This is a genomic window from uncultured Microbacterium sp. (assembly GCF_964244775.1).
In the GTDB taxonomy this organism is placed as follows: domain Bacteria; phylum Actinomycetota; class Actinomycetes; order Actinomycetales; family Microbacteriaceae; genus Microbacterium.
Map to the genome: position 1 here is coordinate 1 of NZ_CAXTJR010000009.1, position 57671 is coordinate 57671.

A 57671-nucleotide genomic window follows, 5' to 3' on the forward strand; every position below is an offset into this window, starting at 1 on the left:
TCGTGCGGATGATCGACGCGACCATCGGCCCGGTCGCTTTGGGCACGTTCGAGAGGACGTTGCGCATGAAATGCACCCGGCAGCGCTGCCAACTCGACCCGACGAACACGGTGTTGATCGCGGCGATCAGACCCGTGTGAGCATCGGAGATGACGAGGCGGACGCCGTCGAGCCCGCGGGCCTTGAGGGACCGCAGGAACGTGGTCCAGAACGGTTGCGACTCGGTGTCCCCGACCTCGAAACCGAGGACTTCCCGCCGCCCGTCCGCGGCGACGCCGATCGCGACGACGACGGCTTGGGAGACCACCCGCCGGCCGACTCTCGCTTTGCAATAGGTCGCGTCGAGGAACACATACGGGTAGGTGGTGTCCGCGAGCGGCCGGTCGCGGAACGCGGCGACGTCCTCGTCGAGGTTCGCGCAGATCCGCGACACCTCCGACTTCGAGATACCGGTGTCCGCGCCGAGCGCCTTCACCAGGTCGTCGACCTTGCGGGTGGAGACGCCGTGCACGTACGCCTCCATCACGACCGCGAACAGGGCTTGGTCGACCCGGCGTCGGCGTTCCAGCAGCGACGGGAAGAACGTCCCCTGCCGCAGCTTCGGGATCCGCAACTCCAAATCCCCGGTCGTCGTGGACAGGGTCCGAGGCCGGGTGCCGTTGCGCTGCGCGATCCGGGCGGGGGTGCGTTCAAACGGGGCAGCGCCGATGAACGCGGCCGCTTCCGCGTCGATCAACTCCTGATAGAGCGTCTCGGTCGCGACCCTGATCCGGTCAGTGACATCGGTGAGTTTCAGTTCCCCTAGAAGCTCGAGGAGGGCAGACTGGTCTAGAGCCATCGTGCGTTGTGTCTTCCTGTGAGTGACTTTGATCGGTACTCACTGACCATCGCACGATGGCTCATCCACGTCCACGACGCGAACCCCGAGCCAGGAAACTACACCAACCCCTGGGACATCACCGTCGCACCGAGGCGGCTCCTCGAGCTGTGAGAACTTTCTTTACTCGTTCAAGGCCGGCCTCCGGCCGGCGCGAGTGCCCCGTCCTGTGGTGCGTCCTGTCCTCGCTTCGCTGCGGTCCGGGCGCTCCTCGGACGGGTCACTCGCCAGCGTGGGCCGGAAGCGTGAGATGAGTTGCCATTCCTTTCTGCGGGGATCTGAGAGCATGACGAGGGCGCCCAGACCGCCACGCCAAGCACCATAACGCCGTCCCGGTGTGGCGTTCCCTCGTCGAATCGATAGGTTCATAGGGTTGGCGATCTGCGCCATGCGCCGCAACAGATAGCTGACGGCCTACGACCCAAATCCGAAACTGTGTATCCCCTTGAACAATGCACCGGCGCCCGCCCGCTCATCGAAGAGAGCAGTTGCGACTGTGGCCGTTGCGACGTGGGTCAGCCGCCTTGCCCCTTACGCAACCATTCTTGGAACAATCGGGCTCGCTATTGTGAGCATCGACGACGTTCGCGATCAGTTCCGCGGCTGGTTCGCGCCGACGCTTTGGAACTGGGGCGCGGACAACAAGATTTGGGTCGTTGTCGCGTTGGCGGCACTTACTGTGATCCCGAGCGTTGTCGCTAGAACCATGTCGCGCAGGCTACAAGTTGATCGCGATACCAAAAGAAATCTCGAACTTACAACCGCTGCTCAAAGTCATTCGTCCCGTGTCGCGCATCTGATCACGAAGGCGAGCGACGTCAGGGTTGGTGAGGTAGACGACAAGTACATCGGCCATACGCTCGTCGAAGCCTGCGCCTACTTCAAGTCGCGCGCGATCCACACACAGGGAATCGATCCGGCGGAACGCGTAGAAGCATGCATCCTGCGAGCAAATTGGGCGGGAAATGGCCGAGACTTCTTCGAACGTGAGCGTCAGACGCACATCAATCCGGGTGAGTTCGCGTACAAATTGTCCAGCCACAAGAATCCAGACGCAGCTGCACTCATCAAGCTCTTGCTCAGCCAGAGCTACTTCTACGCGGATTCAGCTGACTCGATCGGGCTCTTCCAGAGGGCGATGAAGGTTGATCCGCAGGCCACAACCTTCAAGCAGTTCCTCGCCGTCCCCCTCTTACGAGATCGTAAGTCAGTTGATCAAACAAGAGTGTGGGGCGTTCTCGTGCTGATGTCGACGGCGCCCAGTATGCTTCGCGAGACGGATGCTCGCCTACTTGAGACCTACGGATGGTTCGTCTCAGCAGCAAAAGCTCTGGACACCCTGGCCACGCTCAGCCCTAGCCGCCAGCGCACCGCTACACTCGCAGTAACGGAGAGAGGGGACCTCGTACCATGATCGGATTTTCGCGTAACGATCAAGATTTCGAGCCCGAGACCGAACAGAAGCCCAACACATATTCCACCGATCTCGATTTTGATCGCATGTGGGACGAGGGCCTGAGCAGCACATCTGTCGAGTTTCGGACAGCACACGCCGATGCCACGAGGTACGGTCGATAGTCCGCTGCATCACCACGGGTAGGTAGATTCGATGCGCCTTCACGAGGCCGGGGCTGCAAGTGGAATAAGGCCATGTGTAGACCTGATAGCGGTTGCGGGTTAGTCTCGCCGCCCGCCGCGCTTGGTGCTGCGCCCGATCACCCCAACCCGTCGCCCCTGGACGCTAGGGTTCGCCTGTCCGAGCAGCCGTGCCGCTGGCCTACTGGTGCCTAGATGTTCTTGCGCTGGAACCCTTCGCGCATTGCCCGCAAAATTCGTGTCTCTTTGTCGTTTCGAATCTTCGAAAACTCGGGGCCCGTTGGATAGTTGTACTTCACGGCACCGTCGTCTGGCTTCGGGACGGGCGAGGTTGTTGTCCACAACATCAGCTGCGTAATTCTCTCGCCTGGAGTGATGGCCATTGGAACGTCTCCGAGATTAACCAACTCAAGTGTGAGACACCCAGCGAAATGAGGATGGACCTGCACTGCCGTTGCGCTTAACAGCCCCAAACGACCGTAGGACGATCGAGTAATCACCTGAGCCGTTAGGTCACTTGGCATGACGATGTATTCCAATGTCGCCGCGAGTACCATCTGCCCGGGATGCAGGTAGAAGACATCCCCCCACGCTTTCTCAACCTCGGCCTGCATCGTCCTTGGATCCCTGTCCGCTGCCACAGCATCAAAGGCTGGCGCACTCGACCGCTCAAATATGATGAATCGGTTACCAAGGCGAAGGTCTAGAGATGCAGCTCCGATCGCAGCTGGGAGCAGTGGCGTCATGACTAGTCGAGATTTATCCTGAGCAGCCAGACGAGCGATCAAGGCGTCATGTGTCAGCGCTCCCTTGGTGTCCTCTCCCATCTCAACCGGCTGGACCTTTTCGAGGTCTCCTCCTGCGGCTCGCCACTTGCCAACGAAGTCCAGTGTGTCGAGAGCCTTGAGAGCCAACTTATTCACCGACTTGCGCTCTTTGTTTGCGAACGCCAACCAAACTGCGTTCACAATGTCGGCGGCCTCGACCTCGACCGAATTTCCATCGACCAGCACCGTTTCGGTGCCGGGGATGCCTTCGACAAGAAGGTCCCGCACCTTCTCGACCGCCCCTACTCGGTCACGATCGCCATATGCCTGCGCCCCGCACCACAGTGATACCGAATCCCACATCGCCTCCGCACCGTCGGAAAAATGATCACACAGATACTGTGCCCAGTCAGGAAGCGGCGTCTCCTGAATCGCAAGCTGCCTGAAGGCTTCTACCTCGCCCAGAGCAGCCCCGTGCTCGGTTTGATCAAGCCACAGAAGCATGAGCCTCGTTCTCAGGGAACGGGGCGGGTGGCTCGTTCCCGCCGCAGACTCTGGGGATGCGAAGCAAAGGAAATCGGTTAGCGCCATAATCGCACCGGTTCCATACCGGTGGACCGCATACGCGTCGCAGGTCAACTCGACTTGCCAATTGGCGAGCACCTGTTCGAGAGCACGCACGCGTGGTTCGCCATGTCTAAGAGGTAGCGGGCCAGTCGAGCTACCCAAGAGAGCCCGATCAACGCTCGGCATACCGGTGAACTGAACCGGTTTGCGCGCCTGAAGGAAGTGACCGAGCTCATGTCCGCACGTTACCGGCACCCAAGCCGCTCGAGACCCTTCAGCCTCAGGCACAGAGATTAGTGCGAGCGGTTTCCCGCGAAGATCGTCAGGCCGAGTGACGGGAATACTGAAGCCACTGAATACGACCGGCCACAGGTCGTGAACAAATGTCGCAAAGTTGTCTGGTGGCCCGACTGTGACAACCGCTTCGGTTGGGTCGATTCCCATTCGAAGGATTTCTGATTCGATCAGGTCAAGAAGTGAATGGGGTACGCGTCGACGCCCCCGCAAGAACTGCGCATCGAAGAACTTGAGCCTGTCTCGGAAGTGATTTGTCCAAGATCTCAATTCAGCTAACTGAACCGAGGGCGTGGGCGCCGAGGCATGGGCATGCTCGACTTGCGTGATGACGTGCTCGCTGTAGTGGTAAAAGACACGCAAGGCGTGCTCAAAGCCAGGACCGGTGCTACCGGCGTGGGCTATCTCATCCTCGAGCGTTCTCTGAAAAGCCCTCGCACGATCAACCAGAGAGTCGCGGAGGTAGTCAGCTACTTCCAGCACCTTAGTAGGCGAGCACCAACGACGGTCCCGGCAGAGCCTCGCCGGTTCCGGAGAGGCCCAGCGAAGCCTGACGGCCAGTAGCTAGAAACACCTGCTCGATCATCAAGACTTCCGATGCCGAGGTCTCTCGAGAAAGCAGTCGCTCCAGGCTTCCCGCAAGTTCTGCGAGACTCGCCGCGGCGGTCAGCTCGTCAACCTCACCGATTCCGTCGCGAGTGATCTCTCCAAGCGCAAAACCCGTCACGGCGTACGCAGACTCATCGCGCACACTCGCTTCTCTTTCCCCGCTCAAAACCGATACTTCAGAGCGCAGAACAGTGAGCATCGTCTTGACAGCTTCCACGTCAGACTCGGTGAGATCGATTCCTAGTCGGTGGCGCGCCGCTGCACCCGCCACACGAGTCGTAAGAAGGCTCGTAGACGAAGCGAGCATGTCATGACCTATGTGTGCGTACATCGCCGACATGTTGGATCTCCTTGAGAGTCGATTCTGGCTGAGGGTATCAGTCGCATGTTGATGATCGCGCGATCTACCGACATCCATTTGAGACTACTAACTAGAATCTAGTTTGTGATTCAACACGCAGACGATCTAGCGAAGCGGTTGTTCGGGCGGCCTCTTCGCATCGAACTCGCGGCGTGGATCCATCGCAGCCGGGAATCGCCCTTCTACCTTCTCGAAGCACAGGAGGCGATGGCTGCTCTCGGCCACGCCGCAAGCTCCACACGGGCCGAACTCGGACTATTCGTGTCTTGCCGCATGCTCGTCGAACACGTCGAACACAAGCGTCGATACTTCACACCAGTTGACTCACCTCTGTGGGGCGCCTTTCAGGCAATCACGGATGCGCTCAAAGAAGTTCCCGAACTGGGCTGAGCCCAGCTGCACCGTCCGCAGCTCTTACGTGAGCGGACTAGAGAGGCGGGCCGGTCCCGGGCCGGGAACTCAGCTGAAACCACCCAGAACTAGCCACCACCAACGAGCACAGCTTCCCCCGAATCATGCGGCAAACGAACACTTGTGAGCACCCGTAGGCCCGGCGCATACAACTGAAAATCGTGAGGTCACGGGATCGACGCCCGTCGGAGCCACTGGCCCTTCTTCAGGCTTCTACTGGAGGAGGGTCCTTTATTTACCCGGTCAGCGCCTCTGGGCACTTGAACGACGGCGACTGCGGATTCGCTTGCGCCCACGTACGTGCGGCGTCGTACGGGGTGGGTATATTCCCACACTGAACATTGTGGGAATATACCCACTTGGCGTACAGTGGTTATATTCCCACATTGGAGCCGCCATGCCTGCCATAACCGCGCGCAAGCTCAATGACGTCGCGACTGTGATCAAGGTCGCCAGAGAGGAAAAGGGTCTTAGCCAACAAGAACTCGCGGAACGGCTGGCCTTCTCGCGCGACTACATGGTCGATCTCGAATCGGCTCGACCCAATCTCTACATCAGCCGCCTGTTCCGTGTACTGCATGAACTGGGCATCGCTGTAACGCTGACCTACGAGGATGATCGTGGCGACGCTTGATCTGTTCCTTCACGATCAATTTGTGGGCACGGTTGAGCCCGCAGCTCGAGACCGCAGCCGCATCTCGCTCTCTGTAGACCGCGGATACGAGGACGGCGGCATCGTGCTCAGCGAATCGTTCGCCACGCTGCCCGGTCGACGCCCTCCCCTGGGCGATCTCTCGAACTTCCTCGGCGGGTACGTTCCTGAAGGCAACCATCGAGAGCAAATGGCAGCCAAACGCCACATCGACATGGCTGACCTGTTCGCGCTGCTGTGGGAGTTTGGGGGGTCCATTGCTGGAGCGGTGAGCTTACGCCGGCCGAATGAGTCGCCCGAGTACACCCCGAGCTGGGACGAACTCACAGAGCGCGAGCTCGAGGCGAAGCTGAAGCAGGCGATCAGAGAGAGTGACCAGGGCATCCCGGATGACAGCCGATCGACATTGCCCGGCTACCAGCCCAAAGTGCTCGTTATCAAGGCCGATTCCGGCTGGGCCTATCCTCACGGACGAGCGCACTCGACCTACATCCTGAAACCACAGGTACCCGCGCGACCGACGCGAATATTCGACGAGCACTACAGCCACCTCCTTACCCGGGCCATCGGACTGTCCAGCTACGCGAGCCACATCCATACGGCGGGTCGGACGCCTTACCTCGCGATCGAGCGGTTCGACCGCGAGGTCGTCGAGGACCACGTACGTCTCCACCACCAAGAGGACCTCGCACAGGCGATGAGCCTGGAATGGCGCAACACTGACCTCAAGTTCCAGACGCCAGATTGGCCGACCGATCCGAAACGAGCGACTGCGCGCCGCATCGGTGAACTCCTCGGATCGATCCCCGGAGGGGACGCGGCCGTCGAGCAGTGGCTTCGTCAACTCACGTTCCACGTGGCTATCGGCAACAATGACGCGCACGCGAAGAACGTCGCCCTCATGCACCTCGTTTCCGGAACCGCGCTGTCTCAGGTCTACGACGCGCTACCCAATCTGTTCCAAGCTGGGCTCATCAATTGGGATCTGGCCCTTGCGGTCGGTGGGTTTTTCGACCACCGCCGCATGTCGATTGAACGCATCCTCGAGGAGGCGAAGTCGTGGGGTGTGATCTCTGGTGGGCGGGCATCCGCGGTGGTCCACGACACCCTCGATTCGCTCAAAGCGGCTGTCGACGTTGTGGCGGCGCCCGCCGGCGCGTCAGTCGGAATGGTCGAACATATCGAGTGGACCCTCGGCCGGCTACTCGCCGGAGCCGAGATCAGCGAACCGAAGCGGTGAGGCCAGCCGGGCCCGCCGCGCTGCGGACGTGCTTGGCCAGTCCGTCCAGCAGCAGGGTGAACCCGAAATCGAACGCGGCTCCCTGACTGGGCACCGTGCCCGAGGCATCCTCAGCCCTGACCGCGTGCGGGGACGCGACGACTCCCAGTGAGTCCGCTTGCATCCGCTGCTGCTCGTGGGCGACGTGGCCGAGCAAGAACTGGAGCATCGCGTCGGCTCCGGCATCCACGATGTATGCGTCGAAGTCGCCACGGCCCAGCGCCGCGCGCAACCGCTCACGGGCTGCATCCGCGCCGAGGCCGAGCGCGAGAGCACTGGCGACGAGCTCTGCGCCATCGCGATAGGACAGCAGCGCATCGCGGAGCGCTCTGGCCTCGGCGAGCGCGAGCTCGGCCCAGCCTTCGTCATCCCGAGGGCGCACACTCGGCACGCGGTCGATGATGCGGTCGGACACCGCAGCCAGCAGCGTCTGCTTGTCGGTGAAGTGCCAATACAGGGCGCTCGGCTGCACGTCGAGCGCGGCGGCCAGCCGTCGCATCGTCAGATCCGGCAGACCCGTCTCGTCGAGGAGGCGAAGGGCGACGGCGATGACGTCCTCCCGCGAGTTGCGCACCGACCCAGCCGCCATCCGGTCCACTTCCATTCGCTCGAGCCGACTCCGTCACGCTAACATGAACGGCGTTCAGGTGAACGCTGTTCAGGACCCCCGGCAGACCGCTCGTACAGATCGGACATCATGTCACGCAACTCTTCGATCGGCGTTGCCGACCTCACGCGCATCGCGATCTTCGCCGCCCTGATCGCCGTGCTCGGCATCCCCGGCTCGATTCCCGCTTTCGGCGGCGCGGTTCCGATCACCGCGCAGACGTTGGGCGTCATGCTCGCCGGCGCGGTGCTCGGGCCGTGGCTGGGCGCCACCGCCGTGATCGTGTTCGAAGTGCTCGTACTGATCGGGCTCCCCCTCCTGTCGGGCGGTCGCGGGGGCGTCGCGGTGTTCGTCGGACCGTCTGCCGGCTACCTGCTCGGATGGATCACCGGAGCGTTCGTGGTCGGCCTGATCCTGCGCGCCGACCTCCGGCGCCCGACGTGGTGGCGCACCGCATTGGCGTGCTTCGTCGGCGGGGTCGTGGTGGTGTACGCGATCGGCATCCCCGTGCAGTCCTTCGTCACGGGGCTGCCCCTGGGTGCGACCGCGCTCTCGAGCCTCGTCTTCCTCCCGGGAGACCTCATCAAGGTCGCCCTCACATCGGCGATCGTCGTGGCGCTGTGGCGCGCGTACCCTGCCGCTTTCCACCGCGCGAACGTCTCAGCACCGGCGCAGCGCGAGGAGATCGCCCGGGCCGAGGCCGGCCGGGATCCGGCGGCTCCATGACCGCACCCGCCCTCCGCCGGGGCGCGGTTTCGCCGAGCTGGAGCGAGCTGGCTGCCCGGGTGGCCGCGCGATCCGGTACCGCGGCCGCAGCCGTCGCGGCGGGCGGAGGATTGGTGCCGATCCCGGCCGCGGATCCGATCGAAGCGGTCGCGACATTGCTGGCGGTGCGGGCCGCGGGCGGCATCGGGATCATCGCCGATGACCGTTCCCACCCGGATCGAAGGGCTCAGGCGTTGCTGGCGGCGGGGGCAGCTTCGGCAGTCCAAGCAGGATCGGCCGCCGATGGTCGTCCCGCCTGGGCGTCGTTCACCTCGGGGAGCAGCGGCACACCTCGACTGCTGCTGCGGACCGATCGCTCGTGGGCCGACTCGTTCGCTGCGGTCGCGTCCTTCCTTCAGCTGGTTGCTGGCGACACCGTTCTGTTGCCCGCACCGCTTGCCTCCTCGCTGTCGCTCTTCTCGGTCGCACACGCCGCGGCCATGGGCTTCGCTCTTCGGTTTCCGGTCGGCGCGGCCCTCAGCCCCGTCGACATCGCCGACGCGACGGCCACCCACACGACGCCCCATGGCCTCCGGGAAATCGTCGAGCTGATCGAGCAAGGCGCCGCCCACCGGCTCCGGGCGGCTCTGGTCGGCGGCGCCGAGCTCGATCCCGCGCTGCGCACCAGGGCCGAAGCCCACGGCATCCGGATCATCTCCTACTACGGCGCCGCGGAACTGTCCTTCGTCGCTGTAGACATCGACGGCACCGGCCTCCGGTCCTTTCCCGGCGTCGACGTGCGGATCGATGACGGCGAGTTGTGGGCTCTCTCCCCCTTCATCGCGCTCGGCTACCTCGGCGCAGACGGGGGCGCTTTCCGCCGCGACGCGGACGGGTGGGCGACCGTAGGCGACGGAGCCGCCTTCGACGAGGCATCCTCATCCACCGATGATCCGCGGCCCCGGATCCTGCTGCGCGGACGCCGGGATGCTGCCATTCAGACCTCGTCCGCGACCGTCATCCCCGCAGATGTCGAGGCGGCCCTCCGCGCGGTCGACGGTGTTGAGGATGCGGTGGCGTTCGCCGTGCCGCACCCCCGCGCCGGGTCGCTCGTCGGCGTCACTGTGCAGCTGTCGGCGCACGCGGCCCCCCTAACCTCCGCCGAGCTGCGTGACCGGGTGCGCGAGACGCTCACCGTCACCCATCTGCCGAGGCGCTGGTTCGTCGCCGCCGAACTGCCGCGTACCGCGTCGGGGAAGCCCGAACGGGCGAGGATCCGCGACGAGGCGTTGAGCGGACGGACGGCGAGACTTGCCTGACGTCGCGGATCGATCCGCCCGCACCCCCATGATCGTCGCCGCGCGCAGGACCCCGATCTCCACGATCGGAGGCCGCCTGGCACGATTCGGTGTCGAGGAACTGGCCGCAGCCGCACTGCGATCCGCCGCCGACGACGCCGCGAACGCGATCGGCAACGCCGCCCCCGCGGTGGGCGACGTAATCCTCGGCAACTGCATGGGGCCCGGTGGAAACATCGCCCGGCTCGGTGTGCTCGCTGCGGGGTTCGACGTGGCCGTGCCCGGCATGACCGTCGATCGGCAGTGCGGAAGCGGGCTGGCCGCCGTGGCCACCGCCGCCGATGCGATCCGGGCGGGCGAAGGGCGCATGATACTCGCCGGAGGCGCCGAGAGCGCCTCGACCGCGCCTGTGCGCATCGCCGACGGTGAGGTGTACGCCCGGGCCCGTTTCGCCCCGGCGGGTTTCCCGGATCCCGAGATGGGCCCCGCGGCAGAGGCGCTGGCCGCGCACGACGGCATCGACCGCGCCGCGCAGGACTCCTACGCCCTGCGCAGCCACCGCCTCGCCCGCGCCGCCCAGCAGGACGGCCGTTTCGATGCCGAGATCGTGGCCATCGGGGGCCTCGATCGCGACGACGGACCCCGCGACGGCATAGAGCGGATGCTGGGGCGCTTCGCTCCCCTCCACCCCACGGTCGGAGCACCCGAGGCGGTGGGCACGGTCACTGCGGGCAACTCCTGCCGGATCAGCGACGGGGCGGGCGCGGTGGCACTCGTCCCGGCATCCGCCAGGCACGATGCACCGGCTCTCGCTGTCGTCGCGCACGCCACGGTGGGCTGCGATCCGGCACTACCCGGCATCGGGCCGGTAGCCGCGGTGGAGCGGCTCCTCGGGATGACGGGGCTCGGTCTCGACGACATCGACGCGTTCGAGATCGTGGAGGCGTTCGCCGCCCAGACCCTCGCGGTACTCGGTCGCCTCGGTCTGTGCGCGGGGCGCGAGGTCGACCCGCGCGTGTGCGCCGACGGCGGCGCGCTGGCCCTGGGGCACCCGTGGGGGGCGAGCGGGGCGATCGGCATCGTCAGACTCTTCTCGCGCCTGGTCCGCTCCGGGTCGCCGGCCGGTACACGAGGACTCGCGATGGCCGCCGTGGGCGGCGGCATGGGTGTCGCGGTGCTGGTCGAGGTCGTGCGGTGACCGCGCTGATCTCACTCTCGGGCGTTGCGGTCGACCGAGGGGGCCGCCGCATCCTCGAGGATGTCTCGGTGCAGCTCGACCAGCGCCGGATCGCGGTCGTCGGCGCGAACGGGTCGGGGAAGTCGACCTTCGCGCGCCTTCTCAACGGTCTGGTCACCGCCTCCGCGGGCACGATCTCGGTGCACGGCCTCGACCCGGCGCGGGAAGGCAAGACGCTGAGGCGGCGCGTCGGCTTCGTCTTCAGCAACCCCGACGCCCAGATCATCATGCCGACGGTCGCCGAAGACGTCGCCTTCTCACTCCGCGGACGCGGGCTCGAGCGTCAGGCAGCCGAGGACCGCGTCGCGGCAATCTTGGATGCCGTGGGTCTCGCCGCCCTCGCCGATCAGTCGGCGCACAGTCTCTCGGGCGGGCAGAAGCAGCTTCTCGCGCTCGCTGCGATCCTCGTGACCGAGCCGGACCTCATCATCGCGGACGAGCCGACCGCCCTGCTCGATATCGCCAACGCGCGCCGCATCAGCGACCACCTGTTCGCGGAGGCCGCCCGGCAACTCGTGCTCGTGACCCACGATCTCAGGCTCGCCGCCCGCTGCGACATCGCGCTGCGGTTCGACGGCGGCCGCCTCGTCGATGCCGGATCCCCGGAGAAGATCATCGCCGACTACGAGCGGACCACCGCATGATCTCGCTGTACCGGCCGGGCCACAGCATCCTTCATCGCATGCCCGCCGGCGTGAAGATCATCGCCTTCGCCGCCATCGCTGTCGCGGTCAGCATCTTCGGCACGACCCCGATCGGGCTCGGCCTCGCAGCCGTGCTGACGATCTGCCTTTACCTGCTGGGCGGGTTCGGGCCCCGCGAGATCCTGCGACAGGCGCTCGTGATCAAGTGGGTGATCGTGGTGATGCTCATCACGCAACTCATCTTCCTCCCGCCCGTCACCGCCCTCACCAACACCGGGCGGGTCGTCGTCGTGGTGGTCCTCGCGTCGCTCATCACCCTGACCACTCGAGTGCCGGCAGTGCTGGACAGCGTCGAGCGCGGGCTCGCTCCCCTTCGCCGCATCGGCGGCAACCCTGCCGCCATCGGACTCGTGCTCGCACTGACGATCACCGCGATCCCGGTGATCGTCGGCTTCGCGACCGCGATCCGTGAGGCCCAGCGGGCTCGGGGCGTGCGGGTCGGACCGCACACCGCCGTCGTTCCTCTGCTGGTCATGTCGATCAAGCACTCCGACGAACTCGCCGAGTCGCTCGCCGCCCGCGGCGTGGAGTAGCGGAGCGCGGCGTGGAGTAGCGGGGCCCCGCGTTTCGGCGCGCTCGCTGGCGCTCGCTACTCGATCACCGCGACGCCCTCGGGCTCGGGCGCCTCGAGCAGCAGGAACAGGCCGCCATAAGCATCCAGTTCGAGGCTGAAGCTGTGCAGATCGTCGACGCGCGCGAGCGACTCGCCGGTCGCGGCATCGCGGACGTGGCTTCCCGGGATGAGTGCCTCGGAGTGCACCGTGCCCTCGATCGGCTGCCCCGAGAAGTTGAGGGCGGTGATCTGCAGGGGCGCGTCCGTCTGATGGTGGTGGCCGTCGTCCAGGCGATGGACCATGACGAGCATGCTGGGGTGGGCCACGCGCGGGATGTCGACCTGCGTCGCGACGGCGATGCGGTGATCACGGCGGACGCCGATCACCTCGCGAAGGCCTGCCAGGAAGGAGTCGGGCTGCTCGAGCTGAGCAGGCAGCGACCCATAGAGCGACCGCGCGCGCGGCATCCCCGCCCGTGAGAAGTTCGCCTGCGGCGACGAATCGAGCAGGTCATGAGCTCCCCGCTCGATCCAGCGCGTGTCGCCCGATGCGATCAGGTGACGCACCTCGTCGGCGGGGAGCGTGAGCGTGCCCGTGAGGTCCCAGCCCGACAGGGCGAACACCCCCGGCTGCCAGGCGTTGTACTTCGCGAGCAGCAGATGTGCGTCGCGGATGCTCGGGACATCGTCGTCGAGGATCTCGCTGAGCGTCGGCTTCCCCTGGGTCGCGGCGATGAGCGAGGCCGTGGTGCACGCGATGCCGTTCTGCGTGAAGATCAGGTTGTAGTCGGCCTCGACCGTGAGCTTCTCGGCCAGCTCGGCCCTGATCAGCTCGGCGAGATCGCCACCGGACACTTCGCCGCCCCGGAACGGGTAGAGGTCGTCGCGGTGCGCAGTGGCCCAGTGGACGAGCTCGTAGGTGAGCTCGTCGTGATTCTGCATTCCGTGTACGAGATGCACCGGCTCGACCCCGGTGGCCAGCGCCGTGGTCATCGCGAGGCGGAGGAACTCGGTCTGGCCGGTGGCCAGCGCGTGATGGTAGCCGGGACGGGTGATGAAGTCGTACGACAGGTCGGCGCCTACCGCGCCGGTGTCGCGGATGTCTTCCATGGTCAGGTTGAGCTCTTGGAAGGTGAAGCCGCCCACCTTGCGGACCATGCCGGCGATGATGTGGTTCGCGGCGTGGGAGAGGGGATGCCCCTCCGACCACGCGGGGAGCCCTTCGGCGCTCTTCTCGACGCCGAGGAACCCGTTCGCGTCCAGCCGCAGCGCGCTCGTGCCCAGGTCGCCGAGCGAGTGGAGGGCGTCGCCGATCACGAGCCGCATGCCGGCGAACGTCGGGTCGAGCCAGTTGATCGAGGGCTGGCCCTCCTTGAAGTAGTGCAGGTACACCCAGCGGCGCTCGAGCCCGTCGGTGCCGACGACGGGCGGGGTGACGCTCCAGTTGGTCTCCTTCACGCCCGGCGTGTAGAAGATGACCCGCTGCAGCTCGCCGATGATGTAACCGTGCTCGCTGAGGACGGCCTCGCGCTCGGCGTCGAGGTTCGCCGCGTCGCGGCCATCGGGCACATCGGGCAGCAGGTGCCAGTCTTCCGGCGGGATCTCGACCATGTGGTAGGCGCCGGGGTAGTCCTTGTACGCCATCTCCGCCAGGCGGAAGTCGGCGCCCTTGCCGGTGTGACCGGGGACGATGTCGTCGATCACGATTCCGCCGTGACTGTCGGCCACATCGCACAGGTGCCGGAAGGCCTCTTCGTCACCGAACTCGGGGTCGATCTGGGTGCTGATCCGGTCGAAGTGGCCGTCGACGCTCGGCGTGTGCTGCCAGCCGGTGATGCCGCCGGCTTGCTTGACGGGGCCCGTATGGATGCCGTTGATCCCGACCTTCTGGAATGCGTCCCACAGGGCCTGGCTGCCGAGCGCCTGGAGGAACGACTCGTCCGGGCGCGTGATGAACGAGATCGGGTAGGCCGTGAACCAGACGTCACTGGTCTCGATCGCCTTGCGGGCATTCGGGCGCGCGTACGGATTGCGCCACATCGAGGGCTTGCCCGAAAGGGTGCGACTGAGCACGTCGGCGTCCTTCAGCATCGACTGGCGCACGAGCCATTCGACATACGACGGATTAGTGCCGTTGGCCGTGCGCGGGTCGCTCGTGAACCGCCGGAGGCTTCCGCCGCCGAGCTGATCGCGAGGGCGCAGCCGACGGGGGCGTGCGGGATACCGCTGCTCGTCGTAGCTGATCTCCGGGATATCGCGCTCGTCGGGCTCGACCGCCTCACTGGAGGCGGCGGCGTCGACCGGTTCGCTGGGCGCGATCGGATGCGGGGTCTCGGCCGATGCGCCCACTCCGGTGTGTTCGAGCATTGCGTCCCTTCCCGTGCAACGGCCCGAACTATCGAGCGCCCGCCCAGCGTACGCGCGCACGCGGTGGCCGAGAAGAACTTGACACGACGTCGTCGCCGCGGATCCGCTCCCCCACCCGCAGCGTCAGTGCGCGATCACCGGATCCGACGCGGCCTCGCCCTGCGCGGGCGTGTGATGCGAGAGCGACAGCCCGTCGCCGCGGCGGCGGAACAGCAGGGCCGACATCACGGCGCCGACGGCGAAGAATCCGGCACCCCACCAGTACGCGGTCGAGTAGCTCGCGATCGCCGCGTCGGTCACCACATCCGGGCTCACCGGCAGGTGCGAGGCGAGATAGTCGGCCATCGCGGTGGCGGCGAGCGTGTTCAGGAGAGCGGTGCCCACCGACCCGCCGACCTGCTGGCTGGTGTTGACCATCGCCGAGGCCACGCCGGCGAAGTGCCGGTCGACCCCGAGCGTGGCCGTCTGCATCGATGCCGGCATGATCGTGCCCATCGCGAAGCCCATGACCAGGAGCGGCGGCATCACGTTCAGCACGTAGACGCTCGAGGAGTCGAGGGTCGTGAGCCAGATCATGGCAATCACACCGAGCGTCATGCCCGCCGGCACGAGCATCTTCGGCCCGAAGCGCGGCACGAAGATGTTGGTGCCGAGCTGCGCGGCGACCACCAGCATCCCGATCATGGGCAGGAACGCGAGGCCGGTCTGGATCGGCGAGTACCCAAGGGTCAGCTGCAGGTAGTAGGTGACGAACAGGAAGATCCCGAACATCCCCGCGCCGGCGATCATCACCGACAGATAGGCGGCGCCGCGGTTGCGGTCCAGCACGATCGCCAGCGGAAGGAGCGGATGCTTCGCCTTCGTCTGCCAGAAGACGAACGCCGCGATGAGGATGACGGCGGCCGTCAGCATCCCCCACGTCATCGGCGAATCCCAGCCGTCGGTCTCGGCGTTCGAGAAACCGAAGACGAGTCCGAACAGTCCACCCGAGACCAGGAGCGTGCCGGGCACGTCGAGCTTCGGACGCGGGCCGGTGCGGGCCAGGAACGGGATGTAGATCAGGGCGCCGACGAGGGCGAAGGCGGCGATGAAGACGTTGATGTAGAGGTTCCAGCGCCAGTTGAGCGCCTCGGTGAGGATGCCGCCGAGGAGGAGACCGACGGCGCCGCCGGCGCCGGCGATCGCGCCGAAGACGCCGAACGCGCGCGCACGCTCCTTGGGGATCGTGAAGGTCGTGGTCAGCACCGCGAGCGCGGTGGGCGCCAGCAGCGCGCCGAACGCGCCCTGGAGTGCGCGGGCGGCGACGAGCAGCTCGAACGAGCCGGCCGCACCCCCGAGCGCGGAGGCCACGGCGAACCCGATCAGGCCGATGATGAACGTGCGCTTGCGACCCATCAGGTCGGAGAGGCGTCCGCCCAGCAGCAGCAGGCTGCCGAAGGCGAGGGAGTATGCGGTGATGATCCATTGACGCTGGCCGTCGCTGAATCCGAGGTCGGCCTGGGCCGACGGAAGTGCGATGTTCACGACGGTGGCGTCGAGCACGACCATGAGCTGGGCGAGCCCGACCACCACGAGCGTGATCCAGCGACGATTATCGGTCGCGGGGAGGGTGGATGAAGAAGACATGTTCGCCACTGTATACGGTACTGTTGAGTTCCGGATCTAGGTGGTTCAGGAATTCACCCGCCGGTAACGTCGTACCGACGAAGGAAGGAGGCGACTGCGATGACGCAGATCGACCTCGATTCCGCGCTCGATCAGGTTTCGAGCGGGGAGAGCGACAAGCCCCGGCTCGGCCGCAGGCGCGATCACACCCGCGACCCCGAGATCCTCGAGGCGGCGCTCGATGTGCTCGCCGAAGCGGGCTACGACGGAATGACGATCGACATGGTCGCCGCGCGCGCCAAGGCCGGCAAGGCGACGCTCTACCGCCGGTGGTCGTCCAAACCCGAGCTCGTGCTCGACGCCGTGGCGTGTATGAAATCCAGCGGCCACGACCTCACGTCTCCGCCCGACACCGGCACGCTGCGGGGCGACCTCGTCGCGATGGTCAAGTCGCCCACGCTCGCGGAGGCCGAACGCAAGCTCAAAGTCATGGCCGGCATCGTCTCGATGATCGCGCGCGACCCCGAGCTGGCTGCCGCGGCCCGCGAGGCCCTCGTCGAGCCCCGGGCCGCGGCCAACCGCATCATCTTCGCCCGCGCGATCGCACGCGGCGAGATCTCCGCTGATCGCGACATCGAGACGCTGTGCGTGATCGGTCCCGCGATGGCCTCGTACCGCACCCTCATGCTGCGCGAGCCGGTGAACCGCGAGTTCCTGATCGGGGTGATCGACGAGATCATCCTCCCGGCAGCCGGGCTGCCGCACGCCGTCGCAGGCGCCTGACGCAGCATCCGACCGACGTATTCGAACCATCCGGTGGGGATGGGGATGCCGGGATTAGTCGCCGACCGTGACGTCGACCTGGATCTCGGCGGCGAGCTGCTCGAGCGCCGCCTGCACCGCGTCGATGTCGACGGCAGGAGGGACGTGCGCGGCGATCGTGGCCTCGAACAGTCGTCCTCCCGACATCGCGGCGTCGCGTGTCTCGGTGGTCATCCGCTCGATGCTCACCCCCTGGGCGCTGAGCGTGGACGAGACCTCGCGCACGATGCCGGGTCGGTCGTTGCCGAGCACGCGGAAGCCGAAGTGCCTCGCGACCGCCTCCGCATCACGGGCGCCGCTGCCGGGATGCGCGGTGACCGTGAGGAGCCCGTCCATGCCGCGCAGCGCGGCCTTGAGCTCGTCGACGCGGTGGGCAGGAACGGCGACCTCGACGATGCCCGCGAACGCGCCGGACAGTTCGGCGAGCTGGCTGTTCTCCCAGTTGCCGCCGTGCGCGTCGACCACGTCGGCCACCGCGGCCACCAGACCTTGGCGATCGTCGCCGACGATCGTGAGGACGAGCGTTGTCATGAGGCTCAGCGTAGCGAGGCATCCGCCGGCGCGGTCGGCCGCGTGTGACGACACCTCCGGTCGACCCGGAGGTTTTCCGCCGTCAACTCATAGAATCAGGTGCGATCCGCCGGTGGCGGCGCGATGAGGAGCCGGGGATGGAAACGACCAGACGCGCACGCCGCGGACCTTCGGCGCGCGTGCGGCGCCGGCGCCGGCTCTTCGCCGTGACCGGCATCGCGATCTTCGCCATCGCCGCCGTCGTGGTGATCACTCTTGCCGTGCCCCGCTTCGTGACAGCCTCGGCGAGCAACCCCGAGGGATCGTCCGAAGCTGCACCGTCGGCCAGTCCCACAGCCGACCCGGAGTACGTCCCGTCGACCGAAGCCCAGCGACTGCTCGCTGAGGCACAGGATCCGCGCGCGTGTGCGGTCACCTTCGTGGGCGACGGCGTCACCACGGCGCCGGTTCTCGAGATACAGGACACTCTCTACGCTCACCTCCCGATACCCGCACGCGACGGTCTGGTCTTCGCAGGTTGGTACACCTCACCCGCGGATGCCGCAGCATTCAACATCGGTGCGCGGATCAACGGCGCTGACGCCGTGGCGTGCACGGACAACCAGATCACCCTGAACGCTGCGTGGAAGACGCCCGAGGAGAATGCAGCCGAGGACGCGAAGATCCCGATCCTGATGTACCACCAGTTCACGACGAACCCGGATGGTGAGTCGGGCTGGTTGCGCGGCAACTACGCCTATATCGGCGACTTCGATGCGCAGATGAATCACATTGCGACGACGGGGTTCTACCTGCCGACCTGGCAGGAACTTAGTGCTTTCGTCGACGGCAGGCTCTTCCTCCCGAATCACTCCGTGATCGTCACCGACGACGATGCTGACCAGAGCTGGTTCGACCTTGCTGCCCCGATCGTCGGCAAGTACAAGCTGCTGACGACCTCGTTCATGATCACGGCCTATCGCCAAGATCCGCCCCCCAATATCTACGTTCTGCGCCGGTCGCACACGAACGACATGCATCAGGCCGGCGACAACGGCAAGGGGCGAATGGTCAACTGGTCGGCCGATCAGATTGCCGCTGATCTCGAGCAGTCCGCCGCCGTTCTCGGGGTCAAGGAAGTAATCGCCTACCCATTCGGGCACTACAACGACACAGCGAAGCAGGGCGTGACCCAGGCGGGATTCGAGATGGCGCGCACGATCGAACCCGGCTACGTCGCGATCGGTACCGACAAGCTCGCCCTGCCGGTGGTCCGGATAAATTACGGCATGGGCCTCACGGACCTCATCAACGAGATCGGCTGAGCACACAAGTTCCGGACGCAAAGCAAACTCGCACTTTCCTTTTCGGTGATCATCGGGATAGAGTGACTGCGGCGGAGACGAGGGGTCGTCTCCGAATCGGTCTGGGGACCGATTAGCCAAACTGGGGAAAGTGACGAGCTTTTGCTCGTCTATGCGCATTTCTGGGGAATGTCATGACGTCATGGGACGCGTCTACGCGCGTGCGGTCACACGCAAGCGCACGATGACGGCGATCGATGCGCCGACGACGGTACGGGGGGCCTTCGACGCCCTCGCACCGTCTCGGTTCGTGCCTGGGGCACGATCAGTATCCGAGCAGCGCCTCACGACGTCAGTCGCGCCGTTCCCGCAGCCGGCGGTGGAGTTGCGCCGGCTGTGGGAACGGCGCTACGCGCGCCGCCTCCTCATCACGGACACGTTCGTCGTCTTTGCGGTCACAGCCGCTGCGCAGTTCACCAACGTGCTTGTGAACCCCATGGGGCCGGTCGGCGTGCTGGACACTGTCGGCGTTCCGGCGCTCACCGCGGCATCCTGGCTCGTCATGCTGGCGGCCTTCCACACGCGTGCTGCGAGCGTCGTCGGGTCTGGCGCCACGGAGTACAAGCGCGTGGCGCACTCGACCGGTCTCGCGTTCGGCCTCGTAGCGATCCTCTTCCTTCTCTTCGAGACGCCGGGCACGCGCGTCCAGCTCATGATCGCGCTACCTGCCGGGCTCCTCGGGCTGCTGGTGGCGCGCTGGTCGTGGCGACGTTGGCTCGGCGCGCAGCGTCGCGCCGGACGCTACGCCGCCCGTACCATCGTCGCCGGCACGCGCGACGATGTGGAGTACGTCATCCGCACCCTGCAGGGCAGCGGTGCTCACGGCCACCTCGTCGTCGGTGTTGCCACGGACGACGGCAACGACACAGGCGACACCGGAGCCGACCTCATCATCGACGGACGCCACCACCCGGTGCTCGGCAGCGCCCACACCGTGGCATCTCATGCGCGTCAGCTCGGCGCGGACTCGGTCATCGTCGCGAGCCGTCCCGCCGACGACCCCGACTACATCAAGCAGCTCAGCTGGCAGCTGGAGGGTACGGCCGCCGAACTCATTCTCTCGAGCCGACTCGCCGATGTCGCCGGTCCGCGCATCTCGCTGCGTCCGATCGACGGGCTTCCGCTCATCCACGTACGCATCCCCGAGTTCGAGGGGAGCAAACACGTGCTCAAGCGCGCCACCGACGTCCTCTTCGCGAGCATCGCGTTGATCCCGACCGCGTTGGTGACGGGTGTGGTCGCTGTGCTCATCAAGCTCGACGACCGCGGTCCGGTGTTCTTCCGTCAGACCCGGATCGGGCGCAATGGCGAGGAATTCTCGATCCTCAAGTTCCGCACGATGCGCACCACCGCCGAGTCGGAGCTCGCCGCGCTGCAGACCGCGAACGAGGGAGCGGGCCCCCTTTTCAAGCTCAAGCACGACCCGCGCATCACGCGGGTCGGCCGAATCCTCCGCAAGCTGTCGCTCGACGAGCTCCCGCAGTTCTGGAACGTCCTCGTCGGCGACATGAGTGTCGTGGGTCCGCGCCCGCCGCTGCCGCGCGAGGTGACCGCATACAACGGCACCGTCTACCGGCGCCTCTACATCAAGCCCGGCATCACCGGTCTGTGGCAGGTCAGTGGACGCAGCGACCTCTCGTGGGACGAGAGCGTTCGCCTCGACCTGCGATACGTCGAGAACTGGTCGATCATGACCGACCTCATGATCATGTGGCGCACCGCACAGGTCATGATCCGCCCGAAGGGCGCGTATTGACATGACTCGGAGCATCGACTCCGACCTCAAGACCGGATCCACGGCCGCGATACCCCCCACTTGTGTCGGCGGCGCCATCGGTACGGCGTGTCCCGCGTCGATCGCCGCGGCCGTGGATCCCCCCACAGATCGAAACGGCACAGCATCCGCTCGCCCGTTCAGAACGACGCATACACGCACAGGAGGATGAGCATGGCCCGCCGCGACCAACCCGACTCGTCTACGCACAGCCGCCCGCACGTCCTGATCATCGTGCAGAACCTTCCGGTACCGCTCGATCGCCGCGTATGGCTGGAGTGCCAGGCGCTGGTGACCCGCGGCTACCAGGTGAGCGTCATCTGCCCACTGGGGCCGGGTGACCCCGCCTTCCAGCACCTCGACGGCGTCGACATCTACAAGTACAAGCCCGCCCCTGAGGCGGAGGGTCTCGCCGGGTTCGCGTGGGAGTTCGCGTACAGCTGGGTGCGCACCGCATGGCTCAGCCTCGCCGTACGCCGTCGCAGCGGTCGCTTCGACGTCATGCAGGCCTGCAACCCGCCCGACACCTATTGGCTCCTCGCCCTGCTGTGGCGGATGGCCGGCGTGAAGTTCGTCTTCGATCACCACGACCTGAACCCCGAGCTGTTCCGCTCGCGCTTCGGTGAGCCCGAGGGCTTGCTCAAGAAGCTCGAGTACCGCGCGCTGCTGTGGCTCGAGAGGCGCTCCTTCCGCACGGCCGACCGCATCGTCTCGACGAATGAGTCGTACAAGGCGATCGCTGTCCGTCGCGGCGACCGGGATGCGAGTGAGGTCACCGTCGTCCGCAGCGGCCCCGACACCGAGCAGATGCGACCGATCTATCCCGAGCAGCCCCGCCCGGCCGACACCGTCAACCTCGTGTACGTCGGCATCATGGGGCCGCAGGACGGCGTGGACCAGGTGCTGCACGTCGTGGACGAGCTGGTCCACCGGCGCGGCCGGACGAATGTCACCGCTACGCTGCTCGGCTTCGGAGACTGCCTCGAGAGCCTCAAGGCGGAGGCTACCGCGCTTCACCTCGACGACTTCGTCACCTTCACCGGCCGCGTCGACCGCGTGCAGATGGCGGAGCACCTGAGCCGCAGCGACATCGGGCTGTGCCCCGACCCGAGGACGCCCCTGAACGACGTGTCGACCATGAACAAGACCATGGAGTACATGGCCTACGCGCTGCCCTCCGTCGCGTTCGATCTCGCCGAGACCCTGGTGTCGGGTGACAACACGGTGCTCTACGCGCCGGCCGGCGACTTCTCGGCGTTCGTCGACGAGGTCGAACGACTGATCGACGACCCGGCGCTGCGCGCCCGGCTCGGTCGCGCAGCCCGCAAGCGCGCCGCCGAGGTGATGGACTGGCGTCCGCAGGCCGAGGCCTACGTCGCCGTCTTCGACGAGCTCACCGGCCACCACCTCGATGTGCCGGCCGTCCCGACCACGCGCGTCCTCCCCGAGGTCGATGCGCAGGGGCGGCACTACGTCGACCTCGCCGACGAGCGCTCGTTCTACAGCTACCTCATCGCCCGCGATCACGCACAGCTCGAGCTCGTCGGCGTCGCATCGCCCCTGGGCGCGTCTTCGCACGTGGGTTCGGTCGACCGCACGGAAGCCGCGTACTGAGCCGTGTCGCACACCACGATGTCTCCCGCTGCCGCGGACACCGCGCACGACGTGCGTGCGCGGCCCACGTTCGTGATCGCCGCCCACGATGAGGAGCGAGTCATCGGAGCCTGCCTCGACGCGCTACTCGGGCAGGGCGTACGCGGTGACGAGATCATCGTCGTCGCGAACGGATGCTCGGATCGCACCGCCGACGTGGCAGCCGAGTATGGCGTGATCGTGATCGATCGCGAGGAACCGGGTAAGGCGGGAGCGCTCAACGCGGGCGACGCTGTCGCACCGACGGGGGCACGCGTCTACCTCGACGCCGACATCATCGTGCCCGACGGCGGTGTGACCGCCCTCGTACGACGCCTCGCCGACGAGCCCGCCGCGCTGGCCGTCGTCCCGGCTCGACGGGTCGACACCGCGGAGCGTCAGTGGCCGGTGCGCGCCTACTTCTCCCTCAACGAGCGCCTGCCCGCGTTCCGCGCCGGCCTCTTCGGACGCGGCCTGATCGTCGTCTCGGCCGAGGGCCGCAGCCGCTTCGACGTCTTTCCCGCGATGGTGGCCGACGACCTCTTCCTCGACTCGCAGTTCGACGAGTCCGAGAAGGCTCAGGTCGACGAGGTCACCGTCGTCGTCGAGGCGCCATTCACGACCCGCGAGCTGCTCAACCGACTCGTCCGTGTGCGCCGCGGCAACGCCGAGATGCGCGCGGCCGCCGCGGCGGGCGACATCGATCTGGCGGTGCGCCCGGCCGACCGCCGGGCGTGGCTGCGCGTCGCGCTTCCCCAGCCGAAGCTCTGGCCCGCCGCCATCGCCTACGCGGCGATCACGCTCGTGGCCGCACGCCGGGCACGGCGCGCCCCCCGCGGGCAGGCAGCTTGGGGCAGGGACGACAGCACACGCGAGCGCGCCGCCACGGTTGCACGGAGAAGCGCAGCATGATCCGCCATATCTGCTTCCACGGCGTCGGGACATGCGTCCGCGAGCGCGAGGAGGGCGAGGCGCGCTACTGGGTACGCGAGTCGCACTTCCTGCGCATCCTCGACGAGATCGCCGGAAGGGATGACGTCAGGGTCAGCTTCGACGACGGCAACGTATCGGATGTTGCGGTGGCTCTTCCCGCCATGCAGGAGCGCGGCATCGGCGGGACGTTCTTCGCCCTCGCCGGGCGCCTGCAGGACTCGGCCAGCCTCAGTCCGTCCGACCTCCGGTTGCTGCGCAGCGCAGGAATGGACATCGGCAGCCACGGCTGGGAGCACATCCCGTGGCGCGGGATGAACAACGATGAAGCCCGGCGCGAACTCATCGATGCGCGCGCGGTGCTGTCCGAGGCGAGTGGGGCTCGCGTCCTCAAGGCCGCCCTCCCGCTCGGTCGCTACGACAGGCTTCTGGTCCAGCGACTGAAGGGCGCCGGATACTCGACTGTTTACTCCAGCGACCGTTTCCCCGCGCGCGCCGACGCGTGGTTCCAGGCGCGCTACAGCGTCACCGCCGACGACTCGCGCGAGTCGATCCGCGCGCTGCTCACGCGCAAGCCCGGCATGCAGGACGCGCGAAACGCGATCAAGAGCGCCATCAAACGCGTCCGGTAGCACTCCGTGGATGCCTCACCACTCCATCAACGTCAGTTCGCTGTAGAGATAGTCGATCGATGCCGCGGAGACGATCTTGCTGCGGAACATCTTCGCGCGCGGCGAGACGAGTGGCCGGCCGGCGCGGGGGGCGAACCCCAGGATCCGCTCCTCGGCGAGCGTCGCGAGCAGGCCGTGCCGCAGCAGCAGGTGCGACGCGACACGCGGCCACGCGGACTGCAGAAGCTCGCGGCTGCCTCCGGCATACAGCGGGGTTGCGAACACCGGGATGCGCTTGCGTCGATCTTTGCGGAACACCAGGTACGCGTACTCGTCGCCGGACACGACGACGAGATGCCTGGCGGCCGCGGCATCGCGATGATCGCGGTAGATCGCGGCATCCGCTCCGGTCAGCGTCGCGCGAAGCACGGTGGGGTCGCCGGACAGCGACACGCCTCGCGCACCGACTGCGGGGATGTTAACAGCGAGCGTCGTACGGGAATCGAGGCGTTCGAAACCCATCCGCTCGTTGAGAGCGACCACGTTGCCGCTGGGCGAGAGGTCGGTGAATTCGAACCCCTGCTGCCCGAGGATCGCGCGCAGCAGCCGGAAGCTGTGCGCGCGGTGGTCATCCAGCACGCAGAACGCGGCCAAGTTGCAGAACCGCAACCGCTCGCCGTCGATCTCGCGCTCGGAATATACCGCGGCATAGACGCCGACGATGCGGTCCCCCGCGCGCAGCTGGAACCCGCTGTTCGACGCCTCGACCGCCCAGGGCGGCGAGAGCAGCCGCATCCAGTCCGCCACCGATACGCGGTCGTTCAGGCACTCGTGCAGGAACGCGGCCGCGTCGCCGCGGTCGGCCTCGAGGATCGGTCGCAGCTCCACCTTTTCGCTGTCCATCTCGCCGTATCGTACGGTACGGCGCACCGCGACCGCGCGGGTATCGTTGGGGTTCGAGGGTGCGCGCGGGGGCGCGTGACAGACGGGGTGCGGCTGCCATGACACAGGACGGGGCGGAGCCGACAGGGCGCGGGGTGGAGCCGGCACAGGACGGGAAGTCGCCGGCGTTGACGCCCGCCATGCGCGGCGTGATCTTCGGCGCGCTCGGGCTGCTGGCGATCGCCGTCGTCGTCTTCGCCGTACTGCTGAACGGGTCGAACGCGGGGCCGGGTTCGACATCGGGGTCGGCTACGGGTTCAAGTTCATCGGGCTCGACCACGGCAGGTCCCGTACCCGGCGCGACGCCCACGAGCGGCAGCGAGGTTCTCGCGCCGACCGCTGCGCCCGAGACGACCCTGCCACCGATCGCGCCGCCGTCGTCCGCGCCCGCGACGCCGCTCATCGCGCCGCCGTATCCCGCGTCGGCGACCGCGGACTTCGCGCTGGTCGACGGATTCCCGGAGCAGATCATGGGTCCCGCACCGGCATCCGACATCCTCCAGAGCGCCATCTCCACGGAGGGCACCGTCATGCAGGTCACCCTCGTCGGGCGCACGGATGCCTCGCCCGACGAGGTGCGAGCCCACTATGCCCAGCAGTGGGCGGCTCTCGGATTGGCCGACGCGGGCACATCCGCAGATGGTTCGCTCAGCTTCACCGGCGCGTTCGAGTCGCTCAGCGTGTCGGCCACCGTGGGCGGAACGGGCACCCGCTACACCGTCTTCGGCGTCTTCCGAGCGAGCTGACGTGTACATCTCGCTGTCCAACACGCCCGAACCCGAGGAAAGCCGGATCGGCAGCGACAAGCCCGCGCGTCCCGGCATCCGCACGGTCTCGTCCACCGTCGTCACGCTCGGCATCGTGTCGATGCTCACCGACATCTCGTCGGAGTCGGTCGCGGCGATCCTCCCGCTCTACATCACGGGGGTGCTCGGCCTCGGGACCATCGCATTCGGCTTCCTCGACGGCATCTACCAGGGCATCAGCGCCCTCGTGCGGATCGCGGGCGGCTACGCGTCGGATCGGGTGCACCAGCCCAAATGGATCGCATTCATCGGCTACGGGCTGGCCGCCGTCGCCCGCATCGGTCTGCTGTTCGCCTCCGGATTCGTGGCGCTGACCGCCGTGATCACCGCCGACAGGATCGGGAAGGGCGTGCGTACCGCCCCCCGCGACGCGCTGATCACCGCGACCTCACGGTCAGACAACCTGGGCACCTCGTTCGGGGTGCACCGCACGCTTGACAACATCGGGGCCGCCGTGGGGCCCCTGATCGCGTTCCTCATCCTGCTGCTCATCCCCGACGGCTACCACGTGATCTTCGTCGCGTCATTGGCGTTCGCTCTGCTCGGTGTCGCCATCCTCGGCATCGTCGTGCCCAATGTGCGGACGGACCGCGCCGGCGAGACCACTGAGACGAATGAAGCGGATGCCGCGGCATCCGCTTCTTCAGATGCAACTGCTGCGGCGCCGGCCATCGCGCCGCGCAAGAAGTTCGATTGGGCGATCGTCACGACCGGACCGATGCGGCGCGTGCTCGCCGCCGCAGGCATCCTCGGGCTCCTCACGATCGGCGACGGCTTCATCTACCTCTTCCTGCAGGCGCGCAGCGACTTCGCCGCTCAGTGGTTCCCCCTGCTCTACGTAGGGACCAACGTCGCGTTCCTCGCCTTCGCCATCCCGCTCGGTCGCCTCGCCGACCGGGTCGGCCGGGCCCGGGTGTTCGTCTTCGGGCACGTCGCACTGGTCGCTGCCTATGTCACCGCGACACTCCCTCTCGCCGACGTCGCCGCGACCGTCCTGTGCCTGGTGTTCCTCGGCGCCTTCTATGCCTCTACCGACGGGGTGCTGTCGGCCCTCGCGGCGCAGCTCACGACGCCCGAGACGCACGGGACGGGCATCGCCGCGGCGCAGACCGTCGTGGCGCTCGCCCGGTTCGCTTCGGCCGTCGGCTTCGGTCTCCTCTGGTACGCCGTCGGCCCCCTCCCGGCGATGATCATCGTCGGCGTGCTGCTGGCCCTCGCGATCCCGCTCATCGCGCTTCTGCTGCGCCCGTTCCTCGCCTCCCACGGCGAACTCACCGCGTGACCGCCCGGTCGAAGTGGCTGCTGATCGCGGCACTTGCAGTTGTCGCGTTGATCGTGGTCGGCGGCGTCGCGGCGTACGCGTGGATCCAGTACCAGGCTCGCGCGAGCGCCCCCAGCGGAGTCGAGACCGGCGCTGCGTCCGGCTGGGGCACGAGCGACAGCATCGCCTTCCGCAACACCGCGATCGGCGAGGGGTACGGCCTCGTCGCGAGCGTGCCGCTCACCGACCCCGCCGGCCCCCGCGCCCTCACCACGACCGCGTGCGACCGGGTGGACGCGACGCCCACTGACTTCGTGTGCCTCCGCAGTGAGCGGGGCATCGTGCCGAGCTACACCGGCACCGTGTACGGGCTCGACGGCACCGCGCGCGCGCAGTGGCCGATCCCCGGCATCCCCAGTCGCACGCGATTCTCGCCCGACGGTTCGCTGCTGTCGACGACAGCGTTCGTCACCGGGCATGCCTACGCGACAGTGGGCTTCTCGACCGAGACCGTGATCCGACGTGCGAACGGCGACAGCATCGGCAACCTCGAGGAGTTCGCCCTCATCATCGACGGCGCCCAGGTCGCTCCTGTCGACCGCAACCTCTGGGGGGTCACGTTCGTCGACGACAAGACCTTCTACGCGACGGCCGGCACCGGCGGCAAGACCTACCTCGTGAAGGGCGATATCGCCGCGCGCACCCTCACGTCCGTGGCCGAGGGTGTCGAATGCCCTTCTCTCTCGCCGGATGGCACGCGCATCGCCTTCAAGCGCGTCACCGCGGGCTCCGACGTCACCACGCACTGGACCCCCGCCGTGCTCGACCTCGCCACGGGCGTGGTCAGTCTGCTCCCCGAGGAACGTAGCGTCGACGACCAGATCGAGTGGCTCGACGACAGCACGATCCTTTACGGGATGCCGCGCGACGGCGTCCCAGGAGACTCCGACGTCTGGCGGCTCGCCGCCGACGGGTCGGGCGCGCCTGGCGTTTTCATCGAGCACGCGTGGTCGCCGTCGGTGGTGCGGACGCGATGACGCCTCAGCGCTCGGAAGACCTGGATGCTGCGGCATCCGCCCGTCGACGGCGACGGCGTACGACCAGCAAGGCGAGCGCGGCGCCGATCGCCGCGCCCGTGGCATTCGCCAGAACGTCGCGCAGGCTCGCCTGGCGCGAGGGGATGACGATCTGCGCGACCTCGGCCATGATCGACAGTGCGATGGCGAGCAGCACGCCCTGCCACGGCTTCGGCAGCAGGAGAGTGAGCAGGAAACCCAGGGGGACGAACATGAGGATGTTGGCCGCGAACTCGATCCAGCCCGAGCCGAAGGACGTGACTCCGAGATCGTTGCGGACCCAACTGGAGAGCAGATCCAGGATGCCGGTGACGGACACGGGCGCAAGGAGCAGCCCGATGATCACCGCTCCGTAGACCCCCAGGCCGATGAGCACCCACCTGCGTTCCGACACACCCGCCACCCATCAACCGCCGGCCCACTCTGACGTGCCAAATGACCATTCACCCTCGTGGCACGAACATTACCGGACGGCGAATCCTCTGTGAGGCTTCTCTCATTACGTGCATCGCAGCGCAACGATTGGGTGATACTTCCATTGACCCGAATGCTCGCCTCCCCCTGGATTGATATGAATCGCAGAGAGCTCCACGCTCGTTCCCGTGCCCGCCATCGTAATCGGATGAAGCTCATCGCCGCTTTGGCGACCGCAGTCTCGATCGCAGCGGTGGGATTCGCTGTCGCGCCCGCACTCGCCGCGCCGACCACATCCGGCATCTTCGCCGACAACCTCGCTCCCAAGGTCGCGGTCGACCCCGACACCTCGTCCGTCGAGCTCGGTGTTCGCTTCGCACCCGAGAAAGGCGGATCGGTCACTGCTCTGCAGTACTACCAGGGGAAGGGCGCGAACGGCGTCACCGCTGCGACCCTCTGGTCTGGCGACGGCCGCGTATTGGCACGTGCGAACTTCACTCCGAGCTCGACCGTCGGGTGGCGGACGATTCCGCTCACGACCGCTGTCCCGCTCACCGCCGGGGCCACCTACGTCGTTTCATACCACGCCCCCCGTGGCGGCTACGCCGTGACCGAGCGGGATCTCACACAAACCCGCTCCCAGAGCGGGTTCACCCTCAAGAGTGGTGCCGGGGTCTACACGTACGGATCGAAGATTGCGTTCCCCAGGTCGAGCTACGCTGGCTCGAATTACCTGGTTGACATCGTCTATCAGGCGGCCGGACCCGGAACTGGGGTGCCCTCGCCCACCGCGACGCCGTCTTCGAGGCCGACGGTCACTCCGTCCGCGACGCCGAAACCAACCGTCACCCCCACCGCGACGCCCACGCCGAAGCCCACGGCAACTCCGTCCGCGACACCCACGCCGAAGCCCACGGCAACTCCGTCCGCGACACCCACGCCGAAGCCCACCGCTGTCCCGACTCCACCACCGTCAGCGGCGGGATCCACAATCGTGCTCGGGCGGAGCTTTCCTAACGCCGACACGACCGGAGTGCCTGCGAGCAAGACGCTGAGCGCGTACACCGGTACGTGCACGATCCAGACCGACAACGTCGTGATCGACTCCAAGATCATCAACTGCGACATGCGAGTGCTCGCCAAGAACCTGACGATCACGAACTCCGTTCTCAACGGCACCATTTACAGCGACCCCGACTACTTCAACGGATCGTTCACGATGACCGACAGCGAGGTGCGAATGCCGCAGTCCGCTGGAACCGGCGTCGGTGACGTCAACTTCACGCTCACCCGCGTGGAGGTCACCGGAGGCAGCCGATCTGTGAACTGTGCGGCCGACTGCACCGTGCAGGACTCGTACCTGCACGGTCAATACACTGACCAGCGCGGCATCGACCATGAGTCGGCGATCCGGATGGGATCGAACTCGGTCATCCGCCACAACACCATCACCTGCGACGCGACACCCGTACCGCCCGATGCAGGTTGCTCCGCGGGTCTGACCGGCTACGGTGACTTCGCCATCGTGCAGAAGAACACTATCGACAACAACCTGATCGACGGCGGCCCGTACGGATCGATGGGTTACTGCGCATACGGAGGGTCTACGACCGGAAAGCCGTTCTCCGTCGGCGTGAACAGCATCAAGTTCACGAACAATGTTTTCATGCGCGGCCCGAACGGCAAGTGCGGGATCTGGGGTCCGATCACCTCCTTCGATTCGAACGCCCCGGGCAACGTTTGGACGAATAACCTTTGGAACGACGGAAAGGCGGTCGAGGCGTCCAACTAGGTCGAACCTCTTCGGCACAGAGGGCCCTTCGGGCGGCGATATCTATCGCTCCCGGGGGGCCCTCGTTTGACCTTCGCGGCTGTCAGCGTTTCGCCGATGCCGCTTTCAGCCTGCGGTGACAGGATCGCGTCCGAGGCGGATCGACTGTTCGTCGCGCGGCACGGAAGTCGACATCGCGCGGCGACGACGGCGGTATTCGAGGACCACGATCACCGAAATAGTAACGCCGATGCCGATCGCGGCGGTCATCGTCAGTGCGCGAACTTTGTTTCCGGTCACGGCGTAGATCACCGTCGATTGGGGTGCCGTGATCACGGTGATGTCGTTCGCGGGGTTGACGCCCGCATCGCGCTGCAGCGAGTCGAGTTCTTCACTCACCCTCGAGATGACGTCTTCCTGAATCGCGCGGACTGCGTCACGGCTCGGCCCGACGACATCCAGCAGAAGGCGCTGAGTTGCGAAGTTGCTCGCCCACTGCCCACCGGTGTCCGGCAACCGCAGAGCCCAGCCTTCGCGTACACCCATTCCCACCAGGGTGACGTCGGGCGAGGCGAATTTCGTGACGCGCCCCGGGCCGGAGACCCGCTTGGCGATGACGCCCGCCGTGTCAATGATGTCTTCAGACTGAGTACGAAGCGCGTTGGGATAGAGCGGGCTCGTTGGCGCGAGGAAGACGAGCTCGGTGCGTGTGAAGTACACGGGATCGGCGTTCACGGCGGCATAGCCGACCGCGGCGGTCAGAACGGCTCCGGCCAGGAGCACGGTCCAGAACCGGCCGGCGGCCCGGATCAATTCCCAGAAAGTCATAAGTTCCCCGCTACTAGAATAAACCCGTCTGCGCCAGGAACACCTGTGCGGACGAAACGGGGGATGTGTGCTGCTCGATGTGATTCGCGCGCTCGGACGACGGTGGTACGTGCTGGTGATAGGCGCTCTCGCGACGGCGGGGCTGGTCTACGGCGCCTACGTTGTGAGTCCCCCTCAATATACGGCGCGCGCGCTCATCCTCTTGCTGCCCTCCCAGACCGCAGTGGGTGCGGGAGGAAACCCATTTCTCGAGCTCAGCGGGCTCGAACAGCCGGCAGGGATCGTGGTGGCCTACTTCGGTAGCGCTTCGGCTCGGGATGAGGTCAAGCAGCAATCGGAGACGGCGAAGTTCACCGTCGGTATCGATGACTCCACGCGCGGCCCGGTGATCGCCATAGATGTCACGGATGCCTCCGACCAGACGACTCTGAGCGTTTTGGACTACGTCGCGGACCGGATCCCGCAGGAGCTCGAACGTCTCCAATCGGACGTCGCGACACCGTCCAACGCGATGATCGGATCGATGACACTCACGATTGACAGCCAGGCCAAAAAGGACAACTCCGCGACGATCCGCAGCGTGATCGCCGCCGGAGTGTTGGGGATTGTCCTCACCGGCATCGTGGCCTTCTCCCTCGACGGTCTCTTGCGCCGCCGCACGATTCGACGCAGCGCCTCCGACGAGCGGGCTGAGACCACGGTAGACCAGGTTCGTATTCCAGAGACGGGCGGACGCCCGCATGCGGAAACGACCCCCCCGATCTCCGCCCGAGGTGGGCGCCCGAGGTGACCGTCGCCATCCCGCAGCTGGGCAAGATCCGGAACACGATTCCGGCCGATGCCGTGGGGTGGTTGACGATCTACATCGCCCTCCTCCTGTTCATCCCCTCGCGATTAATCTTCGGGCCACTCGGCAGCGCGGGCGCGCCGTCGATGCTATTCGGGCTGGGTAGTCTCCTCTTCTGGCTGCTCACGTTCCTCGGAGCCTCCCGTAGCCGAACCGTAGACTCCCAGCCGGTGCGCATCGCGCTCGGGGTACTGCTGGTGTGCGTGGGAATCAGTTACGTCCTGGCTATGTCAAGCCCCACGAGTCCCGATGAGGTGAGCCCGGCGGATGTCGCGTTCCTCGCTCTCGCCGCATGGTCGGGGACGTTGCTACTCACTCATGACGCTGTCCATTCGCGGTCGCGTCTGGAAACGCTCATCTGGCGATTCGCGGTGTGCGGCGGAATCATCGCCCTGCTGGGGCTGATCCAGGTCGCCACTCGACAGCTGTGGGTGGATCAGCTGTCCATCCCAGGCCTGACGAGCGCTCCGGCATACGGTCTGGTGACGCGAGGAGGATATCCGCGCCCCGCTGGGACATCCATCCACCCCATTGAGTACGGGGTGCTGCTGGCGATGCTGTTGCCGATCACACTGCACGTCGGTTTCTACCACACTCAGCGGGGACCAATCCTGCGCTGGCTCCCCGCGGTGGCCGTGGTGACGATCATCCCGCTCACCTCTTCGCGGTCTGCGTACCTCGGTGCACTCGTCGCCCTGGTGATATGTATGGTCGGCTGGAGCCGCAACCGGCGGGTGGCCGTGCTGGGATTCGGCGTGGCCGGGGGCTTGGCCATGATGATCATCGCACCGAACTTCCTCAACTCCATCGTCGGCCTGTTTACGGGTGTCAGCGACGACCCCAGCATCTCCTCCCGCACCGACAGCTTCTCGCTGGCCTGGGAGTTCATTCAGCAGAATCCCCTCTTCGGTCGGGGTTTGGGCACGTTCCTGCCGAAGTACCGCATCTTCGACAATCAGTATTTGCTGATGATGGTGACGATCGGAGTGGTCGGCACTGCGGCATTTCTGGCGCTCGGCATCACGACCGCCACATCCATGCTGAGGTTGCGAGTGCGTGCGCGCGACGAGGGCACTCGTGATCTGGCGATGGCCATCGCCGCAGCGGTGTGCGCCGGCTTCACCTGCTTGTTCATGTTCGACGCATTCGCCTTCCCGATGACGATGGGAACTCTCTTTCTCATCCTGGGAATGGCCGGCGCACTACGAAAAATAGAACACAGCAGGTCCGAGGTTGTGGCTCTCCTAGAATGAGTCCCGTGCTTGTACAAGTCGCCGCCGTCGTTGTGACGTACAACAGTGAAGACCACATCGCGGGCTTGCTGGACAGCATTCCGGCGGCGATGGGAGATCTGTCCTACTCGATCGTCGTGGTCGACAACGGCTCAAGCGACGGTACCCTCGCTCTCCTCGAGCAACGAACAGATTGCGTCGTGGTGCGCTCGAGCAACGTGGGCTACGCGGGGGGAATGAACCGTGCGGTGGCGGAGTCTCCATCGGCAGCCAGCATCCTCATTCTCAATCCCGACGCGACTCTGGACGCCGACGCCGTGCCGGCCATGCAGCGGACACTCGACCGGCCGGGGGTGGGGATCGTGGCTCCGCGCGTGCGCGAAGCAGACGCAACGCTCTCGCCGACTCTTCGCCGCGGCCCCACCATGGGCCGAGTGGGCGGCCTCAGCTTCACCGGATGGCCGGTCTTCACAGAGCGCATCGAGGATCCCGCCGCCTACGCCGCCGAACACGAGGTCGAATGGGCCGTAGGTGCCATCCTGCTCATCGATGCCGGGTTGTACTCAACACTGAACGGAATGGACGAGTCCTACTTCTTGTACTCCGAGGAAACCGACTTCAGTCTCCGAGCGAAGGACGCGGGATGGAGCACGTTCTACACCCCCTATGCAGGCGCCATGCACGTGGGCGGAGGCTCGGGTGAGAGCGCGACGACGCACACGATGAAGCAGATCAACCGCATCCGCCTCTATCGACGCCGCACAGGGACTCTCCGGGCGGCGCTGTACTACGCCTTCACCGTGCTCAGCGAGCTTCGCCGGGCACTACTCGGCCACCGCAAGTCCTGGTCGACCCTACGCGCCCTCATTCGCCCGTCGACTCGGCCGCCGCTCCTCAACGCCAGCCACAGCATCCTTCCGTCCTGAGTCAGGAGCCCGTCCGTGAAGAGCGTCCTGATGATCGCGCCCGCGTGTGATGGCGAGGACGTGGGTGAGGCCTGGGTCGCCGCGCAGTGGGCGAAGCGGCTGTCCGAACGCTACGACCTGACTCTGCTCACGACATATAAGCGCGGCCATACCCCGATGAGGCAGCAGTTACCTGGCGCGCGGGTGGTGGAATGGCAGGAGCCGCCCGGTGTAGGTAGGTTCGAGCGGCTCAACAGTCTCCTGCAACCTGGGTACGTGCCGTTCTACGTGAACGCGCGACGGTGGATTCGGCGCCGCCAGCGCGCGGGCGAGCGGTTCGAGGTAGCGCATCAGGTCGTTCCGGTCGCGATGCGTTACCCATCACCGGCCGTTGGGTTGGGCATCCCCCTCGTGATCGGGCCTGTCGGCGGGAGCCTTGAGTCCCCCGTGGCGTTCGCCTCGGAGGAGGGCGCAACACCGTGGTGGCAGCGTCTTCGGGCGATGGATGCCTGGAGGATGCGGCACGATCGATTGCTGCGGCGCACGTACCAGTCGGCCGATGTCGTGGTCGGTGTAGCCGACTACGTTCGGGATTTCCTCGCTGAGGTGCCGGTGCGTCGATTCGAGATCATGAGCGAGACGGCCGTCACGGTCGTGCATGAGCCCGTGGACCGCTCCGCCCGCACCGGGCCCATCCGGCTGCTGCACGTCGGCCGCACCGTGCGTACAAAAGGTCTTCGCGATGTGATTCGTGCGGTGGGCGGTCTCCGAGATCTGGATATCGTCCTCGACGCCATCGGCGATGGCCCCGACCGCGAAGCGTGCGAAATTCTCGTCGCCGAGCTCGGCCTAGAAGCCCGGGTTACCCTGCACGGAAGTATGCCACGCGCCGTCGTGGACGAATTCTACGAGCGCGCCGACATTTTCGTATTCCCGAGCTATCGCGAACCCGGCGGAAACGTGAGTCTGGAGGCCATGTCCTGGGGGCTGCCGGTGATCGTCTGCCGACGCGGTGGCCCCGGCGCAAACGTCGACGAGAGTTGTGCCATCCTGCTCCCCGCGGAGTCACCTGCGCAGCTGGCAGCCGATTGTGCGGCCGCCGTACGCTCTCTGGTGGAGGACCGCGATCGACGACTGGCCATGGGCGAGGCCGGACGGGTACGAGCTCTAGCCACTCACCTATGGCCTCAGCGCGTCGAACGCATGGCCCGCCTTTACGACGAGATCGCGCGCTGACGCTACTCGTCGGCGCCTGTCGTTACGAGCAGGTTCGTCACGAACGCGACAGAACTAGGACGCGGATTGATCTGCCCGGACAGCATCCCGGTGACCCATTCCTCCCGGACGAACGGCACGGAGGCCAATTCCGCGACAATACGAGGCTCTGCGCGCCAGTGCTCTACAACCTTCGCCGCCATCACCTCGCCTCCGGCTGGGGGACGATTACCCCGACGCACGCGTTGAAGGGCCTTGCGCGCAACGCGTTGACCGGTACCGATCGCTTGAGTCAGCGGCTGCCAAGCGGAGGGGTGGGCGTACGCGGCCGGCGCCGGCCTGCCGTCCAGAGGCACTCTGCCCAGCTCCGGGTCAAGCTCCATCTGCAGCTCGGCCAAGAATCGAGAGCCGACCTTGTCCCGCGGCCGAAGGCGGGCGGCCAGTGCCAGAAAACCGTGGTCCAGCATCGGGTTTATCACCACACGATCGTTGGCGACCGCACCGTCCGTTGCGCCAGCCCACCGCTGCATACGATGGCGCAGGTAGAGCTCGTCAGTCGCCCGAAACCATTCCGGCCCGCCAGCCAAGAGTGCGGCATGCACCTCATCTATCGCGCGCTCACGCGCCCATGCGCCGAACTCCTCACGCAGAAGCCCCGGTTCGACGGCATCGTTGACGAACATCCGCCAAGACGCCAGTCGTGCGGCGTCCGCTCGCGTGTACGACCTATCGGCAACGCGGCCGACGTAGTAAAAACCTCGTGCGATCTCGCCGCCGAGCCCCGAGATCCGCACACCTTGATCGAAGGCACGCTCGGCGATGCGCTGAGCTGCCAGAGCCACCGGGTCCGACATCGCATCGAGTCGGCTCGCCTCGGCACGGCACAAAGCCCACGCCTGCTCCGGTGTGGTCGCACCGACCTCCAGCAGGCCCCGCACATCGTGACGCACGCCGTACCGCCGCGACAGCTGACGTGCGATTGCGACGTCACCTTTGCCTTCCACGTCGAGCGTCATCGCGCGCAGCCCGCGGCGGCGCGCCTCGGGGATGGCGCTGAGCAGGAGGCGCGAATCCATTCCTCCTGTGAGCTGAAGCACGGCGTCGGGGTGATCGTCTAGAAGCGCCTCTAGCGCCGTCCGCAGGAGAGTCGCGGCGGCGACCACCGCGGCTCGGCGCGTGATCGCTGAAGCGGCGGCCTGAGAGTCCTCCAGAATCGAGACGCCGTGCGCGTCTAGTGACGCTACCGCGCCCGGCGCGAGCTTGCTCAGGCCTGCGAAAAGAGTGCGCTGACCGAGCTGCCATCCGAGAAGCGACTGCACACCGACGGCCGTCTCGTCGAGACCGAGTCCGGCGACGCGGCCTATCATCAGCGCGGAGGAGGACATCGCCGATGCGCCGCTGTGCCCGGCATCGGTGTGGAACAGCTGCCCGAATCCCATCGAGTCGGCCACCATCTGCACGCCGGTCGTACCGGCAGCGACCGCAGCGAACGGCGGGAGCATATCGCGCAGCGATCGAGCATCGACGCGCATCTGTCGCGCGACCTCGCCGGATCGAACCTGTCCGGTGGCGCGGCGCACGACGCGCGAGGCGATCAACACGGGATTCTCCGCGGAATCCGGAGCTGCAAGGCCCCACTGCGACAGCCGTACGTCACCGTAGGTCGCGGCGTGCACGCCATCGATGAGAGGGTTAGCCGTTCGGACCTCGCCGGTCGTGGCGAGGAAACCCGGCAGCGGCGCGCTGGGGAGCATGGGTCAGACCGAGGCGAGCTTCTCGTTGACGAATGCGGTGAGCGTGCCGACCGTTTCGAACAGCTCGGCGCCGAACTCGTCGTCGTCGATCGTGATGTCGAAGCGCTCCTCGATCGCCGCCACGAGCTGCACCACCCCGAAAGAGTCCAGCTCCGGGAGGGCGCCGAAGAGCGCAGTGTCGGGAGTGAGGTCAGCGGGCTTCTGCGAGAGCTCGAGGGTCTCGACGAGCACGCCGCGCACGGCGTCCAGGCTGTCGGTCATGGTGTCTCCTTGGATAGTCGTAGGGGTCAGACGAGCACTTCGGCGGGTGCCGGGTGCCCGAGGAAGGCGGTGGGACTGGCCGTGAGGCCGTAGGCTCCGGCCTGGAAGATGACGATCAGGTCGTCGATGTCGGCAGGCGGGAGTTCGATGTCGTCGCCCAGCAGATCGAGCGGCGTGCAGAGGCAGCCCACGACCGTGACGGGATCATCGGATGCTGCGTCCACGCGATTGCCGACGACCACCGGGTAGTTCCGGCGGATCGCCTGCCCGAAGTTTCCGGACGCAGCGAGCTGGTGGTGCATACCTCCGTCGACCACGAGGTAGGTCTTGCCGCGTGAGACCTTCCGGTCGAGTACGCGCGTGACATAGATGCCGCTCTCTCCGACGAGATAGCGACCGAGCTCGATGACGGGGCTCGCCTCGGGGAAGCGCTCAGCGATCGGCCCGTCGACCAAGGCATGGAGGTTCGCGGCGACCGCATCGAGGTCGAGCGGCTCGTCTTTTGCCGTGTACGGGATGCCGAACCCACCGCCGAGATTGAGGTACCGCACCGGTGTGGCGAGGTGTTCGGCGAGCGAAGTGATCAGATCGACGGTGCGGGTCTGCGCTTCGGCGATGATCGCGGCGTTGAGGTTCTGCGAGCCTGCGAACACGTGGAAGCCGAGGACGTTGACCCCGGATGCGGCGACCTCGCGCAGCACGTCGGGCACCACCTCCGCGTCGATGCCGAACTGCTGCGGCCCGCCGCCCATGCGCATGCCGGACCCCTTGACGGCGAAATCCGGGTTCACCCGGATTGCGATCGTCGGCGTCAGCCCGAGCCCATCGCCTGCCGCAACCACCCGGCGGAGCTCGGTCGTGGACTCGATCTCGATGATGATGCCCGCCGCGACTGCCTGGCGGATCTCGGCGGGTGTCTTGCCCGGGCCCGCGAAGCTGACGCGATCGGGGCGGATCGTCGTGTCGAGCGCAGCCTGCAGCTCGAGACCGGACGCGACGTCGATCCGGTCGACGCGGCGGGCAAGGTGCTGCACGACGGCAGGCATCGGGTTGGCCTTCATCGCGAAGCTGAGCTCGATGCGCGCCGGCAGAGCTGCCCGCAGCCGGTCGACGCGCGCGTCGAGAAGGCCACGGTCGTAGGCGAAGAACGGAGTAGAACCCACGCGCGCCGCGAGTCGGCTGAGCGGCAACCCGCCCACGTGGAGTTCGCCATCGGCGGTGCCGAACCCGGCGACGTGGTCGGAGGGTTTCATGCGGATACCTCGGCCTTCAGAAGGTTGCGATCGAACTTGCCGTTGGGTGATCGCGGGAGCTCGTCGCGCACATCGATCTGCCCCGGAACCATGTAGAGCGGGAGAAGATGGCGGAGCGCTGTCGTGAGGGCTGCGACCTCGAGTTGCGGCTGGGAGGGTGTGACGACGAGCACGATCCGCTGACCGAGCGCGGCGTCCGCCAGGCCCAGGGCTACAGCATCCCGCACGAAACCCGTGCTGTAGGCCGCCTCCTCGATCTCGGTCGGACTCACTCGGTAGCCCGACGTCTTGATCATGTCGTCGGCGCGGCCGACGAAGTAGAGGAAACCCTCCTCGTCAGCGACGACGGTGTCGCCCGACCAGACCGCCAGCTCCGGCGCGCGCCACTCCTGGCCGGGGTGGTGTACGACGCGGTAGCGCTCAGCTGTGCGGACGGGGTCATTCCAGTAGCCCAGCGCCACGAGCGCGCCGCGGTGTACGAGCTCGCCCTGCTCCCCAGGTGCGCAGCGTGTGCCGTCGGGGCGGAGGACGAGGATCTCGGCGTTCGGTATCGCCTTCCCGATCGAGTCGGGCCGGCGGTCCACCTCGGCCGGATCGAGGTAGGTCGAGCGGAACGCCTCGGTGAGTCCGTACATCAAGTACGGGTCGGCCGGAGTGAAGGTCGAGCGCAGGCGGTCGAGCGTGGCCCGCGGCATCCGTCCCCCCGTGTTTGCGAAGTACCGCAGTTTTTTCGCCGCCTCGTCGGGCCAGGGGATGTCGGCCAGCTGCAGCCAGAGAGGCGGGACGGCGGTGAGCCCGGTGACGCCGTGCTGCGCGCAGAGCTTCGGCACCTCGCGGGGCAGCAGATAGTTCATGAGCACGACGTGCGCGCCGACCGCGAAGGCGGTGGTCACCTGACTGAGACCGGCGTCGAAGCTCAGCGGCAGCACGCTGAGGATGACGTCGTCGCTCGTGTTTCCCAGGTAGGTGCTGACGCTCTCGGCGCCCACGATGAGGTTGCGATGGCTGAGGACGACGCCCTTCGGCTTGCCCGTGCTGCCCGAGGTGTAGAGGATCGCGGCAGGATCGAGATCGATCGCTCCGGATGCGGGAGGGGTCGCATCTTCGGATGCCTCGCGCCACGCGTGGACGGAGTACGCCACAGCTTCGGCGGGCTCGGCGCTGCCGACGACGATCACGTGCTCCACCGCCGTGTGCGGGAGCAGCTCGGCGAGCTGTGCGAGCCGATCGGTCGAGGTGACCAGAATGCGGGCGCCGCTGTCACTCAGGATGTGCCCGACCTGCGTGGACTTCAGGACGTGGTTGACGGGCACGAACATGCCGCCCGCGGCCGAGGCTGCAAACATCGCCACGACGGTCTCGATCCGCTTCTCGAGGTAGATGGCGACCCGATCGCCGGGGTCGAGGCCGAGAGCACGCAGTTGCGCCGCCACGACGGCCGCGGAGCGCCAGGCCTGCGCGTAGGTGACACTGTCATCCTTGTACGTCAGCGCTGGAGCATCGGGAGTGGATGCCGCAGTCCCCTGAAGCAGATGATGGAAGGCTGTGCGGATCATCGCCTGGGGTCCTCTCGCAGCATCGTGATCAGACGGCGAGCTCGCGAATCCCATCCGTGCCCCTCCGCCGACGTCCGGATGATCGCACGGTCCCACGTCTCCGATACCGCATCCCGCACTGCGTCGATGAAGTCGGCGCGTCCCCGCGCGATGTGAACGAAACGCGAATCCAGCCCTTCCGCCGTGACCACATCGGTGGCGACAACCGGAAGTCCGGCCGAGAGGTACTCAAGCGTCTTCAAAGGGTAGCTCCGACGATTGAACATCGTGTCAGCGTAGGGGGTGAGACCCACGTGCATCGCGCGGTAATAGCCGGCGAGTGCGTCCCTCGGCACCCGATCGACCCACTGCACACCCGGGAGATTCACTAGTGCGTCGAACGCGTCTTCCTCGGCCGCGGTTGCGAACGAGCGCGGCCCGACCAGAAGCAGACTGATGCCCGCTTTCTGCACGGCGCCGAGAAGGTTCAGATCGATGCGCGAGTTGAACTGGCCAACGACGCCCGCGATAGGCGCGGGCAGGTCGATGTCGGAAGCCGCCGAATCGGCATCCACCTGGAACCGCAGGACGTCGGCGCCGTTTGGCAGCCAACCCGGGGCGAGCTCGGTTCGCTGCAGATGCCGGGCGAGCTCGGGGGTCACAGCGAGTACTCGATGTGCCGCCTTCAAGTTGGCCTCGCGCGACGCGCCAAGGTAGCTCTTGCTGACGCCCCAGAACTGCGACGCCTGCACGAAGTCGTCGGTGGCGAAATAGACCTTCAGGCCTGGCATCCTCCGAGTCAGGTACAGCATCGGAGCGGTCGACGAGACGATCACCGCAGCGGGCTCCAACCCGCGTGCGGCGAGGTGACGGTACGCCACCGCTGCGCGACGCCGGTTGGCGACACCGCGCAGGATCGGACGCTGCACGCCGGGTAGAGTCATCGCCCGCAGCCGTGTCACGTGCGGCAGCGGCTGTGACACCGAAGGGATTCCACGGTCCCTGCGTCGGATCGGCGCATACGGCGTGTCGACCCACACGACGTCGAAGTCGTCCGCAAGCTGCGCAACGAGCTGGCGATCGGTGCCCGCCATGGTGTCCCAGCCGACACCGGGAAAGTAGAGGATCGTCCCGCGCCGCGAGCCCTCGAGCACCGGGGAATCGACAGTCGGCCTGATGGTCGTGACCGGATCAGCGTTGAAGTCATCCGCGCGCTGCGTGCCGCGGAACCGGGCGAGGCGTTGCGTGATGTGGTAACGGGCGAGTCCCGCGAACGAGCGGACGCCATCCAGGATCCGCCGCTTTTGAGAGGACCGGGTCGCCCACGCTTCGCGGTAAATGGCGAGCTGACGCGCCGCCGCCGTTTCCAGCGAGAAGTCGTTCACGACACGGCGGCTGTACTCGCCGAGATCTCGACGACGCTGCGCGTCGGCGAGCAGGGGTTCCAGCTGGCGCGCGAGCGCGCCGGCACCGTCGGCAACGTCGTCGCCGACGCCGTACCAGCCGCGCCACTGGAAGTCGGCCAGGGTCTCGGGTGTCAGTGTGCGGAAGAACCCGAGCTCGCCCTGGACGACGAGTGGTTTGCCGAAGGCGAGCGATCGTAGGGCGGAACCGCCCATACCGATCGCGATGTCGGCGACCGCGTAGGCGGCGCGTGGGTCGTCCAGCTGCCCGGTGAACACTACGGTACCTGCGCCCACGCGCGCGTTCACCGCGTCCGCGGCGGACTCCATCGATTCGCGCGCTTTCCCGTCGCCGACGATGAGAAGCTGGAAAGGATGCGTGGCGGCGAGGTTACCCGCGACCTCGATCGCGGTAAAGATTCCTTCGGCCTTCAGTTCCGGCACGAGTCGGCTCACGATCACCACCGTCGGACGGTCATCGAGGCCCCAACGTCGACGGAACTCAAAGAGCCCGTCGGCGGAGGGCGCCTGATTATGCTCGAGATCGACGGGCGGCTCGATCAGCGCCACCTCTAGCCGGCCCGCACGCTGCTCCGCTGCGGCGATCTGCTGCGTGCCGACGACGAGAGGCATGCTGCGCGGAAGGAACGGGGCGACTGCCATCGACATCACGGTGCAGACCGCGGCAACGTCAGGCAGGCGCTCGGCGGCCATCGCCGCCTCCAGACCAGGCGGCCACTCGTACCCATGGATGATGTCGATGCCGCGCTCCCGCGTGATCTCTCGCAGACGGCGAGCGATACGCAATGACGGGCGCCGACCCGGATCGGGCGACTCAATGAAATCCAGGCCGAGCTCCTCGATTCGACCGCAGAGGGTGCCCCGCCGTCCGAAGATGATGCACTCGTGACCGAGCGCCGTTACCGCCGCCGCGAGTTCGATGGCGTTGGTCTGACTGCCGCCCATGTTCAGGTCGTGGGGGTAAACAAGGATACGCATCACGCCCCCCGTACCGCGAGACGTAGGCGGCGCAGGTCGTCGCGTCTACTCAGGGCGAGGAGGGAGATCACCGCGACGGCGAATACCGCGGAGGCCACTGCAGCCAGGAACGGCATCCGGATCCACGTGGAGAGCCCCCAGGCCACACCCCACACGACGAGGCCCGCGAACACCGGCATCCACACGGATCGCAGCAGTCCCGTCGCCCCGATACCGACCCGTCGCAGGCTCAGGACGTAGAGCGGCGCGGAGACCACCAGAGCCACGACGAACTGGCTCGCCGCCACACCGGACTCGCCGAACGGTCCGACCGCGAGCAGCATGAGCGGCAGCGACACGGCGAACGAGCACGCCTGGATGATCAGCACCGCACCGGAACGACCCTGCACGACGAGATAGTCGTAGCAGAGTTCGAACCAGATGCGCAGCGCGGCGAAGGCCGCCATCCAGAGCAGCACGCCCGCCGCCGGCGCCCACTGCTCTCCGTACACGAAGTCGACCACAGGCTGGGCGGCACCACTGATCGCGAGGCACGCCGGGACGGCAACGCAGGAGAGTACCGCGAGAACCCGGCTGAAGTTGCGCGACATCCGATCGGGCTCGGCCTTCAACGCTGAGAATGCGGCGGGTGCGACCGCCCGCAGAGGCTGCGAGAAGATCGACACCGGCCAGCTGGCGAGATTGAAGGCCAGCACGTAGAACCCGAGCGCCTCGGCGCCGAGCATGGAGCCGACGACGATCTGATCGGCGTACCCCGATGCGAACACCACGATGCTGGATGCCGCCAGAGGCAGACCGAAGCGCAGAAGCCGACCGGCGACCTCGCGGTTCCACCCGAAGCCGTAAGGAATCGGCGACCACCTCCAGATCATCACGGCGAACACGAGACTGGCGATCAGCCGTCCGATCGCGAGACTCATCGCTCCCCAGCCGAGGAGTGCGAACACGAGTGACAGCCCCGCCCCCAGCCAGGTGTTGACCTGATCCGCTATGGTGCGTTGCTTCTGCATGAACTCGCGCTGCAGGATCGCAGCCGGGGTCGCCACCAGTCCGTTGATGAGGATGGAGAGAGCGATCACCTGCACGACCGGTGTCGCCTGCACGTCGCCGAGCGCAGTGGAGATCCAAGGGGCAGTGAGGATCATCCCGACCGTGAGGATCATGCTGCTGCCCACGGCGATGGTATTGATGGTGGGCGCGATAGTGGACGGGTCGTCGCGCCATCGGATGACCGCCAAGCTCACTCCGAGCTCATTGAAGCTGAGCACCGCAGCGAGCGCGACCGTAGCGATGGCGAAAACGCCGAACTCGCTGGGTCCGAGCACACGAGCGAGGGCGATGCCGATGGCGAGTGTGCCGAGACGCGCGACGACCGTGTTGCCGAAGCTCCAACCGAACGCGCGGGTGGCCTTCTTGGAGACCGAGTCGTCTTGGGGCGTCTGGTCAGTCACGCCGCACAGCCCTCGCCAGATGATCGGCTACGCCGCCCTGCTGCTGCTCGGTGAGGTGGGGGAACATCGGCAGCGACAGGATGCTGTCGGCCGCTGCCTCCGCGACAGGAAACTGGCCACGGCGGTACCCGAGCGACGCGTACGCCTCGGTCAGGTGGACGGGAGTCGGGTAGTGGATGCCGACGCCGATGCCGGCGGTCCCGAGCTCAGCCATGACGCGGTCGCGCTCAGCGACGCGCACGACGTACAGGTGCCACACGTCCTGGTTGCCCGGCCGCACCGACGGGATGCGCACGCCCGCGACATCCGCCAGCAGCTCCTCGTAACGGGCGGCGGCGGCGCGGCGGGCGGCGTTCCAGCCATCCAGGCGACGCAGCTTCGCCCGGAGGACCGTGGCCTGCACGGCATCCAGTCGCGCGTTCATGCCGACGTGGTCGTGCACGTATTTGACCGAACTTCCGTGGCCACCGAGGTTGCGTACGAGGGCGGCGACCTCGGCGTCGTCGGTCATGACGGCGCCGGCGTCGCCGGCGGCGCCCAGGTTCTTGCCGGGGTAGAAGCTCGTTGCGGCAACCCTCGACAGGGCGCCCGCGCGGCCCGCCGACGAGGTGGCGCCCTGGGCCTGGGCGGCATCCTCGATCAGCACGAGTCCGTGCTTCTCGGCGATCGGCGCGATCCGCTCGACCGGAGCGGTCTGGCCGAACAGGTGGACGGGCACGATCGCACGGGTGCGCGGCGTGATCGCCGCCTCGACGGCGTCCGGGTCGATGAGGAGGAACTCGTCGTCGACGTCGACCGGGACCGGCACTGCGCCGATCCGGGAGACGGCTTCCGCTGTCGCGATGAAGGTGTTGGCCGGGATGATCACCTCATCGCCCGCTCCGATGCCGACGGCCCGGTAGGCGAGCTCGAGGGCATCGGTGCCGTTGGAGACACCGACCACGTGCTGCACGCCGATGTAGTCGGCGTACTCGCGCTCGAAGGCGTCGACCTCAGGACCGCCGATGAAGCCGGCCGAGGCGAGCTGGCGCTGCCAGACCGGCAGCACCTCATCGGCGATCTCCGCCTGCTGGGCGGCGAGGTCGAGGAACGGAACGGTGGTGGTCATTCGGACACTTCCAGGGGTCGGGCGGGCACTCCGGCCCAGGTCTGTTCTTTCGGCACATCGGCGAGCACGGCGGCGCCCATCCCCACGGTGGCCTCGCGGCCGACCGTCAGGCCCTGCCGGATGGAGGCGTTCATTCCGATGTAGGCCGCTTCACGAAGACGCACACCACCACCGAGCGAAACGCCGGAAGCGAGAGTCGCGTAATCCTCGAGCACGCAGTCGTGGGTGATCGTCGTGTTCGGCATCACGACCACGTGGTGGCCGATCGTCGCATTCGCGGTGACGACCACACCATCCAGCAGGATGCTGCCCCCGCCGATCTCGCTGCCCGCCCCTATGCGCGCCGAGCGCGCGACGTAGATCGCGAAGCGCTCTTCCGTCACGCCGAACTTGATGAGCCGGCGCACGACGTTGCGGCGGCTCGCGCTCGGGCCCACGCAGACCAGCAGCGACTCGTCGCGCTTTACCGCGTCGGCGATCGAGCCCACCACGGGCACTCCCGCGATGTCGCCGCCGTACAGGTCTTCGTTGTCGTCGACGATTCCGACCACGCCGGTGATGCCGGCGGCGAGCACCTCGCGGGCCAGTCCACTTGCCCCCACGAGCAGGAGTCCTTCGGTCACGACACTGCGCTCGCGGGGTCTCGGAGCACGGCGATGACGCGCTCCTGTTCGGCATCCGTCAATGTGTGGAAGACGGGGAGGATGAGCGTGCGATCGTTGAGCTGCTCGGTGACGGGCAGACCCTGCGGCGGAGTGAGGGCGCGGTAGGGCGGCTGCCGGTGCGAGGCCATGATTCCGCGCCGCGCGGAGATGTCCGCGTGCGCGAGCGCCTCCAGCAGTCCCTCCCGGTCGGTCGGGTAATCGTCGCCGACCTCCACCCAGAACGATTGGAAGTTGCCCGTCCCATATGCGGGGTCTGCGACGGCGCGCAGGCCCGGGATCGCCTCGATCGCACGCTGATAAGTTTCGGCGATCTGGCGGCGCCGCTCGACGATCTGCGGCAGTCGACCGAGCTGGACGAGCCCGACGGCCGCCTGCAGGTCGGTCATCCGGAAGTTGAAGCCCATCTCGCTGTACTCCTCCGCCGGAGGAAGCACCGAGGCATGGCGGTCGGCGGCCGAGACGCTCATGGCATGCTCGCGGAGGTGGCGCGCACGCGCCGCCCAGTCCTCGCGCTGCGTCGTGATCATGCCGCCCTCGCCGGTGGTGAGGAGCTTGCGGGGGTGGAAGGACCACGCGGCGATGTCGGCCCCCGCGCCGACCGGGCGACCCTTGTAGGTCGAGCCGGCGCCGCACGCGGCATCCTCCACCACAACGATCCCCCGTGGGTCGGTGACGGCGCGAACGTCGTCGAGGTCGACGGGCACACCACCTTGGTCGACCGCGATGACCGCCTTCGTCGCGTCCGTGAGCACCGCCGCAACCGAGTCGCCGGTGATGTTGCCCGTCACCGAATCGACATCGCAGAACACGGGATTCGCCCCGACGTAGCGGACCGCGTTGGTGGTCGCGATGAAGGAGAAGGAGGGGATCACGACGTCGTCACCGGGGCCGATGCCTACGACGATCAGCGCCAAGTGCAGCGCGGTGGTGCAGCTGGTGGTCGCGACGCCGTAAGGCGCCTGCATGGCCGCGGCGAACTCCTGCTCGAAACGCAGCACACGCGGGCCCTGAGCGACCCAGCCGCTCGCGATCGCCTCGGCGACAGCATCCGCTTCCTCCTGGCCGAGCCAGGGAACCATGACGTTGATGCGGTCGCTCATGCGCTGACCGTCCGCCCGGCGCCGATCTCATCGCGAAGCGGCGTCCACCACTCCACGAGCTGGCGCAGCCCCTCCTCCAGACCGATCGTGGCCTCGAAGCCGAGGTCGCGCTTCGCGGCACTCGTGTCGGCGAGGCGTCGGGTCACGCCGTTGACGGCGCGTTCGGGGCCGTGTTCGACGCCCAGGTCCGACCCCATCACGCGCAGCAATGCCTCGGCGAGTTCGAGCAGACTCGTCTCGGTGCCACTGGCGATGTTGTAGTCGCCGTCGACGACGTCGCTCTGACCGGCGAGGACGTTCGCGCGGGCGATGTCTGGCACGCACACGAAGTCCATCGTCTGCTGCCCATCGCCGAAGATGAGCGGCGGCTTGCCGTCGGCGATCCGCTCCATCCACCGGACGAGCACCTCGGTGTAGAGGCCGTGCACATCCATGCGCGGTCCGTACACATTGAAGTAGCGGAGGATCACGTAGTCCAGCCCCTGCATCGCGCGGAAGCTCCGGATGAGACCCTCGTTGAACGACTTCGCTGCGCCGTAGAGGGTGTCGTTGTTGTGATGGTGGTGACGCTCGGTTGTCGGAAACTCCTCCGCCAGCCCGAACACGGAGGCGCTGGACGCCGCGACGAGCTTCTTCACGCGATGCCTGGCCGCCGACTCCACGACGTTGAACGTGCCGTCCACCAGCACCTCGAGTGCGAGCCGGGGCTCTTCGGCGCACTGCGTGATGCGGATGGCCGCCTGGTGATATACGAGGTCCTTGCCGGCAGTGAGGTCGTCCACGAGCTTCGCGTCGCGGATGTCGCCGTCGACCAACGTGACGCGCCCGGATCCGAGCGCATCGTCGAGGTTGCCCACCCGGCCTCGCACGAGGTTGTCGAGGACGTCGATGTGGGCGACGCCCGCGTCCAGCAGCTGGTCGACGAGCGTGGAGCCGATTGTGCCTGCGCCCCCCGTGACGAGGATGTCGGTACCTTCGAGGTTCGTCATGATGCGGGGTCTCCGTTCGTGTGGCCGGAAGCCACGGGGTAGGGGGCGCCGAAACGGCCGAGGCTGCCCGTGGCCGCCTCGAGCACGGACAGGACGCGAAGGCCAGACTCGCCACTCGTGCGCGCGTCGCGCTTCTCTCGGATGGATGCCGCGAATTCGGCGGCCACGTTGGCGAGCGCCTCGTGCTCCGGAAGGGCGGGAGCCCAGGTGTCGCCGAGGCGGTAAGAGATTGTGGAAGCCTGCGTGTCGGCTGTTGCGGCGGACTGAAGGGCCAGATCCACACCGCGGTCGTAGACGCTCACGCGCTGCTGAGGATTGAGGTCGTCCCACACCAGGGTGCGCTTCGTGCCGCCGATGACCATCTGGCGGATCTTGGTCGGGCTGAGCCAGTTGACGTGCACGTGGGCGATCGCGCCGCCGGCCAGCGGCATCGCGAGATACCCCACGCAGGACTTGCCGGTGCGGAGCGGATCTGCACCGTGCGCGGAGACGGTCTCGGCCTGGAGGCCGCCGGGCAGCACGAAGTCCATGATCGACAGATCGTGTGGCGCGAGGTCCCAGAAGACGTCGACATCGGGCTGGATGAGCCCGAGGTTGATGCGCACGCTGTCGACGAAGAGGATGTCACCCAGGAAGTCGTCGGCGATGAGTTCGCGGATCTTGAGCACGGCCGGCGTGTAGCAGTAGGTGTGGTCGGCCATGAGGACGAGGCCGTTCTGCCGCGCGCGCTGCACCATCTCTACGCCCCGCGCGCGCTCGTCGGCGAGGGGCTTTTCCACCATGACGTGCTTCCCAGCATCCAGGGCCTTCAGCACGATCGGGTGGTGCGTGCGCGCCGGGGTCGCGATCGCGATCGCGTCGATGCCCGGATCGGCGAGCACGTCGTCGAGGCTCGGCGTGACCGGCACGCCGCCCACCCCGTCGGCCACGCGCTGGGCGCGCTCGACGTCGAGGTCGCAGATCGCTGCGAGATTCCAGTCCGGACTGGACCGGAAATTACGGGCCAGATTCGGGCCCCAGTAGCCCGCCCCGATCACTGCCACGTTCAGTCGCGAAGACACGCTGAAGTCACTCCCCCTCGTAGAACCGCACCCCCGCGCGGCGTCATCAGATGTGGACGGGATGTCCTAGTTGTCCGGGTTGAAGATCACGTCTACCCAGAATTTCGTCGTCGATGTGGTGCTGGGATAGTTCGCGGAGTAAATATACGCTCCGCCGGTTGCGTACGTGGAGAGCGGCCCAGACGTCAACACGGACGACAATCCGCCGGTCGTGGACGGGTAGCGCCCCGAGCTGCTGTACATCCCGACCCGGTACTCGGCGCCGACGGTGAGTCGAACGGGCGTGGACAGCGTTGCCGTCTGCCACCCGGATGCCGTCTCGTTGGCGAACGTCACCGTCGCGAGCTTGGTCCCGTTCGACGCCCACAAGTAGCCCGTGTGCGTACCCGTATTCAGGTTGCCCTTGTAGAAGCGAATGGCCGTGACCACGCCGGCACTCGAAGTCTTGAACCGCGTGCCGATCTGCATGGACTGGGCGACCGAGGTATTGGCGTTGGCGGGCGTCGCGGTGGTGCCGAAGATCGTGACGGGTGCCGACTTCGTCGTGAACGTCCAGCCGCCGCCCGTGACGGCCGCGCCGTTCGCCGTAACCGTAGCCGTGTACGTCTTCGACCAGTCGAGCGCTGCCGTGGGCGTGAACGTCACGACCTTCGTCGTGGTGTTGTACGCCGAAGATCCTGCCACGTTCGCGCCGGACAGCGTCAGAGCCAGCGAGGCCGACGTGGCGTTCGCAAGTGTCGCGGTCACCGTCTTGACCGTCGCCGGGTCGACGCCCGTCGCCGCGCTCGCCGGCGTGCGAGCGGAGATCGTGACAGCAGGAGGCGGCGTCGGTGTGGGTGACGGAGTCGGCGTGGCGGTTGGCGTCGGGCTGGCTGTCGGCGTCGCCGACGGCGTGGGCGTGGCGGTTGGCGTCGGGCTAGCGGTCGGCGTGGGCGTGGCGGTTGGCGTCGGGCTAGCGGTCGGCGTCGGCGTCGGCGTCGGCGTCGGCGTCGGCGTCACAATCGGCGCCGCAGTACCGAAGGTCACTTCGGCGTCGACGAAGTAACTCGATGAGTTGAAGGACCCCGTCGGGAAGCCTCCGTTCGTCCCATAGCGGAATAGCCCGTTTTGCGGCGAGACCCCCGTGATACGCCCGCTGATACGGGGGGACGCGAAGTAGGACCCCTGCATCGCGTAGCGACCGTTCGGCGCATAGTAGGAAACCACGTACGTCTGTCCCGGGGCGACGGCGATCGGGTTGCTAAGCGCCGCCCGCTGCCAGCCTGTAGTCGTCTCGGCATCGAAGGTCACGGTCGCGAGCTTTGTGCCGTCGGACGACCAAAACGACCCGACATGGGTGCCGGTGTTGCCTGTGCCCTTATAGAACCGGATTGCAGTCACGTTGCCTGCCTCGGCCACTGTGAACGACGTGCCGACCTCGACGGGGTCGGCGTCGGGTACGGCGCCCTCGTAGGGCACGACCGGGCCGAAGAGCGTTTCAGTTACGACAGTCGCTGGAACGAACTCTATGTCGACGAAGTAGTTTGTCGAGTTCCACGAGGCGGTGGGACGCCCCGAGCTGCCATACAGGTATGTTCCGTTGTTCGCGACGACGGTTGTCAAGGCGCCGCTCGTCTTAGCCGTGGCGAGACCAGCGCCCTGGTAGCTGTAGTTTCCGTTAGGCGCCAGGTAAGACACGGTGTACTGGGTACCAGGAGTGAGCGTGACCGGCGCGCTCAGCACCGCCCGCTGCCAGCCTGTGGTGGTCTCGTTCGTGAAGGTGACCGTCGCTAGCGGAGTGGCGCCATCACCCCACAACCATCCGATGTGTGTGCCAGTGTTCGCAGAAGACTTGTAGAACCTAAGCGCCCGAACCTCACCCGGCGCCGATGTCGTGAACGACATACCGAGGATTACCGAAGCGGTGTCATCGGTGGCCGTCGACGCGTTCGGAGACTGACCGTTGAAGAACGACACCACCGGATCGGTGCTGGGCGTCGTCGTGGTGAACGACCATGAGGCGTTGGCTCCGGCAACACCGTTCGTTCCGGTGACGCTGGTGACAAAGGCAGCGACCACGACCCCTGTAGGCAGAGGCGCAGCCGGCGTAAAGGTAACGCTTTTCCCGTCTGCCGCGAGCGTGCTGGTGCCGAGGATGGCCGACCCGCCGCTGGTTGCGGCGATTGTGGCCGCAGATACGGTGGTGTCGAAGGAAGCTGTGACTGCGGTGTCAGCCGGCACGCCGGTCGAGCCATCCTGCGGGCTGACCGAGTTGACGGCCGGGCCTACTACCGGCGGTTCGAACACGACGTCGACACCGTAGTTGGTTCCCGAACTCTGCGCGGGAAAACCCCCAGTGTAGGTGTACTTTCCGCCGCTGGCCGCTACGACCAGCGGTCCGCGAGTCAAGCCCTGCCCGAACTGGCCGACGGTGACGGAATACCCCCCCGCGGGGGCAGTGTAAGACGCGACATAAGATGTGCTCGCGTCGATCGACACCGGCTGCGAGAGTGTAGCGGTCTGCCATCCTTGGGTCGACTCGCCCGAGAAGGTGACCGTGGCGAGAACTGCGCCCGCCGCACTCCACAACGTTCCCGTGTGTGTGCCGGTGTTCGCCAGACCCTTATAGAAGCGCAGAGCGGTGATCTTGCCACTCTGCGAACTGCTGAATTGCACGCCGAGCGTGACGGATGAGGAATCGTTCGCACTCTGGACATCGGGCGTCGAGGCGTCCGGGAATAGCGTGCATGGGCAGGTGCCATCGGGCAGCGTGGCTGCAGCAGTCTTGAACGACCAGACACCCCCTCCCGCCTCGATGCCGACCCCTAGCGCGTCCGAGGCGGTGACCGCGGCGGTGAACGTCGTGGACGGCGCCAGCGGGGCCGAGGGAGTGAGCTTGACGACCCGTGTCGCGGGATCGTACGCGACGGTTCCGGCGACTGTGGCGCCCGAGGCATCCGTCACAGCGAGGGTCACGGTGGACGCTACGGCCGCACGAGACAGCGTCGCGCTCACGGTCGTCGCCGCTGGGACACTCGACGAGCCGTCGAGTGGTGTCTTCGCCGTCAGCCGCAACGGAGTGCCGTCGACCTTGTCGAACAGGACGTCGACGTAGTAGTTCGATTCGCGGTACGCCGAGCCGGGCATGGTGCCGGCGGATCCGAAAACACCCGGCGCGGCGGTGCCGACAGCAGCGACCACCGCCACCGGAGAAGATGGACGTGCGCGGTAGGGCCAGTACTGATCGTCGACCGCGTACCCGCCCTGCGGTGCCGTGTACGAAACCGTGTAGTTATGACCGGCGGCGAGGGCGACGGGCGCAGCGAACTGTGCGGATTGCCAGCCCGATGCGGTCTCACCCGTGAAGGTCACCGTCGCCAGACGGGTACCCGTTGCGGAGTCCCACAGCGAGCCGACATGGGTGCCGGTGTTGGCCGTGCCCTTGTAGAACTTCACGCCCTTGGCGAAGCCGTCCGCGTCGGGGGTGAATTTCAGCCCCAGTTCCACAGCGCCCGCATCGGAGGCGGACGCCGTGGTGGGAACCGCCGTGCCGAGCGCGCTGAAGGGAGCCGCTATGGTGACGGCGTTGGCGGTGCCGGCCGCCGCAAAGTTCCCGCTGTCATCGATCGCGCGGGCCCTGATGGCACCACTTCCCGATCCTTGAACAACACCGGTGTACGACCACGAGGTCGTGCCGGTCGCAGGGTGCCACGACACTCCGCCGTCCGTGGAAATCTCGACGCCCGCGATCTGACCGGCGGCGTCGGAGGCGGTTCCGGTCACGCTGACGGTGGAGCCTCCCGCAATCGACGCACCCGCCGCGGGGCTCGTGATCGTCGTCGTAGGCGCCGTTGTATCGGTACTGGCGGCGGCAGCCGCGAGACCGCCCATAAGTGTCGTCGGCTGAGCCCCCATGTCGGCGAGGAGGTTAACCTGCGCCTGCTGCATGCGCACGTCGGCAGGTGCACCGTTACCGTCGTGCGTCTGGTCGAGGCCCCAGCCCCACTGGATGCTCGCCGCAGAGAACACTTTCGCCCCACTCGCGGCCTTGTACATCGTGACGTGGTGCTGTGTCGTGCCGGCAACCACCGTGCTGCCGTAGTCGGTGAGATACTGCGGCACCGCGCCGGTGGTGGTGGACAGACGCACCAGGCCCGCCGGGCGAAAACCGTTGTCGATGTCTTCGTTCGATTCGTATCCGATGGTGTGCGCCGCAAGCCCTACGGACGAACCCGCGGCCAGCGACGCAAGTGTGGTGTTGCGCCATAAGCGCATTTTGCCCTCAGCACTGGAGACCGTGACTGCTAGGTCGACGTTGTTGACCATGTACATCGTGCCGGTGAGCGCATTCTCTGGCTTGCCCCCGCCCTGCGCGGGCGCCGCGAATCTGGGATCGCGCCACGTACCCGTCCACTCCGAGCTCGGGTCGATCTTCGCGTTAGACCACGTCTCCTTGTACGACACCAGCGTCCGATAGGCGGTGTTGGATCCGTCGGCCGAGTTCTCGTAGCGCGTGCGCCAGTAGCCCTCATTACCCGTCAAGAACTGCAGGTTTACGCCGGCGTCGCGGGCTGCTTCCAGATTGGCGCGCTGGGCGCCTGACCAGTACTCGTCGTGGCCGACCGACAGCACGACCTTGTGAGTCAGAAGCTCGCCGCCCCGGCGATCGGTGTCGACACCGGCGATGTAGCTCATGTCGTAGCCGTTGCGCTCCATGAAGCGCACCGTGGCGTATTCGGAGGAGAAGTAGAAGTCGCGGCCCAGGTCGTTGCCGCGGGTCGCGAACGGCCGGTTGTAGCTGATCTTGTATGCGCGGCCATTGGCGGCGCCCTGATAGAAGTCCGATCCGCCGTACGTGTTGTAGGCCTGCCACGTCGGGTCGGAGGTCTGGAAGAGCACATTCGAGGTGTTGCCGTCATTGCGGACGATGAAGATGATGTGGCTCGCGTCGCCGTTGTCATTGCGCGTCAGCTTCGCGACGTAGACGCCGGACACGGCGTCGCCCGGTACGTTCCAGGAGGCGGAGACGCCCCAGGTGCCGCAGTCGTAGAGCTCGGTGGTCACATCGGACACGCACTGCGGCTGGATCTGCGGCAATGCGGCCGTGACTGGAACGGACTGGATGAATCGCGCCCCGAGTCCCTGGTACCAGCCGGTGCGGTAGATGTCGATCTTGTACGAGGCGGCCTTCGTGTCGATCTTGAAGTCGACCTTCTGGCCTGCGTTGACGCTGATGTCGGTGGCGAAGCCCTGGATGTCAGCATCGCCGGCACCGTCGATATCCCAGATGCTCGGATCAGTGCCGGGTTTGGAATTTTCGCAGACGATCCTGTTGATGGAGGCGCCGCAGTCGCTCCCCGCCGCCGCAGCGGTGGCGGGCGGCTGCAGCGCGACGAAAGCGGTCCCGACGAGCGCGATGATCGCCGCGTAAGCACCCAACCGTGCGCGGCGCGGCCACGCGCTGCGCGACTTCGACGTATCCCCAGAAACGCTCGACATAACTCCCCAGTTCTCGCCGCAGAACGACGAGTGATCCTCGCCCGCGAGTCCCCCTCACGAGCAGGTGTGCGACCACTTAGGCACTTCCCCAAGGCCGCGTGGTCACTCTTTCCCCACGGGGAGTCTACCCACGCTGCGGAAGATAAGAGAACCCCTACTTCCTCAGGATTCCCGCAAGAAGCGAATCAGATCCGGTCGAGCAGGTAATCGGCTATCGCAAAAGACGATGTTGCAGCCGGCGAGGGTGCATTGCGGAGCAGGGTCACCGGCCCGACTTGATCGATGGCGAAATCGTCCAGGAGGCTGCCGTCACGGTCCCACGCCTGCGCACGCACTCCTGCCGCCGTCTTCTGGGTGAGGTCGCTCATCTGCAGTTCGGGCACGAATTTGCGCGCCCTCCGGTAGTACGCCGACTTCGACACCGAACCCCACGTCTCATAGATGCCCATGCGCCAGTGCATGCGGGCGAGAGGCCAGGCTCCGGGCCACGTCAGCGACGCCCAGGTATCGCGAGCCGAGACATCTCGCCATCGATAGCCCTCCCGCGCGAGAGCGGGCACTGCGTTGGGTCCGACGTGGACACGATCGTCGAAGCCGCGTGTGAAATGGACACCCAGAAACGGGAACCGAGGGTCGGGTACGGGGTAGATCATGCCTCGCACGAGGTCCGCACGAGCGGGATCCAGCTCCCAGTACTCACCCCGGAAGGGGAGGATCCGCGGCGACGGATCGGCTCCGACCAGTTGGGCGACCGCGTCGGACTGCAGTCCCGCACAGACGATGAGCCGATCGACCGTCTGTGCCGCGACGGAAGTCTGGATCGTGACACGGCCGTTTTCGGTGCGGATGCTGGTGACCTCGGCGCCCAGCAGCACGTCGCCGCCGGCATCCGTCACATCCTGTGCCATGGCCTGCGCGATCGCGACGTAGTCGACGGCCGCGGTGTGCGGAGAGTGGAGGGCCCCGACTCCGGCGGCGGCCGGCTCGATGTCACGGATGCCGGTCGCGTCGACCCGCCTGAGGCCGGGCACGCCGTTCGCCGTCGCCTTGGTCTCGAGCGCGGCCAGCGCGGGAAGTTCGGAGGAGTCCACGGCGACGACGAGCTTGCCCACTTCGCGGTAGGGCAAGCCGCGCGCGAGGCAGTAGTCGCGGATCGCCACACGGCCGCGCGCGCACAGCTCGGCCTTGAGCGAGCCCGGCGCGTAGTAGATGCCCGCATGCACTACGCCGGAGTTGTGTCCGGTCTGGTGCGCGGCGACGCGGTCCTCTTTCTCGAACACGACAACATCGTGACCTCGCAGCGCGAGCGCACGCGCAACTGCGAGCCCCACGATCCCCGCCCCGATCACGCCATACTGAGTCACGATCGCACCCCCCTGCGGTTCATCATAGGAAAAGCCCACGAACTCCAGGAGCAGCCATGACCGACGCCCCCGTCGTCCAGCCGAGCGCCGACGTCGCCGATTCCGCTGTGCTCGGCGCCGGAACGCGGATCTGGCACCTCGCCCAGGTGCGCGAGGGGGCGAGCCTCGGAGCAGACTGCAACATCGGCCGCGGCGCCTACATCGGCCCTGACGTGGTGCTCGGCGACGCGTGCAAGATACAGAACTATGCCCTCGTCTACGAGCCCGCGGTGCTGGGCGACGGTGTCTTCATCGGTCCCGCCGCGGTGCTGACGAACGACGAGTTCCCGCGTGCGGTCAACCCGGATGGCAGCCTCAAGAGCGCCGATGACTGGCACGCCGTCGGAGTCTCCATCGGGCGCGGCGCCTCGATCGGCGCCCGCGCGGTCTGCATCGCCCCGGTCACGATCGGCCAGTGGGCCCTCGTCGCCGCAGGGGCGGTGGTCACGAAGGACGTACCCGACTTCGCTATCGTCGTCGGGGTGCCGGCTCGCAGGATCGGCTGGGTCGGCCGAGTCGGCAAGCCCCTCGTGCAGGGCGCGGACGACGTGTGGGTCTGCCCTGACTCGGGCGAGCGCTACATCGAGACGGACGGGTTGCTCGCGATCGCGTGAAGCGACGCGCAGCGCGAACGCTCGGTCTACGAAAGCGTCCCTACAGCTCGCCCGGCGACATCGACTGCGCGTCGAGCTCGTCGACGAGTTCGCGCACCCGGCTCGGGCGGGCACCGGTCTTGCGGGGCGCGTAGACCACGAGTGAGTGGAACAGGAACCGCACGAAGAACGCGATCGCGAGCGTGATGGCGGTTGCCACCACAGCGGTGATGTGGCCACTGCCGACCATCACCGCGACGATCGGGATGCGGATCAGCAACTCGGCGTTGTTGAAGGTGAACGACTTCGCGAAGCGTGACCAGACATTGGATGCGTCATTGCGCATGTCTTGGAACACGAAGCGCTCGATCAGCAGGAAGTTTGCGATGATCGTGACCTCGGAGGCGATGATCGCGGCGACGATGTAGTCCATCCCGAGGTGGGTGAGCGCCCAGACGAGCAGGACGTTGGCGATCGCGCCGAGCCCGCCGATGATGGCGAACAGCGACATCTTGCCGAACCGGAGCGCGGCGAGCTGCACGAGGAAGTGCAGGCCCTGCTTCATCGACGCCTTGGAGGCGCCGGCGTGGCGGTCGGCGAAGTCGAAGGGCACTTCGGCTACGCGCATCGTCTTGCGGGCGAGGATCTCGAGCAGGATCTTGAACCCGCGCGGCGCCAGGGTGTCGATGTCGATGGCACGGCGATCGACCAGGAAGAACCCGGTCATCGGGTCGCTGACATCCCTGAGCCGGATGGGGAACATCGATTTCGTCAGCGCTGTCGAGCTCTTCGACACGAGGACGCGCGAGCGGTCGGCGAGCCCCGTCGCAGAGCCGTTGTCGACGTAGCGCGAGGCGACGACGAGGTCGGCTCCGCCGCGACGGTAACGGTCGACGAGATCGATGATCGTCTCGGGCGGATGCTGGAGATCGCCGTCCATGACGACGCAGACATCGGATGCCGCGGCTCGAAGGCCTTCGACCACGGCGCCGCCCAGACCGCCGGTGTGCACGTCGCGGTGGATCAGGTGGATGGGGATCGGCGCATTGGCTGCGACCCCGCGGATCACGTCGGGAGTGGCATCCCGGCTGTCGTCGACGAAGATCACTTCCGTCTCGACACCGTCGCGGGCCAACCGTGCGGCCACGTCCGTGACACGACGAACGAGCTCCATGATATTGGGAGCTTC

The 57671-nt window shown here is 66.8% G+C and carries 49 protein-coding genes (1 of these 49 running past the window's edge); 25 read left to right on the top strand and 24 right to left on the bottom strand.

Annotated elements, in window-relative coordinates; all coding sequences use genetic code 11:
• The coding region (locus ACFE6Z_RS13310; RefSeq protein WP_375386173.1) for an IS256 family transposase at positions 1–838 on the bottom strand (838 nt) is incomplete at its 3' end.
• Positions 839–856: 18 nt separating this feature from the next.
• On the opposite strand from ACFE6Z_RS13310, the gene ACFE6Z_RS13315 reads away from it, so the two are divergent.
• Positions 857–991, top strand: coding sequence for a hypothetical protein (locus ACFE6Z_RS13315; RefSeq protein WP_375386174.1), 135 nt, complete (start codon positions 857–859; stop codon positions 989–991).
• A 454-nt stretch (positions 992–1445) separates the two neighbouring features.
• The gene (locus ACFE6Z_RS13320; RefSeq protein ID WP_375386175.1) at positions 1446–2291 is read left to right on the top strand and encodes a hypothetical protein; all 846 of its coding nucleotides are present in this window, start codon (positions 1446–1448) and stop codon (positions 2289–2291) included.
• Positions 2292–2664: 373 nt separating this feature from the next.
• On the opposite strand, the gene dcd is transcribed toward ACFE6Z_RS13320, so the two are convergent.
• Positions 2665–4584 carry a dCTP deaminase gene (dcd, locus tag ACFE6Z_RS13325; protein WP_375386176.1) on the bottom strand — a complete coding sequence of 640 codons (1920 nt, stop codon included), beginning with the start codon at positions 4582–4584 and terminating at the stop codon, positions 2665–2667.
• Position 4585: 1 nt separating this feature from the next.
• Complete coding sequence (locus tag ACFE6Z_RS13330) at positions 4586–5050, bottom strand: hypothetical protein (RefSeq protein WP_375386177.1); 465 nt, start codon at positions 5048–5050, stop codon at positions 4586–4588.
• Positions 5051–5155: 105 nt separating this feature from the next.
• Between ACFE6Z_RS13330 and ACFE6Z_RS13335 the strand changes: the two genes are divergently transcribed.
• From ACFE6Z_RS13335 to ACFE6Z_RS13345, 3 genes are all read left to right on the top strand, one after another.
• Positions 5156–5461 carry a hypothetical protein gene (locus tag ACFE6Z_RS13335; RefSeq protein WP_375386178.1) on the top strand — a complete coding sequence of 102 codons (306 nt, stop codon included), beginning with the start codon at positions 5156–5158 and terminating at the stop codon, positions 5459–5461.
• A 418-nt stretch (positions 5462–5879) separates the two neighbouring features.
• A complete protein-coding gene (locus ACFE6Z_RS13340; RefSeq protein ID WP_375386179.1) occupies positions 5880–6116 on the top strand; it encodes a helix-turn-helix domain-containing protein in 237 nt (78 codons plus the stop codon).
• Positions 6103–7374, top strand: a complete 1272-nt coding sequence (locus ACFE6Z_RS13345; protein WP_375386180.1) for a type II toxin-antitoxin system HipA family toxin — start codon at positions 6103–6105, stop codon at positions 7372–7374. The genes ACFE6Z_RS13340 and ACFE6Z_RS13345 overlap by 14 nt, the downstream gene beginning before the upstream one ends.
• Here the strand turns inward: ACFE6Z_RS13345 and ACFE6Z_RS13350 are convergent.
• On the bottom strand, positions 7355–8002 hold the full coding sequence (locus ACFE6Z_RS13350) for a TetR family transcriptional regulator (RefSeq protein WP_375386181.1): 648 nt from the start codon (positions 8000–8002) through the stop codon (positions 7355–7357). The genes ACFE6Z_RS13345 and ACFE6Z_RS13350 overlap by 20 nt on opposite strands.
• Positions 8003–8110: 108 nt before the next feature.
• Here ACFE6Z_RS13350 and ACFE6Z_RS13355 point away from each other — a divergent pair, with 108 nt between their 5' ends.
• From ACFE6Z_RS13355 to ACFE6Z_RS13375, 5 genes are read left to right on the top strand one after another with little or no spacing between them, the layout of a single operon-like run.
• Complete coding sequence (locus ACFE6Z_RS13355; protein ID WP_375386182.1) at positions 8111–8746, top strand: biotin transporter BioY; 636 nt, start codon at positions 8111–8113, stop codon at positions 8744–8746.
• The gene (locus tag ACFE6Z_RS13360) at positions 8743–10044 is read left to right on the top strand and encodes a fatty acid--CoA ligase family protein (RefSeq protein ID WP_375386183.1); all 1302 of its coding nucleotides are present in this window, start codon (positions 8743–8745) and stop codon (positions 10042–10044) included. The genes ACFE6Z_RS13355 and ACFE6Z_RS13360 overlap by 4 nt, the downstream gene beginning before the upstream one ends.
• A complete protein-coding gene (locus ACFE6Z_RS13365) occupies positions 10037–11221 on the top strand; it encodes a thiolase family protein (protein WP_375386184.1) in 1185 nt (394 codons plus the stop codon). The genes ACFE6Z_RS13360 and ACFE6Z_RS13365 overlap by 8 nt, the downstream gene beginning before the upstream one ends.
• Entirely contained in the window at positions 11218–11904 is a 687-nt protein-coding gene (locus ACFE6Z_RS13370) for an energy-coupling factor ABC transporter ATP-binding protein (protein ID WP_375386185.1), read from the top strand. The genes ACFE6Z_RS13365 and ACFE6Z_RS13370 overlap by 4 nt, the downstream gene beginning before the upstream one ends.
• Complete coding sequence (locus tag ACFE6Z_RS13375) at positions 11901–12497, top strand: energy-coupling factor transporter transmembrane component T family protein (RefSeq protein WP_375386186.1); 597 nt, start codon at positions 11901–11903, stop codon at positions 12495–12497. Before ACFE6Z_RS13370 ends, ACFE6Z_RS13375 begins: the two co-directional genes overlap by 4 nt.
• A 56-nt stretch (positions 12498–12553) precedes the next feature.
• Here the strand turns inward: ACFE6Z_RS13375 and treS are convergent, their stop codons facing one another.
• Together treS and ACFE6Z_RS13385 are read right to left on the bottom strand one after the other, a co-directional pair.
• Complete coding sequence (treS, locus tag ACFE6Z_RS13380) at positions 12554–14884, bottom strand: maltose alpha-D-glucosyltransferase (protein ID WP_375386187.1); 2331 nt, start codon at positions 14882–14884, stop codon at positions 12554–12556.
• Positions 14885–15007: 123 nt separating this feature from the next.
• Entirely contained in the window at positions 15008–16510 is a 1503-nt protein-coding gene (locus tag ACFE6Z_RS13385) for an MFS transporter (protein ID WP_375386188.1), read from the bottom strand.
• 99 nt (positions 16511–16609) lie between these two features.
• Between ACFE6Z_RS13385 and ACFE6Z_RS13390 the strand changes: the two genes are divergently transcribed.
• Entirely contained in the window at positions 16610–17272 is a 663-nt protein-coding gene (locus ACFE6Z_RS13390) for a TetR/AcrR family transcriptional regulator (RefSeq protein ID WP_375386189.1), read from the top strand.
• A 54-nt stretch (positions 17273–17326) separates the two neighbouring features.
• On the opposite strand, the gene ACFE6Z_RS13395 is transcribed toward ACFE6Z_RS13390, so the two are convergent.
• Positions 17327–17842 carry a glycine cleavage system protein R gene (locus ACFE6Z_RS13395; RefSeq protein ID WP_375386190.1) on the bottom strand — a complete coding sequence of 172 codons (516 nt, stop codon included), beginning with the start codon at positions 17840–17842 and terminating at the stop codon, positions 17327–17329.
• A 137-nt stretch (positions 17843–17979) separates the two neighbouring features.
• Between ACFE6Z_RS13395 and ACFE6Z_RS13400 the strand changes: the two genes are divergently transcribed.
• The 5 genes from ACFE6Z_RS13400 (at position 17980) to ACFE6Z_RS13420 (ending at position 24153) form a co-directional block, all read left to right on the top strand.
• Positions 17980–19146, top strand: coding sequence for a polysaccharide deacetylase family protein (locus ACFE6Z_RS13400; RefSeq protein ID WP_375386191.1), 1167 nt, complete (start codon positions 17980–17982; stop codon positions 19144–19146).
• A 181-nt stretch (positions 19147–19327) separates the two neighbouring features.
• Complete coding sequence (locus ACFE6Z_RS13405) at positions 19328–20941, top strand: sugar transferase (protein ID WP_375386192.1); 1614 nt, start codon at positions 19328–19330, stop codon at positions 20939–20941.
• Between the two features lie 192 nt (positions 20942–21133).
• Positions 21134–22573 (top strand): glycosyltransferase family 4 protein, encoded by a 1440-nt coding sequence (locus ACFE6Z_RS13410; RefSeq protein ID WP_375386193.1) that lies wholly within the window; start codon positions 21134–21136, stop codon positions 22571–22573.
• An 18-nt stretch (positions 22574–22591) separates the two neighbouring features.
• On the top strand, positions 22592–23503 hold the full coding sequence (locus ACFE6Z_RS13415; protein ID WP_375386194.1) for a glycosyltransferase: 912 nt from the start codon (positions 22592–22594) through the stop codon (positions 23501–23503).
• Positions 23500–24153 carry a polysaccharide deacetylase family protein gene (locus ACFE6Z_RS13420; protein ID WP_375386195.1) on the top strand — a complete coding sequence of 218 codons (654 nt, stop codon included), beginning with the start codon at positions 23500–23502 and terminating at the stop codon, positions 24151–24153. The genes ACFE6Z_RS13415 and ACFE6Z_RS13420 overlap by 4 nt, the downstream gene beginning before the upstream one ends.
• A gap of 15 nt (positions 24154–24168) precedes the next feature.
• Here ACFE6Z_RS13420 and ACFE6Z_RS13425 read toward each other — a convergent pair whose 3' ends face one another.
• Entirely contained in the window at positions 24169–25035 is an 867-nt protein-coding gene (locus ACFE6Z_RS13425) for a hypothetical protein (RefSeq protein WP_375386196.1), read from the bottom strand.
• A gap of 98 nt (positions 25036–25133) precedes the next feature.
• Between ACFE6Z_RS13425 and ACFE6Z_RS13430 the strand changes: the two genes are divergently transcribed.
• From ACFE6Z_RS13430 to ACFE6Z_RS13440, 3 genes are read left to right on the top strand one after another with little or no spacing between them, the layout of a single operon-like run.
• Complete coding sequence (locus ACFE6Z_RS13430; protein WP_375386197.1) at positions 25134–25820, top strand: hypothetical protein; 687 nt, start codon at positions 25134–25136, stop codon at positions 25818–25820.
• A 1-nt stretch (position 25821) separates the two neighbouring features.
• Positions 25822–27162, top strand: a complete 1341-nt coding sequence (locus tag ACFE6Z_RS13435; protein ID WP_375386198.1) for an MFS transporter — start codon at positions 25822–25824, stop codon at positions 27160–27162.
• Positions 27159–28178, top strand: a complete 1020-nt coding sequence (locus ACFE6Z_RS13440) for a hypothetical protein (protein WP_375386199.1) — start codon at positions 27159–27161, stop codon at positions 28176–28178. Before ACFE6Z_RS13435 ends, ACFE6Z_RS13440 begins: the two co-directional genes overlap by 4 nt.
• Positions 28179–28182: 4 nt before the next feature.
• On the opposite strand, the gene ACFE6Z_RS13445 is transcribed toward ACFE6Z_RS13440, so the two are convergent.
• On the bottom strand, positions 28183–28611 hold the full coding sequence (locus ACFE6Z_RS13445) for a VanZ family protein (RefSeq protein WP_375386200.1): 429 nt from the start codon (positions 28609–28611) through the stop codon (positions 28183–28185).
• 228 nt (positions 28612–28839) lie between these two features.
• Between ACFE6Z_RS13445 and ACFE6Z_RS13450 the strand changes: the two genes are divergently transcribed.
• Positions 28840–30423, top strand: a complete 1584-nt coding sequence (locus ACFE6Z_RS13450) for a DUF4082 domain-containing protein (RefSeq protein WP_375386201.1) — start codon at positions 28840–28842, stop codon at positions 30421–30423.
• Between the two features lie 105 nt (positions 30424–30528).
• Here ACFE6Z_RS13450 and ACFE6Z_RS13455 read toward each other — a convergent pair whose 3' ends face one another.
• Complete coding sequence (locus ACFE6Z_RS13455; RefSeq protein WP_375386202.1) at positions 30529–31230, bottom strand: hypothetical protein; 702 nt, start codon at positions 31228–31230, stop codon at positions 30529–30531.
• 67 nt (positions 31231–31297) lie between these two features.
• Between ACFE6Z_RS13455 and ACFE6Z_RS13460 the strand changes: the two genes are divergently transcribed.
• From ACFE6Z_RS13460 to ACFE6Z_RS13475, 4 genes are read left to right on the top strand one after another with little or no spacing between them, the layout of a single operon-like run.
• Positions 31298–32020, top strand: coding sequence for a hypothetical protein (locus ACFE6Z_RS13460; protein ID WP_375386203.1), 723 nt, complete (start codon positions 31298–31300; stop codon positions 32018–32020).
• Entirely contained in the window at positions 32017–33330 is a 1314-nt protein-coding gene (locus ACFE6Z_RS13465) for an O-antigen ligase family protein (protein ID WP_375386204.1), read from the top strand. The genes ACFE6Z_RS13460 and ACFE6Z_RS13465 overlap by 4 nt, the downstream gene beginning before the upstream one ends.
• 5 nt (positions 33331–33335) lie before the next feature.
• Entirely contained in the window at positions 33336–34235 is a 900-nt protein-coding gene (locus ACFE6Z_RS13470) for a glycosyltransferase family 2 protein (RefSeq protein WP_375386205.1), read from the top strand.
• 15 nt (positions 34236–34250) lie between these two features.
• Positions 34251–35450, top strand: coding sequence for a glycosyltransferase family 4 protein (locus ACFE6Z_RS13475; RefSeq protein ID WP_375386206.1), 1200 nt, complete (start codon positions 34251–34253; stop codon positions 35448–35450).
• Between the two features lie 2 nt (positions 35451–35452).
• Here ACFE6Z_RS13475 and ACFE6Z_RS13480 read toward each other — a convergent pair whose 3' ends face one another.
• The 13 genes from ACFE6Z_RS13480 to lhgO all read right to left on the bottom strand — a co-directional run bounded on the left by ACFE6Z_RS13480 (position 35453) and on the right by lhgO (position 55850).
• Positions 35453–37183 (bottom strand): hypothetical protein, encoded by a 1731-nt coding sequence (locus ACFE6Z_RS13480; RefSeq protein ID WP_375386207.1) that lies wholly within the window; start codon positions 37181–37183, stop codon positions 35453–35455.
• Positions 37184–37186: 3 nt separating this feature from the next.
• On the bottom strand, positions 37187–37444 hold the full coding sequence (locus ACFE6Z_RS13485) for an acyl carrier protein (RefSeq protein ID WP_375386208.1): 258 nt from the start codon (positions 37442–37444) through the stop codon (positions 37187–37189).
• A gap of 26 nt (positions 37445–37470) precedes the next feature.
• Positions 37471–38697 (bottom strand): pyridoxal-dependent decarboxylase, exosortase A system-associated, encoded by a 1227-nt coding sequence (locus ACFE6Z_RS13490; protein ID WP_375386209.1) that lies wholly within the window; start codon positions 38695–38697, stop codon positions 37471–37473.
• Positions 38694–40253 (bottom strand): acyl-CoA ligase (AMP-forming), exosortase A system-associated, encoded by a 1560-nt coding sequence (locus ACFE6Z_RS13495; RefSeq protein WP_375386210.1) that lies wholly within the window; start codon positions 40251–40253, stop codon positions 38694–38696. Before ACFE6Z_RS13495 ends, ACFE6Z_RS13490 begins: the two co-directional genes overlap by 4 nt.
• On the bottom strand, positions 40250–42634 hold the full coding sequence (locus tag ACFE6Z_RS13500) for a glycosyltransferase (RefSeq protein WP_375386211.1): 2385 nt from the start codon (positions 42632–42634) through the stop codon (positions 40250–40252). The genes ACFE6Z_RS13495 and ACFE6Z_RS13500 overlap by 4 nt, the downstream gene beginning before the upstream one ends.
• Entirely contained in the window at positions 42634–44085 is a 1452-nt protein-coding gene (locus ACFE6Z_RS13505) for a lipopolysaccharide biosynthesis protein (protein ID WP_375386212.1), read from the bottom strand. Before ACFE6Z_RS13505 ends, ACFE6Z_RS13500 begins: the two co-directional genes overlap by 1 nt.
• Entirely contained in the window at positions 44078–45193 is a 1116-nt protein-coding gene (locus tag ACFE6Z_RS13510; protein ID WP_375386213.1) for a DegT/DnrJ/EryC1/StrS family aminotransferase, read from the bottom strand. Before ACFE6Z_RS13510 ends, ACFE6Z_RS13505 begins: the two co-directional genes overlap by 8 nt.
• Positions 45190–45816 (bottom strand): NeuD/PglB/VioB family sugar acetyltransferase, encoded by a 627-nt coding sequence (locus tag ACFE6Z_RS13515; protein ID WP_375386214.1) that lies wholly within the window; start codon positions 45814–45816, stop codon positions 45190–45192. The genes ACFE6Z_RS13510 and ACFE6Z_RS13515 overlap by 4 nt, the downstream gene beginning before the upstream one ends.
• Complete coding sequence (locus ACFE6Z_RS13520; protein WP_375386215.1) at positions 45813–46958, bottom strand: DegT/DnrJ/EryC1/StrS family aminotransferase; 1146 nt, start codon at positions 46956–46958, stop codon at positions 45813–45815. Before ACFE6Z_RS13520 ends, ACFE6Z_RS13515 begins: the two co-directional genes overlap by 4 nt.
• Positions 46955–47947, bottom strand: coding sequence for an NAD-dependent epimerase/dehydratase family protein (locus ACFE6Z_RS13525; protein ID WP_375386216.1), 993 nt, complete (start codon positions 47945–47947; stop codon positions 46955–46957). The genes ACFE6Z_RS13520 and ACFE6Z_RS13525 overlap by 4 nt, the downstream gene beginning before the upstream one ends.
• Positions 47944–49008 carry a Gfo/Idh/MocA family protein gene (locus tag ACFE6Z_RS13530; protein WP_375386217.1) on the bottom strand — a complete coding sequence of 355 codons (1065 nt, stop codon included), beginning with the start codon at positions 49006–49008 and terminating at the stop codon, positions 47944–47946. Before ACFE6Z_RS13530 ends, ACFE6Z_RS13525 begins: the two co-directional genes overlap by 4 nt.
• Before the next feature lie 66 nt (positions 49009–49074).
• The gene (locus ACFE6Z_RS13535; protein WP_375386218.1) at positions 49075–54486 is read right to left on the bottom strand and encodes a DUF4082 domain-containing protein; all 5412 of its coding nucleotides are present in this window, start codon (positions 54484–54486) and stop codon (positions 49075–49077) included.
• Positions 54487–54671: 185 nt separating this feature from the next.
• Positions 54672–55850, bottom strand: a complete 1179-nt coding sequence (gene lhgO, locus ACFE6Z_RS13540; RefSeq protein ID WP_375386219.1) for an L-2-hydroxyglutarate oxidase — start codon at positions 55848–55850, stop codon at positions 54672–54674.
• A gap of 56 nt (positions 55851–55906) precedes the next feature.
• Here lhgO and ACFE6Z_RS13545 point away from each other — a divergent pair, with 56 nt between their 5' ends.
• The gene (locus tag ACFE6Z_RS13545) at positions 55907–56503 is read left to right on the top strand and encodes an acyltransferase (protein WP_375386220.1); all 597 of its coding nucleotides are present in this window, start codon (positions 55907–55909) and stop codon (positions 56501–56503) included.
• A 40-nt stretch (positions 56504–56543) separates the two neighbouring features.
• On the opposite strand, the gene ACFE6Z_RS13550 is transcribed toward ACFE6Z_RS13545, so the two are convergent.
• Positions 56544–57671, bottom strand: the 3' portion of a protein-coding gene (locus ACFE6Z_RS13550) for a glycosyltransferase (protein WP_375386221.1). Its footprint extends 33 nt past the window's final position; only the last 1128 of its 1161 coding nucleotides appear in the window; its start codon lies beyond the right edge, outside the window — the gene reads right to left on this strand; its stop codon occupies positions 56544–56546.

Bases quoted from the DNA above. Each gene is read 5' to 3' on its own strand.
- ACFE6Z_RS13330 (WP_375386177.1), bottom strand. From the start codon at position 5,050: ATGTCGGCGATGTACGCACACATAGGTCATGACATGCTCGCTTCGTCT.
- ACFE6Z_RS13340 (WP_375386179.1), top strand. From the start codon at position 5,880: ATGCCTGCCATAACCGCGCGCAAGCTCAATGACGTCGCGACTGTGATC.
- ACFE6Z_RS13350 (WP_375386181.1), bottom strand. From the start codon at position 8,002: ATGGCGGCTGGGTCGGTGCGCAACTCGCGGGAGGACGTCATCGCCGTC.
- ACFE6Z_RS13355 (WP_375386182.1), top strand. From the start codon at position 8,111: ATGTCACGCAACTCTTCGATCGGCGTTGCCGACCTCACGCGCATCGCG.
- ACFE6Z_RS13360 (WP_375386183.1), top strand. From the start codon at position 8,743: ATGACCGCACCCGCCCTCCGCCGGGGCGCGGTTTCGCCGAGCTGGAGC.
- ACFE6Z_RS13375 (WP_375386186.1), top strand. From the start codon at position 11,901: ATGATCTCGCTGTACCGGCCGGGCCACAGCATCCTTCATCGCATGCCC.
- treS (WP_375386187.1), bottom strand. From the start codon at position 14,884: ATGCTCGAACACACCGGAGTGGGCGCATCGGCCGAGACCCCGCATCCG.
- ACFE6Z_RS13385 (WP_375386188.1), bottom strand. From the start codon at position 16,510: ATGTCTTCTTCATCCACCCTCCCCGCGACCGATAATCGTCGCTGGATC.
- ACFE6Z_RS13390 (WP_375386189.1), top strand. From the start codon at position 16,610: ATGACGCAGATCGACCTCGATTCCGCGCTCGATCAGGTTTCGAGCGGG.
- ACFE6Z_RS13395 (WP_375386190.1), bottom strand. From the start codon at position 17,842: ATGACAACGCTCGTCCTCACGATCGTCGGCGACGATCGCCAAGGTCTG.
- ACFE6Z_RS13400 (WP_375386191.1), top strand. From the start codon at position 17,980: ATGGAAACGACCAGACGCGCACGCCGCGGACCTTCGGCGCGCGTGCGG.
- ACFE6Z_RS13405 (WP_375386192.1), top strand. From the start codon at position 19,328: ATGGGACGCGTCTACGCGCGTGCGGTCACACGCAAGCGCACGATGACG.
- ACFE6Z_RS13410 (WP_375386193.1), top strand. From the start codon at position 21,134: ATGGCCCGCCGCGACCAACCCGACTCGTCTACGCACAGCCGCCCGCAC.
- ACFE6Z_RS13415 (WP_375386194.1), top strand. From the start codon at position 22,592: ATGTCTCCCGCTGCCGCGGACACCGCGCACGACGTGCGTGCGCGGCCC.
- ACFE6Z_RS13420 (WP_375386195.1), top strand. From the start codon at position 23,500: ATGATCCGCCATATCTGCTTCCACGGCGTCGGGACATGCGTCCGCGAG.
- ACFE6Z_RS13425 (WP_375386196.1), bottom strand. From the start codon at position 25,035: ATGGACAGCGAAAAGGTGGAGCTGCGACCGATCCTCGAGGCCGACCGC.
- ACFE6Z_RS13430 (WP_375386197.1), top strand. From the start codon at position 25,134: ATGACACAGGACGGGGCGGAGCCGACAGGGCGCGGGGTGGAGCCGGCA.
- ACFE6Z_RS13450 (WP_375386201.1), top strand. From the start codon at position 28,840: ATGAAGCTCATCGCCGCTTTGGCGACCGCAGTCTCGATCGCAGCGGTG.
- ACFE6Z_RS13455 (WP_375386202.1), bottom strand. From the start codon at position 31,230: ATGACTTTCTGGGAATTGATCCGGGCCGCCGGCCGGTTCTGGACCGTG.
- ACFE6Z_RS13480 (WP_375386207.1), bottom strand. From the start codon at position 37,183: ATGCTCCCCAGCGCGCCGCTGCCGGGTTTCCTCGCCACGACCGGCGAG.
- ACFE6Z_RS13485 (WP_375386208.1), bottom strand. From the start codon at position 37,444: ATGACCGACAGCCTGGACGCCGTGCGCGGCGTGCTCGTCGAGACCCTC.
- ACFE6Z_RS13490 (WP_375386209.1), bottom strand. From the start codon at position 38,697: ATGAAACCCTCCGACCACGTCGCCGGGTTCGGCACCGCCGATGGCGAA.
- ACFE6Z_RS13495 (WP_375386210.1), bottom strand. From the start codon at position 40,253: ATGATCCGCACAGCCTTCCATCATCTGCTTCAGGGGACTGCGGCATCC.
- ACFE6Z_RS13500 (WP_375386211.1), bottom strand. From the start codon at position 42,634: ATGCGTATCCTTGTTTACCCCCACGACCTGAACATGGGCGGCAGTCAG.
- ACFE6Z_RS13510 (WP_375386213.1), bottom strand. From the start codon at position 45,193: ATGACCACCACCGTTCCGTTCCTCGACCTCGCCGCCCAGCAGGCGGAG.
- ACFE6Z_RS13520 (WP_375386215.1), bottom strand. From the start codon at position 46,958: ATGAGCGACCGCATCAACGTCATGGTTCCCTGGCTCGGCCAGGAGGAA.
- ACFE6Z_RS13525 (WP_375386216.1), bottom strand. From the start codon at position 47,947: ATGACGAACCTCGAAGGTACCGACATCCTCGTCACGGGGGGCGCAGGC.
- ACFE6Z_RS13535 (WP_375386218.1), bottom strand. From the start codon at position 54,486: ATGTCGAGCGTTTCTGGGGATACGTCGAAGTCGCGCAGCGCGTGGCCG.
- ACFE6Z_RS13545 (WP_375386220.1), top strand. From the start codon at position 55,907: ATGACCGACGCCCCCGTCGTCCAGCCGAGCGCCGACGTCGCCGATTCC.